General features: G+C 55.1%; 56 protein-coding genes and 1 pseudogene (2 of these 57 only partly in view). 29 read left to right on the top strand and 28 right to left on the bottom strand.

The window, feature by feature from the left end:
• Positions 1-428 carry the 5' portion of a PadR family transcriptional regulator gene (locus ABD735_RS01055; RefSeq protein ID WP_344802396.1) on the bottom strand. Its footprint begins 130 nt before the window's first position, so 428 of the gene's 558 nt are visible here — the first part of the coding sequence; it begins with the start codon at positions 426-428; its stop codon lies off the left edge, out of view.
• Between the two features lie 139 nt (positions 429-567).
• Here ABD735_RS01055 and ABD735_RS01050 point away from each other — a divergent pair, with 139 nt between their 5' ends.
• Entirely contained in the window at positions 568-2271 is a 1704-nt protein-coding gene (locus tag ABD735_RS01050) for a phytoene desaturase family protein (protein WP_344802394.1), read from the top strand.
• Positions 2272-2395: 124 nt separating this feature from the next.
• Here the strand turns inward: ABD735_RS01050 and ABD735_RS01045 are convergent, their stop codons facing one another.
• Entirely contained in the window at positions 2396-2836 is a 441-nt protein-coding gene (locus ABD735_RS01045; protein WP_344802392.1) for a VOC family protein, read from the bottom strand.
• A 108-nt stretch (positions 2837-2944) separates the two neighbouring features.
• On the opposite strand from ABD735_RS01045, the gene ABD735_RS01040 reads away from it, so the two are divergent.
• Positions 2945-3223 (top strand): peptidylprolyl isomerase, encoded by a 279-nt coding sequence (locus ABD735_RS01040; RefSeq protein ID WP_344802390.1) that lies wholly within the window; start codon positions 2945-2947, stop codon positions 3221-3223.
• Positions 3224-3266: 43 nt separating this feature from the next.
• On the opposite strand, the gene ABD735_RS01035 is transcribed toward ABD735_RS01040, so the two are convergent.
• On the bottom strand, positions 3267-3809 hold the full coding sequence (locus tag ABD735_RS01035; RefSeq protein WP_344802388.1) for a VOC family protein: 543 nt from the start codon (positions 3807-3809) through the stop codon (positions 3267-3269).
• On the opposite strand from ABD735_RS01035, the gene ABD735_RS01030 reads away from it, so the two are divergent.
• On the top strand, positions 3772-4440 hold the full coding sequence (locus tag ABD735_RS01030; protein ID WP_344802386.1) for a DsbA family oxidoreductase: 669 nt from the start codon (positions 3772-3774) through the stop codon (positions 4438-4440). The genes ABD735_RS01035 and ABD735_RS01030 overlap by 38 nt on opposite strands.
• Before the next feature lie 8 nt (positions 4441-4448).
• The gene (locus ABD735_RS01025; protein WP_344802384.1) at positions 4449-4646 is read left to right on the top strand and encodes a hypothetical protein; all 198 of its coding nucleotides are present in this window, start codon (positions 4449-4451) and stop codon (positions 4644-4646) included.
• Between the two features lie 6 nt (positions 4647-4652).
• Here the strand turns inward: ABD735_RS01025 and ABD735_RS01020 are convergent, their stop codons facing one another.
• Positions 4653-5564: a MurR/RpiR family transcriptional regulator gene (locus ABD735_RS01020; RefSeq protein ID WP_344802382.1), complete on the bottom strand. Its 912-nt coding sequence runs from the start codon at positions 5562-5564 to the stop codon at positions 4653-4655.
• Positions 5565-5750: 186 nt separating this feature from the next.
• On the opposite strand from ABD735_RS01020, the gene ABD735_RS01015 reads away from it, so the two are divergent.
• From ABD735_RS01015 to ABD735_RS00985, 7 genes are all read left to right on the top strand, one after another.
• On the top strand, positions 5751-6554 hold the full coding sequence (locus tag ABD735_RS01015) for an N-formylglutamate amidohydrolase (RefSeq protein ID WP_344802380.1): 804 nt from the start codon (positions 5751-5753) through the stop codon (positions 6552-6554).
• The gene (locus tag ABD735_RS01010; protein WP_344802378.1) at positions 6542-7048 is read left to right on the top strand and encodes a TRAP transporter small permease subunit; all 507 of its coding nucleotides are present in this window, start codon (positions 6542-6544) and stop codon (positions 7046-7048) included. Before ABD735_RS01015 ends, ABD735_RS01010 begins: the two co-directional genes overlap by 13 nt.
• Positions 7049-8371, top strand: coding sequence for a TRAP transporter large permease (locus ABD735_RS01005; RefSeq protein WP_344802376.1), 1323 nt, complete (start codon positions 7049-7051; stop codon positions 8369-8371).
• Positions 8372-8414: 43 nt separating this feature from the next.
• On the top strand, positions 8415-9452 hold the full coding sequence (locus ABD735_RS01000) for a TRAP transporter substrate-binding protein (protein ID WP_344802374.1): 1038 nt from the start codon (positions 8415-8417) through the stop codon (positions 9450-9452).
• 83 nt (positions 9453-9535) lie between these two features.
• Positions 9536-10903 carry a glutamine synthetase family protein gene (locus ABD735_RS00995; RefSeq protein ID WP_344802372.1) on the top strand — a complete coding sequence of 456 codons (1368 nt, stop codon included), beginning with the start codon at positions 9536-9538 and terminating at the stop codon, positions 10901-10903.
• Positions 10904-10955: 52 nt separating this feature from the next.
• A complete protein-coding gene (locus ABD735_RS00990; protein WP_344802370.1) occupies positions 10956-12335 on the top strand; it encodes an aldehyde dehydrogenase family protein in 1380 nt (459 codons plus the stop codon).
• A gap of 2 nt (positions 12336-12337) precedes the next feature.
• The gene (locus ABD735_RS00985; RefSeq protein ID WP_344802368.1) at positions 12338-13483 is read left to right on the top strand and encodes an iron-containing alcohol dehydrogenase; all 1146 of its coding nucleotides are present in this window, start codon (positions 12338-12340) and stop codon (positions 13481-13483) included.
• Here ABD735_RS00985 and ABD735_RS00980 read toward each other — a convergent pair.
• Positions 13480-14715, bottom strand: coding sequence for a hypothetical protein (locus tag ABD735_RS00980; RefSeq protein WP_344802366.1), 1236 nt, complete (start codon positions 14713-14715; stop codon positions 13480-13482). The genes ABD735_RS00985 and ABD735_RS00980 overlap by 4 nt on opposite strands.
• A 170-nt stretch (positions 14716-14885) precedes the next feature.
• On the opposite strand from ABD735_RS00980, the gene ABD735_RS00975 reads away from it, so the two are divergent.
• Together ABD735_RS00975 and ABD735_RS00970 are read left to right on the top strand one after the other, a co-directional pair.
• Positions 14886-15119: a FitA-like ribbon-helix-helix domain-containing protein gene (locus ABD735_RS00975; protein WP_344802364.1), complete on the top strand. Its 234-nt coding sequence runs from the start codon at positions 14886-14888 to the stop codon at positions 15117-15119.
• Positions 15119-15535, top strand: coding sequence for a type II toxin-antitoxin system VapC family toxin (locus tag ABD735_RS00970; protein WP_344802362.1), 417 nt, complete (start codon positions 15119-15121; stop codon positions 15533-15535). Before ABD735_RS00975 ends, ABD735_RS00970 begins: the two co-directional genes overlap by 1 nt.
• Positions 15536-15574: 39 nt before the next feature.
• Here the strand turns inward: ABD735_RS00970 and ABD735_RS00965 are convergent, their stop codons facing one another.
• Positions 15575-19324 carry a di-heme oxidoredictase family protein gene (locus ABD735_RS00965; protein WP_344802360.1) on the bottom strand — a complete coding sequence of 1250 codons (3750 nt, stop codon included), beginning with the start codon at positions 19322-19324 and terminating at the stop codon, positions 15575-15577.
• 236 nt (positions 19325-19560) lie between these two features.
• On the opposite strand from ABD735_RS00965, the gene ABD735_RS00960 reads away from it, so the two are divergent.
• Positions 19561-20046, top strand: a complete 486-nt coding sequence (locus tag ABD735_RS00960; protein ID WP_344802358.1) for a DUF2243 domain-containing protein — start codon at positions 19561-19563, stop codon at positions 20044-20046.
• Positions 20043-20723, top strand: coding sequence for a cytochrome c oxidase assembly protein (locus tag ABD735_RS00955; protein ID WP_344802356.1), 681 nt, complete (start codon positions 20043-20045; stop codon positions 20721-20723). The genes ABD735_RS00960 and ABD735_RS00955 overlap by 4 nt, the downstream gene beginning before the upstream one ends.
• Here ABD735_RS00955 and ABD735_RS00950 read toward each other — a convergent pair.
• The gene (locus tag ABD735_RS00950) at positions 20712-20957 is read right to left on the bottom strand and encodes a tautomerase family protein (RefSeq protein ID WP_344802354.1); all 246 of its coding nucleotides are present in this window, start codon (positions 20955-20957) and stop codon (positions 20712-20714) included. The genes ABD735_RS00955 and ABD735_RS00950 overlap by 12 nt on opposite strands.
• Complete coding sequence (locus tag ABD735_RS00945; protein WP_344802352.1) at positions 20954-21340, bottom strand: nuclear transport factor 2 family protein; 387 nt, start codon at positions 21338-21340, stop codon at positions 20954-20956. The genes ABD735_RS00950 and ABD735_RS00945 overlap by 4 nt, the downstream gene beginning before the upstream one ends.
• Positions 21341-21477: 137 nt before the next feature.
• Between ABD735_RS00945 and ABD735_RS00940 the strand changes: the two genes are divergently transcribed.
• Positions 21478-22356: a LysR family transcriptional regulator gene (locus ABD735_RS00940; protein WP_344802350.1), complete on the top strand. Its 879-nt coding sequence runs from the start codon at positions 21478-21480 to the stop codon at positions 22354-22356.
• 12 nt (positions 22357-22368) lie between these two features.
• Here ABD735_RS00940 and ABD735_RS00935 read toward each other — a convergent pair whose 3' ends face one another.
• Positions 22369-23679: a TIGR03862 family flavoprotein gene (locus tag ABD735_RS00935; RefSeq protein WP_344802348.1), complete on the bottom strand. Its 1311-nt coding sequence runs from the start codon at positions 23677-23679 to the stop codon at positions 22369-22371.
• A 206-nt stretch (positions 23680-23885) separates the two neighbouring features.
• On the opposite strand from ABD735_RS00935, the pseudogene ABD735_RS00930 reads away from it, so the two are divergent.
• A pseudogene (locus ABD735_RS00930) lies at positions 23886-24026 on the top strand (DUF4442 domain-containing protein); the annotation flags it as partial.
• Between the two features lie 7 nt (positions 24027-24033).
• Here the strand turns inward: ABD735_RS00930 and ABD735_RS00925 are convergent.
• Positions 24034-24408: a hypothetical protein gene (locus ABD735_RS00925; RefSeq protein ID WP_344802346.1), complete on the bottom strand. Its 375-nt coding sequence runs from the start codon at positions 24406-24408 to the stop codon at positions 24034-24036.
• Between the two features lie 11 nt (positions 24409-24419).
• Complete coding sequence (locus ABD735_RS00920) at positions 24420-29198, bottom strand: cadherin-like domain-containing protein (protein ID WP_344802344.1); 4779 nt, start codon at positions 29196-29198, stop codon at positions 24420-24422.
• Between the two features lie 410 nt (positions 29199-29608).
• Here ABD735_RS00920 and ABD735_RS00915 point away from each other — a divergent pair, with 410 nt between their 5' ends.
• From ABD735_RS00915 to ABD735_RS00905, 3 genes are all read left to right on the top strand, one after another.
• Positions 29609-31444: a sensor domain-containing diguanylate cyclase gene (locus ABD735_RS00915; protein WP_344802342.1), complete on the top strand. Its 1836-nt coding sequence runs from the start codon at positions 29609-29611 to the stop codon at positions 31442-31444.
• 265 nt (positions 31445-31709) lie between these two features.
• Positions 31710-33380 carry a hypothetical protein gene (locus ABD735_RS00910; protein ID WP_344802340.1) on the top strand — a complete coding sequence of 557 codons (1671 nt, stop codon included), beginning with the start codon at positions 31710-31712 and terminating at the stop codon, positions 33378-33380.
• A 60-nt stretch (positions 33381-33440) separates the two neighbouring features.
• Positions 33441-34313 carry a hypothetical protein gene (locus ABD735_RS00905; RefSeq protein ID WP_344802338.1) on the top strand — a complete coding sequence of 291 codons (873 nt, stop codon included), beginning with the start codon at positions 33441-33443 and terminating at the stop codon, positions 34311-34313.
• A 37-nt stretch (positions 34314-34350) separates the two neighbouring features.
• On the opposite strand, the gene ABD735_RS00900 is transcribed toward ABD735_RS00905, so the two are convergent.
• The 3 genes from ABD735_RS00900 to ABD735_RS00890 form a co-directional block, all read right to left on the bottom strand.
• Entirely contained in the window at positions 34351-34683 is a 333-nt protein-coding gene (locus ABD735_RS00900; protein ID WP_344802336.1) for a hypothetical protein, read from the bottom strand.
• Between the two features lie 16 nt (positions 34684-34699).
• Complete coding sequence (locus ABD735_RS00895; RefSeq protein WP_344802334.1) at positions 34700-35083, bottom strand: substrate-binding periplasmic protein; 384 nt, start codon at positions 35081-35083, stop codon at positions 34700-34702.
• 122 nt (positions 35084-35205) lie between these two features.
• Entirely contained in the window at positions 35206-36039 is an 834-nt protein-coding gene (locus ABD735_RS00890; protein WP_344802332.1) for a helix-turn-helix domain-containing protein, read from the bottom strand.
• A 260-nt stretch (positions 36040-36299) separates the two neighbouring features.
• Between ABD735_RS00890 and ABD735_RS00885 the strand changes: the two genes are divergently transcribed.
• A complete protein-coding gene (locus ABD735_RS00885; RefSeq protein WP_344802330.1) occupies positions 36300-37499 on the top strand; it encodes a GAF domain-containing protein in 1200 nt (399 codons plus the stop codon).
• On the opposite strand, the gene ABD735_RS00880 is transcribed toward ABD735_RS00885, so the two are convergent.
• The gene (locus ABD735_RS00880) at positions 37479-38060 is read right to left on the bottom strand and encodes a hypothetical protein (protein ID WP_344802328.1); all 582 of its coding nucleotides are present in this window, start codon (positions 38058-38060) and stop codon (positions 37479-37481) included. The two genes, ABD735_RS00885 and ABD735_RS00880, sit on opposite strands and share 21 nt — an antisense overlap.
• Positions 38061-38169: 109 nt before the next feature.
• On the opposite strand from ABD735_RS00880, the gene ABD735_RS00875 reads away from it, so the two are divergent.
• The gene (locus ABD735_RS00875; RefSeq protein WP_344802326.1) at positions 38170-38790 is read left to right on the top strand and encodes a glutathione S-transferase family protein; all 621 of its coding nucleotides are present in this window, start codon (positions 38170-38172) and stop codon (positions 38788-38790) included.
• 33 nt (positions 38791-38823) lie between these two features.
• On the opposite strand, the gene ABD735_RS00870 is transcribed toward ABD735_RS00875, so the two are convergent.
• Positions 38824-40752, bottom strand: coding sequence for a hybrid sensor histidine kinase/response regulator (locus ABD735_RS00870; protein WP_344802324.1), 1929 nt, complete (start codon positions 40750-40752; stop codon positions 38824-38826).
• Between the two features lie 328 nt (positions 40753-41080).
• Between ABD735_RS00870 and ABD735_RS00865 the strand changes: the two genes are divergently transcribed.
• A complete protein-coding gene (locus ABD735_RS00865) occupies positions 41081-41884 on the top strand; it encodes a DUF6345 domain-containing protein (protein ID WP_344802322.1) in 804 nt (267 codons plus the stop codon).
• Between the two features lie 11 nt (positions 41885-41895).
• A complete protein-coding gene (locus tag ABD735_RS00860) occupies positions 41896-42924 on the top strand; it encodes a hypothetical protein (RefSeq protein WP_344802320.1) in 1029 nt (342 codons plus the stop codon).
• Between the two features lie 83 nt (positions 42925-43007).
• Here ABD735_RS00860 and ABD735_RS00855 read toward each other — a convergent pair whose 3' ends face one another.
• Genes ABD735_RS00855 through ABD735_RS00840 form a run of 4 tightly spaced genes read right to left on the bottom strand, consistent with a single transcriptional unit; the run spans position 43008 to position 44630 of the window.
• Complete coding sequence (locus ABD735_RS00855) at positions 43008-43244, bottom strand: DUF1289 domain-containing protein (RefSeq protein ID WP_344802318.1); 237 nt, start codon at positions 43242-43244, stop codon at positions 43008-43010.
• 8 nt (positions 43245-43252) lie between these two features.
• Entirely contained in the window at positions 43253-44089 is an 837-nt protein-coding gene (locus tag ABD735_RS00850) for a substrate-binding periplasmic protein (RefSeq protein ID WP_344802316.1), read from the bottom strand.
• Positions 44090-44127: 38 nt separating this feature from the next.
• Positions 44128-44334 (bottom strand): hypothetical protein, encoded by a 207-nt coding sequence (locus ABD735_RS00845; protein WP_344802314.1) that lies wholly within the window; start codon positions 44332-44334, stop codon positions 44128-44130.
• The gene (locus tag ABD735_RS00840) at positions 44331-44630 is read right to left on the bottom strand and encodes a hypothetical protein (RefSeq protein WP_344802312.1); all 300 of its coding nucleotides are present in this window, start codon (positions 44628-44630) and stop codon (positions 44331-44333) included. Before ABD735_RS00840 ends, ABD735_RS00845 begins: the two co-directional genes overlap by 4 nt.
• 194 nt (positions 44631-44824) lie before the next feature.
• Here ABD735_RS00840 and ABD735_RS00835 point away from each other — a divergent pair, with 194 nt between their 5' ends.
• Positions 44825-45052, top strand: coding sequence for a hypothetical protein (locus ABD735_RS00835; protein WP_344802310.1), 228 nt, complete (start codon positions 44825-44827; stop codon positions 45050-45052).
• 14 nt (positions 45053-45066) lie between these two features.
• Positions 45067-45246 (top strand): hypothetical protein, encoded by a 180-nt coding sequence (locus ABD735_RS00830; protein WP_344802308.1) that lies wholly within the window; start codon positions 45067-45069, stop codon positions 45244-45246.
• 12 nt (positions 45247-45258) lie between these two features.
• On the opposite strand, the gene ABD735_RS00825 is transcribed toward ABD735_RS00830, so the two are convergent.
• The 4 genes from ABD735_RS00825 to ABD735_RS00810 all read right to left on the bottom strand — a co-directional run bounded on the left by ABD735_RS00825 (position 45259) and on the right by ABD735_RS00810 (position 48636).
• Positions 45259-46611, bottom strand: a complete 1353-nt coding sequence (locus tag ABD735_RS00825) for a sensor histidine kinase (protein ID WP_344802306.1) — start codon at positions 46609-46611, stop codon at positions 45259-45261.
• Positions 46598-47272, bottom strand: a complete 675-nt coding sequence (locus ABD735_RS00820) for a winged helix-turn-helix domain-containing protein (RefSeq protein WP_344802304.1) — start codon at positions 47270-47272, stop codon at positions 46598-46600. The genes ABD735_RS00825 and ABD735_RS00820 overlap by 14 nt, the downstream gene beginning before the upstream one ends.
• A gap of 38 nt (positions 47273-47310) precedes the next feature.
• On the bottom strand, positions 47311-47616 hold the full coding sequence (locus ABD735_RS00815; RefSeq protein ID WP_344802302.1) for a PepSY domain-containing protein: 306 nt from the start codon (positions 47614-47616) through the stop codon (positions 47311-47313).
• A gap of 261 nt (positions 47617-47877) precedes the next feature.
• Entirely contained in the window at positions 47878-48636 is a 759-nt protein-coding gene (locus ABD735_RS00810) for an EAL domain-containing protein (RefSeq protein ID WP_344802300.1), read from the bottom strand.
• A gap of 305 nt (positions 48637-48941) precedes the next feature.
• Between ABD735_RS00810 and ABD735_RS00805 the strand changes: the two genes are divergently transcribed.
• Entirely contained in the window at positions 48942-50537 is a 1596-nt protein-coding gene (locus ABD735_RS00805) for a choice-of-anchor Q domain-containing protein (RefSeq protein WP_344802298.1), read from the top strand.
• A 9-nt stretch (positions 50538-50546) separates the two neighbouring features.
• On the opposite strand, the gene ABD735_RS00800 is transcribed toward ABD735_RS00805, so the two are convergent.
• From ABD735_RS00800 to ABD735_RS00785, 4 genes are all read right to left on the bottom strand, one after another.
• Positions 50547-52754, bottom strand: a complete 2208-nt coding sequence (locus ABD735_RS00800) for a xanthine dehydrogenase family protein molybdopterin-binding subunit (protein WP_344802296.1) — start codon at positions 52752-52754, stop codon at positions 50547-50549.
• Positions 52751-53749: an FAD binding domain-containing protein gene (locus tag ABD735_RS00795; protein ID WP_344802294.1), complete on the bottom strand. Its 999-nt coding sequence runs from the start codon at positions 53747-53749 to the stop codon at positions 52751-52753. Before ABD735_RS00795 ends, ABD735_RS00800 begins: the two co-directional genes overlap by 4 nt.
• 21 nt (positions 53750-53770) lie before the next feature.
• Entirely contained in the window at positions 53771-54430 is a 660-nt protein-coding gene (locus tag ABD735_RS00790; protein ID WP_344802292.1) for a (2Fe-2S)-binding protein, read from the bottom strand.
• Between the two features lie 82 nt (positions 54431-54512).
• Positions 54513-56141, bottom strand: a complete 1629-nt coding sequence (locus ABD735_RS00785) for a methyl-accepting chemotaxis protein (RefSeq protein ID WP_344802290.1) — start codon at positions 56139-56141, stop codon at positions 54513-54515.
• Between the two features lie 129 nt (positions 56142-56270).
• On the opposite strand from ABD735_RS00785, the gene ABD735_RS00780 reads away from it, so the two are divergent.
• Positions 56271-56798, top strand: coding sequence for a cupredoxin domain-containing protein (locus tag ABD735_RS00780; RefSeq protein WP_344802288.1), 528 nt, complete (start codon positions 56271-56273; stop codon positions 56796-56798).
• A 246-nt stretch (positions 56799-57044) separates the two neighbouring features.
• On the top strand, positions 57045-57671 hold the 5' portion of the coding sequence (locus ABD735_RS00775; protein WP_344802286.1) for an MBL fold metallo-hydrolase. The gene runs 237 nt beyond the window's last position; 627 of the gene's 864 nt are visible here — the first part of the coding sequence; the start codon lies at positions 57045-57047; its stop codon lies off the right edge, out of view.

The following is a 57671-nucleotide window of genomic DNA, read 5'->3' as shown; positions in this document are numbered from 1 at the left end:
GCTTCGGGATCATTGCGGTAGTACAGGGCTTCGGTTTCGCGATAGTCCGCCAGTGTCTGCTCGTGCAGTTGACGATGTTTCTCGAGATCCCCTACCAGGATCCCCGGTGCCACATTTCCACCCGCATAGAGCTTGATCAGCAGGGGATCACGGTAACGGTAGCTCTTGGCTGGTGTGGCGGTCCAGGCACGGAGCTCTTCCAGACCGGCTGAGGTAATGCTGTAAATTTTCTTGTTGGGTTTATCGGACTGCTCAACCAACTCAAACTCGACACGACCTTCTTCACTCAGTGTGTTCAGTGTCTGGTACACCTGTTGGTGAGTCGCGGCCCAGAAATGTCCAATACTCTTGTTGAAGCGTTTTATGAGGTCGTAACCAGTACCTGGCTCGAGCTCGAGCATCGCCAGAACGGCATGCTTCAATGACATAGTGCTTAGCTCCTGAGGTGATATCACCATCATAGCGGTATGGCGAAAGAAACCAAGCACACTATATGCAATTATTTGCATATAAAATCACATTGGATTAACCTTGCCTTCTCGTCGGCTAACAGCACAGGCACGTCCCATGACCAAGACATCAGATTCAGCTCCAGTCAAACGCGCACCCAGCACCATCAGAATCGGCAAGCGCTATCGGGCCAGCCGTATAGACAGCGACTACGACGCTATTGTGATTGGGTCCGGCATCGGTGGTCTTGCCACAGCAGCGTGCCTGTCGAAACAAGGCAAGAAAGTCATCGTGCTGGAGCAGCACTATACCGCTGGCGGCTTTACACACAGCTACAGCCGCAACGGATATGAGTGGGATGTTGGCGTGCACTACATTGGCGACATGGGGTCTCCCAACACGCTGGCCAGAAAGATCTTCGACTACATCACCGACGGCGAGCTCAAATGGGCGCCAATGGACGAGGTCTATGATCGCTTCTATATTGGCGACGAGGTCTACGAACTTCGCGCCGGAAAGGCAGGCTTCAGGGAGTCGATACTGGCTGCGTTTCCGGACGAGGGCGCTACCGTAGACCGGTACCTGAAGATGTTGAGCAAGGTTGCGCAGGGCATGCAGGCCTACAGCCTTGGCAAGATAGTCCCCTCGATGGCCGCACCCGCCTACCACCGCATGCTGAAAATGATACTGCCCGATTATTTCAACAAGACCACCTATGAAGTGCTGTCATCGCTGACTTCGAACCAGCGTCTCATCGCTGTTCTGGCTGGTCAGTGGGGAGACTGCGGCGTACCCCCGCGACAATCGAGCTTTCTTATTCATGCCCTGATCGCCAAGCATTATCTGCATGGTGGCTACTATCCTGTGGGCGGCGCCTCGAGAATTGCCGAGACCATCATCCCGGTAATACAGGCCAGTGGCGGCGAAGTGTTCACCTATGCAGACGTGAAGGAAATCATCACCGCTGATGGAAAGGGCAAGAGGGCGACCGGCGTGAGGATGGCTGATGGCGAGGTGCTGACCGCGCCGCTGATCATCTCCAACGCAGGCGCTTTGAATACCTACGAAAAGCTGTTGCCTGAATCGGCTCGGATTCATAGTGGCTACACTGCCAAGCGGCAGACGATCTCGCCGTCAATGTCTCACCTTGGCATGTACATTGGTATCAAGGGCACTAGCGAAGAGCTGGGGCTACCGAAGACTAATTTCTGGATCTACCCTGAAGAAAACTATGATGACGCCGTCACCGCTTTCATGAAGGATCCGTCACTGCCCTTCCCTGTGGTCTACATCTCGTTCCCTTCGGCAAAGGATCCGAGCTATAACTCACGCTACCCGGGCCGCTCCGCCATCGAGATTGTTGCGCCGACGACTTATGAGCAGTTCGAACAGTGGAAGGACACCACCTGGGGCAAGCGTGGTGAAGACTACGAGACACTCAAGCAGGACCTGACCGATCGAATGCTGGAGGCGCTCTATACCAGACTGCCACAGCTCAGGGGCAACATTGACTATTTCGAGACCTCTACACCGCTCTCCACGGATTTCTTCTGCCGTTACAGCCAGGGTGAAATCTACGGCCTCACCCATGATACCCAGCGCTTCGAGCAGAGCTGGCTGAGGCCTCAGACACCAGTGAAGGGTCTATGGCTCACTGGCCAGGACGCCCTGACCTGCGGCGTGGTCGGCGCAATGATCGCTGGTGTACTGACGGCAGCCGCTGCGCTTGGTCTGCGCTCTGTGCCCATGCTGCGAAACCTGCTCACATGGAAGCCGGGGAGGCGTAACGCCCCGGTCACTTTGCAGAAGGAAACAGCGTAAGGAGACACTCAGACCCCGAAGAGCGCTGTAGGTGGCATTGGCCGGAGGCCCGGCGGCACATTGCGTATGGCGTTCTCGAGCTGTGCAGCTTGCGGGTCGACTGATCCCATTATATCTCTCTCCCTTACCAGCTACCTGTGTTGTCCATGGACGCCCAGGGCTCCTGCGGCGCCAGCGCTTCGCCTTTCTGCAACAGCTCGATGGAAATGCCGTCGGGTGAACGTATGAACGCCATATGCCCATCCCGCGGCGGGCGATTGATACAGACACCCTTGTCTTTCAACTGACTGCAGATGTCATAAATGTCGTCAACTCGAAAGGCGAGATGACCAAAGTTTCGACCACCGGAATAGCTCTCAGGATCCCAGTTGTAAGTCAGTTCAAGCAAGGGCGCACCTTGTGAAGCAGCCCGCTCTGTATCGTCACGAGCGGCGAGATAGACCAGCGTGAATCGACCCTTTTCACTCTCCTTTCGATACGCTTCGACAAGTCCCAGCTTGTTGCAGTAAAAATCAAGCGAGGCATCCAGATCGCTGACCCGAACCATGGTATGAAGATATTGCACGTGGAACTCCTGAATTGATGATCAAGGCAGCCTGACATGCGAGCTGGGCTAGTCTCGCTGTCTGCTGTACACTCACTGCCTTCTTTATTTACGACATTTGGAGATATCATGGCTCGGGCATCTGCACGACATATTCTGGTCAGCGACGAAGCACAGTGTGCAAAACTGAAAGACGACATCGCCAATGGCTCTGATTTCGCTGAACTGGCACGCAAGCATTCAGCGTGCCCATCCGGCAAGCAGGGTGGCGATCTCGGCGAATTCGGCCCCGGCCAGATGGTCCGCGAATTCGACGAAGTGGTCTTCAGCGCACCGGTTGGCGAAGTTCAGGGTCCTGTCAAGACCCAGTTCGGTTACCACCTGCTCGAAGTGACTGCTCGCAAGTAATACGGCCTGTTTGCTCATGCGGCTTTGCTTCCGGGCGAGGCCGCTACGGCGCCAGATCTGACCATACGGCGAGCTCGTTGCGGTTTGGGTCTTCAAAATGAAATCGTCGTCCTCCGGGGAAGCTGAACACCGGCTTGACCACCTTGCCCCCTGCCTGCTCTACCATGGCTTGAGTGGCTTCAAGATCACTGCTGTACAGCACCACAAGAGCACCCGGTGCAGTGCCACCCGCTTCACACCCTATCGGGCCAGCTGAAAGAAAGAATCCCCCTTCCAGTGCTGCGTTCGAAAAGGCCGTGTATTCCGGCCCATAGTCAACGAACTTCCAGTTGAAAGCCTTCGTATAGAAAGCTTTGGTGGCCTCCAGGTCAATCGCCGGAAATTCGATATAGTCAATCTTGCCTGTTTTTCTCATACCCTGACCGCGCTCCCAAACGGATGAATTTTTCGCCACGCCCACCGACCGCTGAGCGAGGCCGGTATTGTCATCGTACTCCCTCGTTAACAGGACGACGAGTCCTGACCATTTCGTCCGCAAGGAGCTGACAGTGACTACAGCAGCAATGACGACATTGAAGATAGACATGGTGTCAGACGTGGTCTGTCCATGGTGCATCATCGGTTACCAGCGTCTGCAGCAGGCGCTGAAACAATATCCCGACCTGAAGGTCGAACTGACTTTTCAGCCTTTCGAGCTGAACCCGAACATGCCACCGGAAGGCCAGAATATCAACGAGCACATCGCCGAAAAATACGGGAGTGACGAAGCCACGATCGAACACAACCGTCAGCAGATGCGTTCGTTGGGCATGGACCTCGGTATCACCTTCGACACCGATGCAGGGTCGAGGATCTGGAATACCTTCATGGCGCACAAGCTGCTGATGCGCGCGGAACAGCTGGGCCGTCAGACGCCGCTGGCGATGGCGCTGTTCGAAGCCTACTTCTCGGAACGCAAGAATGTATCTGATCCAGAGATACTGGTAGATATTGCGGCGAAGAATGGTCTTTCGAGGGAGGAAGCCCAGACAGCACTGGATGATGAGGCGCTTGGCCAACAGGTGCGCGCGCTGGAGGATGATTACCGTCGCGTGGGAGTATCCGCAGTGCCGACCTTCATTTTCAACGACATGTATAGCGTAAGCGGCGCTCAGGATCCTGTGGTTCTGGGCAAGGTGATTGCTGAAATTCTCGACAAAAACGACAGCAGAGGCTGATACCAATCATGGATGCAAAGACACTGATCGACTCAATGAAAAACGAACTGAAACGGGCTGACCTGTCGAGGTTCTCCGATGAGCAGCTCGCCAGTCTGAATGAGCTCTGCAAACAGTGGACAGAGAAAACTGATAGCGAACTCAAACAGCGTGGACCGAAACAGAATGAAGAAGGCTGGCTGGCCAAACAGAACGACTTTCTGTAATGACGGTCAGGTAAATTTCCGAAAAAACCGGGTTCTGTCGAACATCTCCTCCAGAGACTCCATGCGAGCCCGGGTGTCTGACCACAGTCGCTCCTGTACATCAGCGATCATGGTTTCGAGTAGTAACATGGTCGCTACCGAGGAATCCCACGCTGATGGCACCACGATGCGACTGCAGAAATAGCGGGTGGCCAGCTTGTAAATCGGCGAGCGCCATTGATCGGTAAACAATACGATCGTCGCACCACGCTCATGAGCCATTTCAGCCAATTTCAGTGTACTGGCTTCATAACGGCGGACGTCAAAAATAACGAACACATCGCCCGGCTCTACGTCGAGCAGATAATGTGGCCAGGCATTTGAAATCGTTGGGATGTGGGTGACTCGAGGTCTGATCACCTGCATGTGCAGATAGAAATAGTCAGCCATCGTGCGGGTTATTCGTCCACCCACCACATACACCGCCCGTTTTTTGTCCGCCAGCATTTCGCAGCTAGCATCGAAGGTTTCTGCTTCGATCTGCCCGAAAGACTGACGAATATTAATGATACCAGCCTCCGCAAAGCGATTCAGAATATGTCCTTCCGGCGCCTTCCGTATCCAGGTGTCGTGTTTGGCGATCGGACCGGATATACGGGCTTCGAGCTCGCGCCGCAACTCTGCCTGAAATTCCGGGAAACCCTTGAAACCGAGCTTCTGAACCAGCCGTGCCACTGTCGGCGTCGAAATACCGGCAGCCTGGGCAACTGTAGTGATCGATCCAAGAGCGGATACCGGATAATTGTCGAGAATAAGATCCGACAGTTGCCTTTCGGCGCGGGTAAGCGTGTTGGCCTGCGCCTGAAGTCGTTCGGCTACGGTATCAAGCGGATTCTCATTGTCTGAGTCAGTAGTGGCGATCATTGGTGTCTTTGGCACTCCTGTTCCGGATCTGGCCTGAAGAGATAAAGTATATACATCTCCGAAAACGAACATGCCATACAAGCCTGAAGAAATATTTTCAGCAAAGTTGTTGACAGCTGCCTGCGATATGAAGAATTCTCTTCATAGCATCTGTACAAGGAAGATCTTCGTGATTCCAGAACAGGCAGTCTTTTTTACGCGATGAGCATACGCGCTGATCGCATCGCCCCGCAGGTCATTCGACCGGAAGCAGGCTCGCAAATCCTGCTGGTGTGCGAGCATGCGAGTAATTTCGTTCCTGACCAGTATGCCAGGCTTGGTCTCAGTGAAGATGTTCTGCTTAGCCATATTGCCTGGGACCCGGGTGCACTCGAAGTGGCAAGGCACCTCAGCGAATTTCTCGATGCGAGGTTAGTGGCCAGCTCGGTGTCACGCCTTATCTACGACTGCAACCGCCCCCCTCACGCCCACGACGCCATGCCCGCACGCAGCGAAATCCATGATATCCCGGGTAACGTCAATCTCAGCGACGACGACCGTGCGAACAGGGTGTCCGGCGTCTACCAATCCTTCGAGGACACGCTCAGGCAAACGATCGAGCATATGTCCGGCACTCCGATCATCATCACCATTCATAGTTTCACCCCCATTTACAAAGGCAAGAACCGAACCATCGACATCGGCGTCTTGCACGATGACGACAGCCGTCTGGCCGATGCCGTGCTGCAAATTGCAGATCAGCATTGTGAACGTGTGGTTCGACGCAACGAACCCTACGGACCAGGTGACGGCGTCACCCATACGCTGCGAACCCATGCGCTGAAAGCGCGCTATCTCAATGTCATGATCGAAATTCGCAACGATCTCATTGCCACAGCACACGACCAGAAAGCGATGGCGCTCATGCTCGCTGGTTTGCTGACTGCGGCGATCAAAGTGGCGCAGGCCCTGCCTGTGCTGAATGAAGATGCAGCCGACGAGGACGAACCCGAATGGGGCCAATGATTCGTGGCTACGTGCGTGTCGTCGATGCCGTTAACTACCGGATCGGCCGCATCATGATGTATGGCATCTTCGTCATGGTCGGCATTCTGCTGTGGTCATCGATTTCGAAAACCTTTTTTCTGCCCTCGCTCTGGACACTTGAAGCCGCACAGTTCGCCATGGTCGCCTACTACATCATGGGCGGCCCCTACTCGCTGCAGATGGGGTCCAACGTGCGCATGGATCTGTTCTACGGTGAGTGGTCGGCGAAAAAGAAGGCCTGGGTCGACGCCTTCACGATTTTCGTGCTGATTTTCTACCTGGGCGTGCTTCTCTATGGTGCCATCGAGAGCACCAGTTACTCGCTTGAATACGGCGTTCGCAGCCGCACTGCCTGGCGGCCATACATGTGGCCGATCAAGGTAGTCATGTGCATCGGTTTTTTCCTGATGTTGCTACAGGCCATTTCGGAGTTCTTCAAGGACATTGCAGTTATCAGGGGAGAAACCCTTTAGATGTCGTATGACCTGATTGCCCTCTTCATGTTCTCGACGATGATGCTGATGCTGATGACCGGGCAGCGGGTTTTCGGCGCCATTGGCGGCGTTGCAGCACTCGCCGCCCTGGCCCTCTGGGGCACGGGCGGCTCGGACATTCCATTCTCGGCCTCCATGAAGCTGATGAACTGGTACCCATTATTGACCCTGCCGATGTTCATCTTCATGGGCTATGTCCTGTCGGAATCGAAGATCGCCGACGACCTCTACAAGATGTTCCATGTCTGGATGGGGCCGGTTCGAGGCGGTCTCGCGATAGGCACGATCGGACTGATGGTACTGGTGTCGGCCATGAATGGACTGTCTGTGGCTGGCATGGCCATTGGTGCCACGATTGCCCTGCCGGAGCTGCTGAAACGTGGTTACGACAAGCGCATGGTCACTGGCGTGATTCAGGCTGGCTCCTCACTGGGCATACTGGTGCCGCCGTCTGTCGTGCTTGTTCTCTATGCCATGATCGCCAGGCAGCCGGTAGGCCAGCTCTGGCTGGCAGGCGTGTTGCCGGGCCTGCTGATGGCCTCCATGTTCATCGCCTACATCTACATCCGCTGCCGGATACAACCTGAACTCGGTCCGGTATTGCCTCCGGAGGAGCGCAGGGTCAGTACGCGGGAAAAGTTTCGTCTCCTCAGGGCCGGTCTGCTGCCCCTGGTCATCTTCGCCACCATGATGGTGCCCTTCATCAATGGCTGGACCAGTCTGGTTGAAAGCTCGGCCATTGGTGCCATGGCCGCCTTCGTCGCCGCCGTGCTCAAGGGGCGCATGAATCGTCAGGTGTTCGAGGTGTCCGTCAGGCAGACGCTTGCCATCTCCTGCATGTTCATGTGGATCATCCTGGCAGCACTCGGCTTCGGCGCGGTCTTCGACGGTCTCGGTGCCGTGCAGGCGATCGAAGGGCTGTTTACCGAACAACTCGGGCTGAATCCATGGATGATCCTGATATTGATGCAGCTATCGTTCCTGGTCATGGGTACCTTTCTTGATGACACGGCCATGCTGGTCATCGTTGCGCCGCTCTATGTTCCTTTAGTCGCTGCACTGGGCTTCGATCTCATCTGGTACGGGATTCTCTACACGATCACGACGCAGATCGCCTATATGACGCCACCCTTCGGCTACAACCTGTTCCTGATGCGTGCCATGGCACCACCGGAAATATCGCTTCGCGACATATACAGCTCCATCCTGCCCTTCGTGCTGGTGATGATCCTGGCACTTGCGCTGATCATGATATTCCCGGATATCGCGATGTGGCTCCCGAATTACGTGTACGGCAAGTAAGACCTCAAAGGTAGATAAAAAAACGGAAAACCAGGAGAGCATCATGACCACAAGACGTAAGTTCCTCGCCACCGCCGGCATTGCCGGTGCAGCCGCTCTGGCACCCCCAGCGCTTTATGCGGCAAAGCCAAAGATTCGCTGGCGCATGCAGACTTACGCAGGTCCCGCTCTCGCCGAACACGTCATCAAGCCCGCCATAGAAAGTTTCAACAAGATCGCTGGTGACGAAATGCAGATCGAACTGTATTTCGCCGATCAGCTAGTACCCACAGGGGAACTGTTCCGCGCGCTGCAAAAAGGCACCATCGATGCCGTTCAGTCCGATGATGATTCGATGGCCTCACCAACAGAGGTCACCGTATTCGGTGGCTACTTCCCCTTTGCCAGTCGCTATTCTTTGGACGTACCAGTGCTGTTCAACCAGTACGGCCTGGCCGAGATCTGGGAAAAGGAATACGCCAAGGTGGGTGTGAAGCACATCTCGGCAGGCGCCTGGGATCCATGTCATTTTGCGACCAAGAAACCGATCAACTCACTTGATGATCTCAAGGGCAAGCGGGTGTTCACCTTCCCGACGGCTGGCCGCTTCATGAGTCAGTTCGGCGTGGTGCCGGTGTCGCTGCCCTGGGAGGATATCGAGGTTGCAGTGCAGACCGGCGAGCTCGACGGCATTGCCTGGTCCGGTATTACCGAGGACTACACGGTTGGCTGGGCCGATGTGACAGATTATTTCCTGACGAACAATATCTCGGGGGCCTGGGCTGGTTCATTCTTCGCCAATATGGATCGCTACAATGCCCTGCCAGAGCATCTCAAGGAGCTTCTGAAAGTCACGCTGGACAGTTCTCACTATTATCGTCAGTGGTGGTACTGGGGTGGCGAAGCCGAGCTTCGGGTCAACGGTTCGAAAATGAAGCTGACCACGATTCCCGACGAAGAGTGGGCCGAGGTCGAAAAGGCTGCCAAGGTGTTCTGGGACGAGATCGCCAAGGAATCCGAGACCAAGGCCAAAGTCATACAGATCTTCAAGGACTATGGCGAGCTGATGGAGAAGGCTGGGCGGCCTTACAGGTATAGCTAGGCGTTAAGCCAGGCTCGGTAAAATTCGCGGAACTGACGAGAGCGGTCAGTTCCGCGAGGTTCGACAACAATAGCGGAGCCGACATGGCTGCAAATCTTTCATTCAAGGAACTCACCAAGCTGGTCGAGGATGGCTCGATAGATACCGTGGTGGCCGCCATCCCGGACATGCAGGGCCGCCTCATGGGCAAGCGCTTTCAGGCGCAATATTTTGTCGATACGGCGTGGGAAGAAAGTCACTGCTGCAAGTATCTGGTCGCGACCGATCTCGAAATGACACCGGTCGAACACTACAAATCCACCAGTTGGTCCTCAGGCCATGGCGACTACGTCATGAAGCCTGATCTGTCCACCATGCGTCGGCTACCATGGCTCAAGGGCACAGCCTTCGTGCTTTGTGACCTGCTCGACCATGCCAGCCATAAGGACGTACCCCACTCCCCTCGCGCCATTCTGAAAAAGCAGCTCGCCAGGCTGGCTGAACATGGCCTGACGATGACGACAGCCACCGAGCTCGAGTTCTTCATCTTCCGTGAATCCTTCGAGCAGATGCAGGACCACAAGTACCACGATATGACACCGGTGAGTCCATACAACGAGGACTACCACATTTTCCAGACCACCCGTGAGGAAGGCGTGATGCAGCCTATCCGAAATGGTCTCTATGGCGCGGGCATTCGCGTGGAAAGCAGCAAGGGCGAGGCGGATCCAGGCCAGGTGGAATTGAACATCCACTATTCCGACGCGCTCGATATGGCGGACACTCATGTCCTGGTGAAGAATGCGGTGAAAGAGATTGCCTGGCAGAACGGTCGCAGCGTCACCTTTATGGCGAAGTGGCACCACAGCGCAGCAGGCTCATCAGGCCACATTCATCAGGCCCTGTGCGACAAGAAAGGCAAATCGGTGTTCTATGATCCCAAAGCCAAGCATGGCATGTCGAAGATCATGCAGCAGGCCCTTGCCGGTATGCTCAGGCATGTGGATGAAACAACATTCTTTCTTGCACCTTATGTGAATTCCTACAAGCGCTTTGCCGCTGGCACCTTCGCGCCCACGAGCGCGGTCTGGTCGGTTGATAACAGAACGGCCGGTTACCGGGTCGTGTCACCAGGCACAGATGCCGTGCGTGTAGAGTGCCGGATCGGCGGCGCGGATATGAACCCATACCTTGCGCTGGCGGCACAGATCGCCTCGATGCTCGCTGGCATTGACGGCAAGATGACACTCGAAACTGAATTCAGCGGCAATGCCTATGGTGCAGAAGAGACCAGGCGGATTCCGAAGAATCTCCGTGCTGCGACCGCCGCGTTGCGTGGCTCAATCATGTTGCGTGAAGCCATGGGTGAGGACGTCATCGATCACTATGTGCGCGCAGCCGAGTGGGAGCAGGAGGATTTTGATCGCATAGTCACAGATTATGAGGTGCGCCGCGGATTCGAACGCGCATGATGATTGAGTCTGGAATTCACGATTTGGAAATCACCTTGAACAAGGCCGCGTAATGACACAGATGATTCGATGCATTTCGCCAGTCGACGGCGAAGTCTACGCAGAACGTCCTGCTCTGAGCATTTCACAAGCTGGTGACGCCGTCGCCAGTGCTACAGTCGCACAATTGGCCTGGGCCACCAGACCGCTCAGCGAGCGAGTAGCACTGGTGAAGGCCGGCGTGGAAAAGCTCGGTGAAATGAACGAACAGATCGTTGAGGAGCTGGCCTGGCAGATGGGCCGACCAGTGCGCTATGGCGGTGAGTTCGGTGGCGTGAAAGAACGAGCGTTCCATATGGCCTATATCGCCGCGGAAGCCCTAGCGCCAATCGAGATTGAACGCAATAGCAGGAGTCGCCGGTTTATCAAAAGAGTGCCCCATGGCGTCGTGCTCGTGGTCGCGCCCTGGAACTACCCTTATCTCACCGCGATCAATACGGTGGCGCCAGCACTGATTGCAGGCAATGCTGTACTGTTGAAGACTGCTTCGCAAACGCTGTTGGCCGGTGAGCACCTGGTGAAGGCATTCACCGAAGCTGGCATACCAGCGGATCTTTTTCAGAATGTCTTCCTGACGCATGACACAACCTCTCGACTGATTGCTGCACGAGCCTTCGACTTTGTGAACTTTACCGGCTCCGTGAGCGGCGGAAAGGCCATGGAACAAGCTGCGGCGGGCACATTTACAGGTCTCGGTCTCGAACTCGGCGGAAAGGATCCTGGCTACGTCATGGAAGATGCCGATCTGGATAAAGCGGTCGATACCCTCATCGATGGGGCGATGTTCAACTCAGGCCAGTGTTGCTGCGGTATCGAACGCATCTATGTCGTCGCCAGCCTGTTTGACCGCTTCGTCGAAAAAGCCGTGGCTATCGTCAGCCAATACAAGCTCGGCAATCCTCTTCAGCAGGAGACTACGCTCGGCCCGATGGCTCACAAACGCTTTGCCGACCTCGTGCGTGAGCAAACTGCCGAGGCAGTTCAGGCAGGGGCCAGGGCATTGATCGACCCTGCGCTGTTTCCGGACCAGCACGATGCCTACCTCATGCCGCAGATCCTCGTCGACGTCGACCACAGCATGCGTGTCATGAGGGAAGAATCATTCGGCCCTGTGGTCGGCATAATGAAGGTAAAGGATGACGCCGAGGCCATCGCCCTCATGAATGACAGCGACTACGGCCTGACCGCTTCACTATGGACCAGTGACTTCGACAGAGCCGAGCGCATTGCAGATCAGATCGAGACTGGCACAGTCTTCATGAACCGCTGCGATTATCTCGACCCCGCGCTGTGCTGGACGGGTTGCAAGGATACCGGCCGTGGCGGCGGACTCTCAGCAATCGGCTATCATAATCTGACCCGACCAAAGTCCTACTATATGCGGAGCCTCTGAATATGACACTGACTGCCAACTGGACTTACCCCACTGCGATTCGATTTGGCGCCGGTCGTATCTCGGAGCTGCCAGAGTGCTGCAAGGCATTGGGAATCAGTAAACCCTTATTGGTGACTGACAGAGGTCTTGCGAATTTTCCAATCACCCAGGCAACCCTCGACCTGCTGGAAAAAGCTGGCCTTGGACGGGCCATCTACGCCGATGTTGATCCCAACCCCGATGAACGCAGCATGGCAGCGGGGGTACAGACCTATCGTGACGGTGGACATGATGGCGTCATCGCTTTTGGCGGCGGCTCAGGACTCGACCTGGGCAAGCTCATCGCTTTCATGGTTGGGCAGGACAGGCCGGTCTGGGACTTCGAAGATATCGGCGACTGGTGGACTCGGGCGAAAACTGAAAACATCGCCCCGATCATCGCTGTCCCGACTACGGCTGGGACCGGCTCGGAAGTCGGCCGGGCTAGCGTCATCATCAATAGTCAGACGCATGTAAAAAAGATAATCTTTCACCCGAAGTTCCTGCCTTCTATCGTCATTTCCGATCCCGAGCTGACCGTCGGCATGCCGCCGGTGGTGACCGCAGGTACCGGCATGGACGCCTTCATCCATTGCTTCGAATCGTACTGCTCACCTTTTTTCCATCCAATGAGCGCGGGCATTGCGCTGGAAGGCATGCGAATCGTGAAGACCTATCTGCCTCGCGCCTACGCCGACGGTACTGACCTCGAAGCCCGTGGCCAGATGATGGCTGCGGCGGCCATGGGTGCAGTGGCGTTCCAGAAAGGCCTTGGTGCCTGTCATGCCCTGTCCCACTCTGTCGGCGCGATCTATCACACCCATCACGGCATGACCAATGCGGTCATATTGCCTGCGGTCATCCAGATGAACCGATCGGCGATCAAGGACAAGGTCTGCGATATCGCCCGCTACCTGAACATCAAAGGTGGCTTCGACGGCTTTGTGGATTACGTGAATGAATTGCGGGTGCTGCTGAACATTCCGCAAACACTCGGCGAACTCGGCGTCTCAAAGGATCGCATTGACGACATGGTGGCGATGGCACTGGAAGATCCGAGCGCAGGTGGCAATCCTGTGGTGATGACCGCAGAGAACACGAAGGATGTGTTAAAGGCCTGCTTCTAGAGCGGCCAGTGCACCTGTAGATTTCCACCACCGAAGCGAGCCTCGTGCAGGAGGATGCTCGGCGAGATGGTCAATACTGCGTTGTCTTCCGGCGACATGAGATACACGAAGGGGAAGGCCAGCTTGCCGATGAAGCCATCTTCATCCCGGCTTCGGTTGCGGCCGCTGTCAAAGCGCTGACTGATATCGACCCAACTGAGATACAGCTCCGGTGTGAGCTGTGTCCGTTCGGACACCTGGAAATCCAGGCTGCCGAATATCATCGGCTCCCGCCGGTCGATATCACCCACATCATCAAGATTGCGCCCGAAATAACCCTGCTCTCGAACTGACAGATAGCGAAGTCCTAGCGACGGCCTATTCGGGTGCGGCGTATAGGTCGACTGGAGCGTGATCTCCCACAGATAGCGATCGAAACCCACGGGAGTCACTTCGCCCTCCGCTTGCCTCAGTCGATAGGCGCGCTGCGTTCGCTCCCCCCCGATGTCCAGGGTCAGCCACCAGGCGGGCAGCATCCAGTCGTGTGTCAGCGCAGCACTGATGCTTTCGCTTTCTACTCTCAACTGCCCGGTATCGCTGACGATCACCGCTTCAGGCAAGTAATTCAGAGACAGTGTTGTACCAAGTCCCTCATCTTCTCCTTTCAGAGGCTGGTGCCACTGCAGAAAGGCGGTGGCCGGCTCGGTCTCGAACTCGTCTGCGCTGTCGCTTTTGGTATTGAAATACAGGTCTGGCAGAATCCAGCTGGCATGCAGCCAGCTCTCGTTGCCAAGGTATCTTCGCACACTGAAATAGGCATCAGCGGTGGACTTGTCTGCAGTGACATCACCCTGCAGCCAGACTTCAGTCTTCTCCAGAAGCTGATGGCGAAAGCCGAAGATCTGCCGCTCGTAAAGACCGTCAAGATCTTCACCACGCTGAATATCGAGCATGAAGGCCTGTCGACCATCATTGAACTCAAAGTCCTGCCTGTAACGAAAATCAAGATAGAGCACGTCGCTGCCAACACTGCCGGCTGTGCCACGAACGCCGAACTCAGTGGGGCCCGGATGTCGTTGACTGTGGCGATAGCTAAACTCGTGGAGATAGCGAACGGCATTGTAATTCTGGTCGCGGCCCTCAACCACAGCCTCGGTTCGCCATGGCTGGGGGATGTGGTCCGGGCCAACGTTCGCGAAAGCGACGGTGGGTGGGAACAGGAAAACCGCCAGGCAGCGGATATGATGATTCATGAAATAGCCCTGTAGTCGTAAATAGCGTCTTATGATCTGTGGATCTACCTCCAAGAATATACGGGTCCAAGTAAAGACCGAGTTTGTGAGCCCTCACTGTTGACTTCAATGGAAAACAGATGATATCAATGATATCATTCAAAGAATCTACCTTCATGGAGCCTACTAATATGGCGAGCCTTATTGTTCGCAACATTGACGATAATATCGCCAATGCACTGAAAGCGCAGGCAAGTAAGCATGGCGTGAGTGCCGAGGCAGAACATCGGCATATTCTTGAGCAAGCGCTGATGCGCCCTAAGAAAAAATCGCTTGCCGAAATTTTGATGGACATGCCCAACGTTGGAACAGATGAGGACTTCGCGCGAGTCGAGGTCGAAGAGCCAAAGCACGTCTTCGACTGATGTACCTGCTCGATACCAACGTCATCAGTGAAATTCGTAAAGGAAGCCGCGCTAATTCAGGAGTTACTACGTTTTTCCGCCAAGTCTCCCAGAACGACACGCAAGTCTACCTGAGCGCGATCACAGTTGGAGAGTTGAATCGCGGGCTCCAGCTTGTCCGTTATAGAGGCGACCTGGATCAGGCTACCATGCTGGAAAACTGGCTGAAAAAAGTTATCGCCGAATTCGAAGCCAATATCTTGCAGTTTGGTACAGAAGAAGCTTTTGTATGGGGACAATTACGAGTGCCCCGATACGAGAATGCTATCGATAAACAAATTGCTGCCACGGCGTTCGTATATGACCTTACCCTGGTGACGCGAAACACGCGTGACTTCGACGGTACGGGTGTGAAGCTGCTGAACCCGTTTTCCTGACCGGACAGACAGCTTCATCACCCGCCAAGGCACTAAGCGTTACAACGACTCGAGAAACTTCAATACTGCACGCTTATCACTAGCACCCAAGGCCTCATAAGCAACTTTCGACACCTCGCCTTCGCCACCATGCCACCTGATCGCCTCGTCGATCGTACGAGCACGGCCATCGTGCAGATAGCTCGCGCTTGGCGCACAGCGCTCGTAGCCGTCCAGGCCGAAAGCATCCCAGCCGCGTCCGCCGCTAACACCACCGGTCACGCAGGCTGACAGGCCAAGGCCCCAGAGTGGTGCTGTGCGCCATTCGCTGCCGCTGGCTATGCCTTCACCCAGATTGTCCGCAAGACCCGGTCCCATGTCGTGCAGAAGCAAGTCTGTGAAAGGCATGATGGTCTGGCTTCGCAGCTCCGCCAAGGGATGGTACTGACTGGTCTTTTGCTCAGGTGTGTGACAGCCGGCGCAACCAATGTCGTTAAACACGGTTTCACCACGACGCACCTCTGCATTGTCGTAGTCACGCTGGGGCCTTACGCCCAGCAGCGAAACATATTTCACCAGCCTGTTCACGTCGCCTTCGGCGATTTCTGCACCGCTACTGCCACATTCAGCCTGTTGAGGGCCACAGTCAGGCGAGGGCAACATTGCCGTCATGACGCCCATATCGGTATTGAACGCTGAGGCCACCTGATGCTTGACGCTGAAGCTGCCGGCCTTGTATCCAAAGCGGCCAAGCCGGGTTTCACCGGTCAGGGGATCCCTGACTTCCTGAGCCCGTCCGGAGATGCCATCGCCGTTTCGGTCGTCTGGGTCAGCCTTCGCCAGAATGCTCGCTTCAGGAATGGCTTCGAGCAGACCAATGCCGTTGATATTCGGAGCAAGCCTCGCCGAAAAGGTCTCTGGCGCGCCATAGCTGAATTCATAGTTCGGTGAACGCAGGCCATTAGCCTCGCTCCAGAATGCGATGGAAGGTACACCCTCACCAGCACTGGCATCGTTGATGCCAACGTTACGTGGCTGCAGAACCCTGCCCCGCTCAGGATCGGGACCGCCACTGGCATCGCCGATTCTGAATACCCAGCGATCCAGCGCATCACCGTTCGCCGCTACTGGCGCTCGTCCATTGCGAACATGGCAGCCTGCGCAGCGGTCATTGATGTAGTGCGTGCCTGCCTTGCCCGCCATGGTGCCGAAGGTACCGTTTTCAGGATTCTCGTCATGCGAACCATCCAGGAAGGACGTGTGATGAACACGCCGGCCCTCCACAAAAGGTTGGCCATTCTCATAGCCCAGATTGGTCGCCATCTGCTGAAAATGTCCGTCTGGTTCGGCGGTCATCTGCGCGTGCAAGGTGGTATCGCCACCAAGGCGAGCACGCTCTGGAACAGGCACTGAATCGCGTTGCAGGGTACGGCCTGGCGTAAAGACCGTTTTATCCGTCACGCTCCAGGGTACGATGCCCTCGCCTACGATATAGAGAAAGGTTGTGCCGTAATAATTGGACCTGCCGCGTGGCAGCGTTCGCTCATCGAGAAACTGGCTGATTTCGAACTCGAGTTTATCGCCCTTTTGAATCGGCCGGCCTTCGCGGCAGTTGTAAGTCTCTTCCTTCCAATAGTTTCGATTGTCGTTGGTGGCCATCACGCCATTGCCGCAGAATTCTGCGAGCGTATTGGTGCCGATGTACCACCATCGGTTCTCAGCTTGCAGGTCATCGAGCTTGTTCTCAGCCCGGACGTTCATGCGAATACTGTTTCCGCCCTTGGCCACCTTGTCGATGATTTCGATGGCCGCTGTACGATCTTCCCAGTAGAAGCTCAGGTAATGGTCGTAGGCCTGGAAGTGATTTTCCTTGGCGTGACGGTCCCGAGCTCGATCGGAGAAGCGGGTGACTAGCGCATCGCCGCGATCGAATTGAGTCGCCTGTTCCAGTTGCGTAGCCGGACCGAACAGGGGGATGACATTGCCGGTTCCGGCGGAGCCGTCACCGCCGCTATCCCCACCGCCATTGTCGCCGCCGTTGTCGCCATCATTTCCGCCGCCCGTCGTCCCACCGTCACCGCCGTCCGTGCCATCATCGCTGCCATCTGTACCATCGCCCTGATCGCCGTTGTCACCGCCGTCAGTTCCACCACCGTTCACTACGACGAAGGTCTGCGCTGGACTGTCAACAGCCCCGTTGATGCCTGCATCGAAATAGGTAAAGAAGTAAGTGATGCGATCCCCAGCTTTCAGCTCGCTTACCTTGTAGCTGTTCCTGCCGTTCTGCTGAGGCATCCTGAGATTGATCTGCCCACCGCCATTGACGCTGTAATGCACATCGGCCCAGCCGGCCGAATTTACGAAAAATTCGACCTCACCGCTACTGGTCTGGGTGAGCCCATGAACCTCATCGTTTCTATCGGGCCCACCTGTGGCAGTGAACTCAAACCAGTTTAGGTTGAGCGCCGCACTGTCGACAGAAACACGTACGCTATGCCGACCCCCGTTAGCCAGCGTGACAGCACCGAGCGGCTGGGTCTCGAAAGACTGCCAACCGCTGGTATTGGAGACAGTCTGGCTCCCCACTAGACGCCCGTCCACCGACAGGGAATACTGGCCGCCACCAGTGGCGGACGCCACGCGTGCGGCCAGCTCGTAGGTGCCGGCGGCGAGCTCGACATCGAATTCCAGCCACTCGCCCGCGTCCATCCAGCCTACGTTATAGCCACCGCCCGCGTCTGACGTCGCTTCGATATCGACGTCATCGTTACGATAGGCGCCGCCATTGTTACCCGCTGTCTGGTCGGCATAGCGATCATAGTTCTCAGCCTCTACCCGAAGCTTGCCTGACTGGGGTTCCGGTGCGTCGACCCAAACCTGCCCCTGGCCGTCGAGTTCATAGATGCGCACATAGTCCACTGTCATCTGCGCTGGCAGTGGTGCCGTCACCTGTGCATTGGTCGCGGCATCGGTGAAGTTGCCACCGACCGCGAGATTCAGCAGCAGATAAAATGGTTTGCGCAGTGCTGCCATGTCATCGTTGATGGTGATTGGCTGTTCGTAGAGGTCGGTTTCCACGCCGTTATCTTCTATCGTGAAGCGGATCTGCGAATCGGTCCAATAGGTGCGATAGGTAACGAAACGCTTACTCAGCGGCGTGGGCGCGAGATAGGCATTGTCGTTCTGCCATGCGGTACTGGCAGCGCAGGTCGGGTTACCCGCAGAGCAGGCACCGTCGGCATAGAAGATGACGTTCGCACCGACGAAGCTGTTGATATCCGCACCAGCAAAGCCGGCCTCCGCACGCCCCTGCGCCCGATGGCCTGATTCCATCATGTCGATCTCACCCTTCTTCGGCCAGGGCTCGTCACTGGTGCCGAGCATCCATACGGCTGGCCAAAGCCCGGTGCCGACGACTGGCTGCTGCATGCGCACCTCGATCATGCCGTACTGCACCGATAACTTATCTTTCGAATCAATCTTCCCAGAAGTAAAGATCTTGCCGTTATGCTGTCCTGCCAACTGCGCTTCTTGTCTGGCCTCGAGAACAAGCTGACCATTCGAAGCGAAGCTGTTTGCATCCCTGTACCACTCAAGCTCCTGATTGCCCCAACCACACAAGCCCTGTTCACAGCCGTCGCCTTCGATGACGTTCCAGACGTTTTGATTCAGGGAATTGAAGTTATCTTCCCACAATAGTCGCCCGACCTCTGCAGCGCTGGCCTGTGCACTGGTGAGTGCAGTAGCCAGAAGCGTCAAACCCAGGAAAAGGTGATTGGCAGGCAACCGACGAGTGGTGATGAGATCCATTTCAAAGCTCCATTGATCGTTATGAGCTGGAAGCTAAGCGATTGATTCGATCACGACATCGTCGGAATGGATGAGGACTGACAACCAGATGGCCTATTTGACTCATAGTGTGACGTGGTTACACCGAGGTTTTAATAAAAAACAGGACTGTCAGACGGATTCGCACGCCAATCTGGTAGGCGATTCAAGCAGGAGAGTCGTACCGCCTAAATTGAGAGCAGCGAGGAGCCGAATTCATGCATGACGATAATCAGCCAGAAAATGCTGCCAGGCGCTCGCTGTGGTCAGCTGCCCTCATCGGTGTCGGCATCATGGCGGCCGTGGACGAAATCATTTTTCACCAACTGCTCGGCTGGCATCATTTCTATGACGGGTCGACGCCAGTTATCGGCCTGATGTCGGATGGATTTCTGCATGCGGCAGAACTCATCGCTTTGGTCGCTGGATTCTTTCTATTGCTCGATGCCCGAAGGCACAGGGCGCTGATGTCGAGCTACGTCTGGGCCGGATTCTTTTTCGGCGCGGGGGCATTTCAGGTATTTGACGGCATCATCGATCATAAGGTGCTCAGGCTTCATCAAATCCGCTACGAGGTCGAAAACCTGCTCATCTATGACCTGGCGTGGAATGCTGTTGGATTGCTGTTAATTCTCATTGGCTGGATGATTTTTCGCAGGGGTAAAAACAACACTCATGTGCCCAATAGAGCTACCAGATCATGAACATCTGGCGTGTGCTGAGCCTGCTGTTTGGCCTCACCATGCTCGCCATCGCACTGGCGCCACCGCTGGCCCAATTTGCTCACAATGATTTTCGTGGTCACATGCTGCAGCATCTGCTACTGGGGATGTTGGCACCTTTGGGCCTGGTGTTTGCAGCGCCGGTCACGCTGCTGCTGGGTGCATTGTCAGCGAGCAGGGCTCGTTCGATCGTCATCGTCTTACAGTCACGCCCTGTGCACTTCGTCAGTCATCCCGTCACTGCGCTCCTGCTCAACGTCGGTGGCATGTACCTGCTCTATCTCACGCCACTCTATGCGGCAACGCTCGACAATCATTGGCTGCATGCGCTCGTACACATCCATTTTATCCTCGCCGGCTGCCTGTTCACCTGGGCCATCGCAGGGCCAGATCCGGGGCCATCGCGCCCAAGCCTTTACTACCGGCTGGTGATTCTTTTCATCTCCATGGCAAGTCATGCCACGCTGGCGAAGCTCATGTACGCCTACGGCTGGCCGCTAGATACTCCCCACGATCTGACTGAAATCCAGGCCGGCGCACAGCTGATGTACTACGGCGGTGATCTCGCTGAACTGCTGCTTCTGATCGCGCTTTTTTGTGCCTGGTACCGAGCACATCGCCACGACGGCCGACGCCGAGAGCGCTTATTACTGCGTTGATGATATCGAAGCATTCGTCTTTTCACGATATTCCGGTACGGGCAGTCCGCCGATCCCCCAATTTTCTAGATCGACTTCATCTATAACGACCACTGTAGAGTTCGGGTTCTTTCCTAGTACCTTGGCCAGAAGCTCAGTCACCCCAGAAATCAATTCAGCCTTCTGTTGCGTAGATGGCCCTGCTCCTCCGGGCCCTCCTTCCCGGGTTACCTTGATATTGACGTAAGGCATCATTGTTCTCCCTCATTAATGTAGTGAAAGGCCTTGGCGATGATCGCCCAACCGGCCGTGGTTCGAATGAGCGTAAGGCAATCGGTATAGCGCCTGCCCATCATGCTCATTTCGGCTCGAACGGTAGCGAGGGTCGGGCTAGCAATGTCCAGTGAAATAATGCTCCGCTCGGGCTGCTCGCTGTTCTCAACGGGCGCTACACGCTCATCAACAAGCTGAAGGTATTCTTTGACAGACAAGTTGACGTATCTGCCACTCACACAATTGATATATCTCGAGTCCGGGTGAAAGACTTTTGAAAGCACCTTGCTGTCGGCGTGATATAGGCCGTAGAAATAGCACATCAAAAGGCTTTGAATCCTGCTGTGGTCCTCTATCGCATTCATGGGGGGTTTCCAATTTCAGGCAGGCGAGATGCCTGCGACAACGAAATATTAGGTATTATCCCCTCAATAAAATAATATTATGTTATTAGCAAAACGATCATATTAAGTTATCAATTTATTTGAATGAAGGAGCTGCCGTGAAGCTTGAGCAATTGCGAGTTCTGGACGCTATTGTCACGGAGGGAAGTTTTCGCGAGGCGGCCGCTGCATTGCACAGGTCCCAACCCGCACTGAGTCAGATGATGAAAGCGCTTGAGAACGAGATTGGCGTGGTGCTTCTATCTCGTGAAGCTTACCGACCCAGGCTGACAGCTGATGGAGAAGCGTTCTATCGTCAAGCGAAAGCCGTTCTGGGCGAAATGCAGCTGCTCTCGAGTCTTGCATACAAGCTGGCGGCGAGGCAGGAACCGGAAGTCAGGCTATCTATCACGGCCACCTGCCCGCTCAGGTCTCTGCTGGACAGCGTTGGTAGGACAAGCATGCTGTATCCTGAGACGCATATACGGCTGATCAGTGACGCCATGGGCGGCTCGGCTGAGCGGCTTATGACGGGCGAAGCTGACATTGTAATTTCGACGCTGGATGGCTTGTCGACCGATGCTATTGAAGCCCTGCCCTACACAACTGTCGATATCATTCCGGTTGCCCGGCCGGACTACGGCCCAGCTCGCAGACACAGGAACAACAAGGTCGATATGAGCAGATTCACCCAGGTTGTCGTGTCTGGCACAGGACACGGTGTATTCGAACAAAGTAGGGATGTGCTCGAAGCTGGGCTACGCTGGACGGTGAGCGATTTCGCGGCGAAGAAAGAAGTCATTCTGAGTGGCATGGGCTGGGGCGGTCTCCCCGAGCACCTGATCAGGGCCGAGCTGGATGATGGCGCACTCGAAGCGCTCGAAATCGAAAATTTTCCGGTGCGCCACTCCCGACTCTATCAAATACGTCGAAGAGCGCATGAGACTGGCCTGGTCGCCGAAGCTTTGTGGGAAGCGCTGGCCAAGGGCAAAACGTAAGGCTGCTCCCGTTTATCGAGTTGGCGCGTGCTGCGATGACAGATACGTTAAAACTCCGTTACCAGCTATGTATCCGCTCGCCATACACGCGGTAAGCAAGTATCCACCTGTCGGTGCTTCCCAGTCGAGCATTTCACCGGCACAGAATACACCGCGATGCGCATTCAGCATCAGATCTTTTGAGAGGTCTTCAAAACGCAGGCCACCCGCGCTGCTGATAGCCCTGTCGAGACCGAAAGGCGCTCTGAGTAAAACAGGCAGGTGCTTGATCAGCCGGGCCAGCTGAACCGGGTCACTCATACTGTTGCTGTCGCCAAACTCCCTGAGCAGACCGGCCTTCACGCCGTCGATTCCTGCTTTGTTCTTGAGGTGCTTCGCCAGTGAACTCTTGCCCTGTGGCTGAGCGAGACGCTCGGCCAGCTGGACCTCACTTCGCCCCGGATTGAGATCGAGCCATAGGGTCGTTCTGCCCTTCTGTGCCACCTGTTCACGCGCAATGGCAGACAATGCATAGACCAGTCCACCTTCAAGGCCATCCTCGGTGACCATGAGTTCGCCACTGTGCCATTTATCCATACCCTGAGCAGCTGCGTTCAGTCGGGCACGTACCGACTTGATCGGCTGTCGAGCGAAGCGCTCTTTGAAATGCTCGCTCCAGCCGACCTGGAAGCCGCAGTTGCTCGGGCGAAACGGTGATATCGCAATACCTTGTGCGCCTAAAAAAGGCACCCATCGCGCGTCCGAGCCCAGCTCCGGCCAGCTGGCGCCGCCCATGGCCAGCACCGTTGCATGCGCATGAACCGACCTCACGCCTTCAGACGACTCGATCAGCAAAGAATCATTTTCCCAGCCCAGCCACCGCGAGCGCATGTGGAATTGCACACCCAGGCCTTTCAGACGTTTTAGCCAGGCCCGCAATAGCGGGGCCGCTTTCTTGTCTATCGGAAAAACCCGTCGAGACGAGCCAACAAAAGTTTCGATCCCAAGTCCATGAACCCAGTCCACGAGCTGAGACGGCCCAAACACATCCAGCATTGGCTTTATCTCAGCGCTGCGCTCAGCATAGCGGCTGACGAAAGCCGCAGGTGCTTCGGCATGGGTGAAGTTCAGCCCCCCTATGCCTGCACGCAGGAGCTTGCGACCTGCACTTGGCATGGCATCGAACACAGCGACGGAGACGCCTGCTGTGGCCATGACCTCGGCCGCCATCAATCCCGCCGGTCCGGCACCTACGACGGCGACTGTATATTGAGTTAAGCGATCATTCACAGCGAAACGGTATCCGAGCAACTCTGCGGTCAGCTGAAAATTCTTGGCGATCACGTTCGATTTTCTGCATCTCTTTACACTTCAGAACGATGAAAAATGGGGAGCGCAGGACGGCCGGAAATCGGGCATGCCCAAGGACACTAGAAGTCTTTGTCTGCTCTGCAAACAACCTTATACATCAGATCCGGCCTCAAAGATCCCTGCCCGAGGGTGCACGGTGGTTCCCTATGGGAATGACCGTGCGCTAGCTTGCCAAGGCAAAGACAGATTTGAAGGTAGTGACCCATGCTGAAGAAGTCGACTTCACCAAGGCCGGAGAAGTCGTGGTGCCGGTAGCGGCTTATGATGAGACAGGCGTAAAGGTGTTTACGGCAGATATCACGATGAGCGTGAAGCACTGAGCAAACATCACTGGGTGATCGAAAACTCGATCGCCCATGGATCAGTCGTCGGGACCGTGGCAGTCCACATGAAGCAGTGTTCAACAGTCTCCTGACTTAACAGCGTCCCACTTCCCGAAGTCACAGCGTCATCCTTTTCCGGATATACAGTGCCTTCGTCGGTATGTACGTGCACGTTGAAGTTAACTGAATACGGCGACCTGAACGCCCATTGCACTGGCTTATTCGCCTCGAGAACGAGACATTTCTCTGAAGAATAGCGCTCGATCGGACGCATACTCACGGTCGAAATCGTTTCGGCGAAGCTGGCCTGCGCACTCAGCGCAGCCAGCCCGCAAGCCATCAGAATTCGACGCCACACTCCAAGCGTTCTCCGAATCACTGATAGCTCCCTCATCGAGGCGATGGAAGCCGGAATTCAATTCCGGCAGAAAGGAGGTAACTCGGATCCCTACTGAATTCGAAGCGCTGGAATTCGGCCTTCACAGTCCAGCGCTCGTCGATACGGTAATCTCCCCTGAACCCATAGAAAAGATCACGCCCGTCATCATCGACATTGGACACATCAACACTACCTTGATCAGTATCAAAGTCGCCTTCCCAGAAGAATATACCCAATCTGGCGCCAACGCCGAGTCGTTCAGTTAATGCATGGCGGTAAGCCACTGAAGTCACTACGCCATGCCCGGACTCAGGATGCACCCTCGCGATTCTTCGATCGATCTGTGCTGAGTCGAATTCGACTTCAACATCGCCGAGGTCCAGATACCCCAGTTCCAGGGCGATGTTGTCGGTCAGGTGGTACCCACCTCCAAAGTCGTAGGCAAAGCGTGCATCTTCAGTGGAGTCCACATTGGCGTTATAACCCTTGTCATTGTATCGCGCTCTCAGGTCCGATTCGCTGATTGGCGTAACGGCATAGCCCAGAGCCGCACTGAGAAATACCTTGCCCGGTTCGTAAGCCACAGTCTCGGCTGTTTCTGCAGAAGCCCCCGAACAGCTGACGGCGAGCGCTACCGCAACAGGCGCTGCTGCCCCTTTGAACAGAGGCCTCGACTGAGTAGCTGCCCGACGACGTCGAAGTACCGCTGCAAGCCCACCCAGGAAGAGCATGGCTACTGTTTCTCCGCCCAGCGAACCGCTACCACCACTGGTCTTCAGTCGGCCGGTGCTAGTGAGTCCAGGAAGGACACTAACACCGCCCGGGTCGGCAATAACACCATTCACATCGCCATCAGCGTCGTTCGGCCCACCATCTTGCAGGGTCAACTGTACGCACCAGAAACCTTCCAGCAGACCTGACTGGTACAGATCGCTACCGGCTGGTGGGCAGAAACCTGCTTCACCGGGCGCAGAAGCAATATCGTTCCTGCTATCCTCAACAAAATCCTGCCAACCGCTCGATGGCAGATACTTTCGGTAGAAAGCATTGGCAGGAATCGCAGCGCGCTGTGGGATCACAACACGAACCGATTGACCTGGCTCAGCGATGTCATCGATCGTGAAATCAAATATCCCACCGACGTTTTCGGCTGCCGGGTCTGCTGGCAAGCGCAGTTTTCCACCATCGCCAATTTCAAGCGCCCGGTCTATCAGGCTACCACCAGACTGAGCCAGCAGTGAATACACACCAAGCTTTATACAGCTGCCTGGATCGCTCTCCATCAGGTAGCGTTGACTGTCGGCAGTATCTTCTGGAATCGCGCTGCAATCGAGCGCGGCGCTGTCGAGATAGTCGGGAATGCCATCCTGGTCGCTATCACTATAGCCTTCATCGATATCCGAGATGCCATCGCCGTCACTGTCCTGACCAGCGGCCAGTGCCGGCAAGGTGTCAACAGCTCTGAGGTTGACCAGAACAGTATCGATAAGTGCAGGTTGCCCGCTGTCTGCCACACCGAGCAGAACGGGATAGACAGTATCCAAGGCCATGCTGCCAGGATCCAGCGTCACGGTCCGTGCGTTCTGTTCGAGGACGGTCAGTTCGCCAGTGTCCCATTCGAACACATGCACGTCCTGGGGATTGGCATCTTTGACATCTCCAGATATGACGACCGGTCCACCATCTCGAGTCAGCAACAGGCGATTAGAGCCACCCTGCATGACACGAACCGACGCTGCGGGCTGAATGTTACGCTCGCTAATGGTGAGAACAGTCTGATTTGCCGGCCCGCGATTATTTTCGCCCGCAAGCGTAACCACCACTGTCTCGTCAGCCTCAATAGCAGCATCCAGACGGATATTGACGGGTATTGTCGTCTGAAGACCGGATGCAATGACAGCAACGCCACTCACCAGATCATGATCCTGCGGCACAGCAGCTGTGCCACTTACGGAATACGGCACCGTTACAGGATAACTCGGCGCTGGTCCATTCAGGATGACCTTGATCTCTGCTTTCGCACCTTCGGGCACAGTCTGGCTCTTGCTCAGACTCACCAGAGGCAGGACGTTGAGAATCTGCTCCGAAACACCGACGTTGCCAGCCGCATCCTGAGCAGCCCACACGATCTTGTGGCGCCCCGGCGGAAAGAATGGCTCGTTATCCACTATCGAACGTGGATAGGGTGAACAGCAACTCGAACCGTCCCGACCATCGGAGGCTGTAGCCAGCCCCAGGGCCTCTAGCTGATCCCGGGTCACCTTAGTGCGCAGACCAGTGGCATTGATGGTCACTTCTGGCGGTGCAACAATAGCCGGTGGCTGTCTGTCAGTTCTGAACACCTGTTCGTAGTCAGACACACCATTCCCATCTGTATCGAGGAAGCTTCCAGCATCCAGAGGATCTGTGCTGTCCTTGTTGATCTCGACGTAATCAGGCACGCCATCGCCGTCCGAATCCTTGAACTTCTCGTCGTCATTCGGATCTGTCTGATCGACTACGGTTTCAACGTAATCCGGAATACCATCCCCATCTGTATCCTTGAACTCGTCTTCCAATCCAGGGTCTGTGCCCTGCGAGACTTCGACATCGTCAGGCACACCATCACCATCAGTATCTACCGGAGGCGTGACCGTAATTGAGAACGTTGGCAGTGAACTTGAAAGCCCACTTGAGTCTGTTACCGTGATGACTATGCCGGGAAACGTTCCAGGTACTGCCGCTGCCGCGTTTCCGCTTAATTCCCCTGTAGCTGTATTGAAAGTTGTCCAGGCAGGTTTGTTGGCGATTGAGAAGGTCAATACCTCGCCAGCATCGCCATCCGTCACTGTTGGCACGAAGCTATAAGTAGAAGAAGCAGTCGTCGCCGGCGTGCCAGAAATCACCGGGGCGTCAGGCGTGTTGCTGAACTGGATACTGGCTGGCGCAGGCGTAGTGGCGTCTGTACCGTCTGAAGCCGACACATCGTAGCTTGGAGCTGTCTCTGCGCCATTGTGAACGAAGCGAATTTGCCCGAGATCCACGGCTTCCTGAGTAAAGGACGTCACAGCTACACCGGGCTGGTTGGTCGACTCGAACTGACCGTTCACCACGTTCGATACCGTGAGTGTGATACCACTACGAGGGGTATCCGGATCGGCAAAATTGAGATCCTCTGTACCAAGCGTTGCGGTGCCGCCCTCGGGGATGATCAGGGAATTGGATGCACCGACAGGACCACCATTTACTGGGCGGCTCGGGTGATCCTGAACATCCACATAGAAGTTGTAGGAGTTCGACTTGCCATCCTTGTCCTGCAGGAACAGCGAGAGGTTCCGGTCACCGCTCGTACGCAAAGAAAAGGTATCCTCGTAAGTCAGGCTGCGAACCAGTTCTGTCAGTGCGGCTGGAGTGGAATTCGCCCCAACCAGAGCGATTCGAAGTGCTCGACCAACGCCGTCTTCGTTTGCATCGATCTGCCCGATTTTCACACCTTCATAGAAGATCTCATTACCAGTTCGGCTGATCTGTCCGGAACCGGTCCCAGCAGAGGCCACACTCAGTATTTCGCTCTCTCCATCTGTGAAAGAGACATTGAACTTGAGAACACCGCCATCGAAATCGATGTTATTGGCATCAGTGACGACAGCATCGACATTCAGGTCAACGATCTGGTCCACTATCGCGCTATACACTGTTCGGTCTGCTTCCAGGTTCACAATTCTGGGTGCGTCGGGATCTGGCACAATGAAGTTCAGTATCAGATAGCTTTTAGTCGTTGCACCACTCGTATCACGAATTTCAAAAGTCACAGGATAGGCTGCTGGATCGAGATTGAGCGGGTCGAAGATAAACTCGCCTTCGGTTCCAGTTTCAGTGAGCGCACCCCTGACGTTACCCAGGCTGGTCGTCTCGATCGCAGTACCGTTCACCTCGAAGGTGTAAGTGCTGCCTTTCTCCACGATGACGTTTCTCGTCTCAGGAATGTTACTGGACGTAGAGAAGGTAACCGCTTTCTTCGGCTGAAGATAAAGAATGAAATCGACATGAGACTTCGACTTATTCACGCCGTTTGAGTCGACATCCTCCGCCACTACCCCGGCGCTATATAGCCCTGCAGGCAGGCTGCCAGAACCAGACCAGGTCACCTCGCCAGTATTGGGATTGATCGAGAAACCTTGTGGCTGGACAGAACTACTTCCACCCAGCTCCTCCAGATTGGCCAGGCGAAACTTCAGCTTGTCAGCATTGGGATCGGTGGAGCCAGTGTCGAAGGTGAAATTCGCCAGGGGCGAATCATCCTGCTGCAATTGCGGTACTTCGAAGATAATCGGCAAATCGATTTTCGGTGGCAGATTGCCGTTGGCGAGATTGATGATGGTCTGAATATCCCAGTTGCCACCAGAGTTGTTCTGAAGATTTGATATCCGACAGCAGCTGGAATACCGGACCTTGTATGCAGTCTGCAGGTTGAGGTCCTTGGCCCGGAACACCTGAGTCACCAGCGTGTACTGGCCGTCAGCGGCACCAGTGTTAAGATTCACGATATCGTTCGACCCTACCTGCGTAAAACTCAATGCCGGAGAAGATGTTGGCATAGGCAGGTTTTCACCGTTCAGTCGCCACGCAGTCTTGACCGTTACCTCAACGTCGTTTTGCAGCCCGTCTCCATCCAGCTCAAGTCCCTGCCAGGTGATGGATCCACCTCGAAAGTGGCTGGCCATGGCCAAAGTGGGCAACAGCCCGATAACTGCCAATGTAAAGCCAACTACTCGGCTCGTTCTTCGCCTCGACACTACCTCATCACCCACGCTAGCTCTCCAGATAGAACCAATAAACGCCGTCCTTTTAGTGAAAGCTTGCACGGCAATTTCGAAAAGTTTAGACGTGGTTCAATGAATATCTGGTGAGGTGCAGATGAATTTTGTAAAACTTTGTTTCCGGCGATTGTCATACGACGGTGGCCAGAGGTTTCGAGGGTCTGGACGATAAATTGCACAACGACTATTGAGGCAATGACTTCGGCCGTTGCCAGCAACTCGCGCCTTCAGGTTTGTCAGCTTTTCGACAGTACTTCAAAATGAGCTCAGCTAAAAATCGCAGCCACGTGCTCAACTGCTACAGTCTTCCTACACTTTTGACAATATGGTTCTGCTCATTTCTTGGGCAGGCTACGACGTGCCCTCAGTGGGTGTGCAGCGCCATTACAGGCTGAAAGCAGATGATGACAAAGTACAGAACGCGTGACCTGACCTGTCTACTGGTCTGGTTCGTGGCTTTTTTTGTATCCGGCGCATGGGCCGACAGTCCGGCTACCACTATAGAGCTGCCACCAAAAACCTTGCCCTACCCGGTGGGACAGCACTTCGAATACCTGGTGTCTGCAGATAGGGAACTGTCCCTTGAGGTGATCCGGACTTCCAGTGAGTTCAGCTGGACCGCGACCGACACGGAAAACCCCAATTTTGGCTTTTCTCCCGATACGTACTGGTTCCGCAGCCATATCGTCAACACTTCAACCGACCATGTCAGGTGGCTACTCAGTCTTGGCTATCCCTTGCTGGATGACATCGAGGTGTATGCCTTTCAAGAAGATCGTCAGCTCGCTCACTATCGAACTGGCGACAGGTATCCATTCAACGAGCGCCCAATCGCAAACCGCAATTTCCTGTTTCCCCTGCTGATCGAGCCTGACAGCAGGATCGCCTTATACATTCGAATTCGCACGACCAGTGCTGTTCAGGCGCCACTGGCCATCACAACCCAGGAAGCCTTGCTGCAGACCGAACAGACCTTCCTGATGGTACAGGGCATGTATTTTGGCATCATTGCCATCATGTTTTTCTACAACCTGTTCGTGTTTTTCTCGACCAAGGATCGCACCTATCTTCTGTACGTCCTTCTGGTGCTTGGCATAGGCGGCTTCCAGTACAGCATGCATGGGTTCTCCTACCAGTTCATCTGGCGAGACTCGCCATGGATGCAGGACCGAATGACTGGAATGTTCGTCGCGCTAACCTCTTTCGCCGGCGCGTGGTTCACGATTCGATTTCTCAACCTTCGGGTTTATTCATCCTACCTCTATTACATTCTTGCATGCCTCTCAGGAGCCGCTGGGGCGGTAACAGTGTTCGCACTGATCCTGCCCTATGAACATGTCATCAAGACCGCCGCCATGCTCGGATTCGGCTTCATTATCGTGGCCTCTGTGTCCGGCTTCTATGTATGGCATCGGGGCTACAAACCAGCCCGATTATACAGCCTTGCCTTTGCCAGCCTGTTGCTCGGAAGTGCCTTGCTGATACTGAATAAATTTGGACTGATTCCGCTGAATTTCATGACTGAAAATGGCCAGCAAATCGGCTCGCTGGTCAAGCTGGTCCTGTTGTCGTTCGCACTGGCGTATAGGATCAAGGTCCTTCGGGAAGAAACTGAGCAAGCGCGACTCGAAGTCACTCTGGGCCTCGAACAGCGAGTCAGGGAGCGTACGCTCGAGCTGGAAGAGGCCAATGAGAAATTGCAGAAACTGTCATCTTCCGATCCACTCACGGGCGTCTATAACCGACGATATTTCACCGAGCAACTTGCCATCGAGTGGAAGCGTGCCAAACGAGATGGACATCCACTCTCTATCATCATGATCGATATCGATCACTTCAAATCATTCAATGACCGCTTTGGGCATCTGGTCGGCGACGACTGTCTGCGCTTTCTTGCGCGTCACCTTTCCGATGCTGTCTGCAGACCTGCCGATATGATAGTGCGCTATGGTGGAGAAGAATTCGCGGTCGTGTTACCAAACACAGAAGAAAATGGCGCCCGATCCGTTGCCATACGCATCAAGCAGAATCTTGATCAAAACCTGTTCCAGGTTGACGAGGAGCAGATTCGCTTAACGGTGAGCCAGGGTATCGCCACAACGGTGCCTCAACTTGGCGATGAAGCCTATGAAATGCTGATCAGCTACGCTGACCAGGCCCTGTATGAAACCAAGGCAAAGGGCCGTGATTGCTGCTGCATCTATAATATGTCGGAGACTGCACTCCCCCCATACTAGTCTGTGCGACGGTTCGTGCGGGCTGAGACTGCGTAGCCCGCTACTCGGTCTCAAGCTGCGGCAAGTGACGGGTTACTTCTGCTCGACTCACCTGAGCGCCATTGACATTACTTAACATTGCAGCTGGTTTCGATACGGAAACTGGTGACCCTGTTCACACTTCCAAGGTGATCATCAGAAAGTTCAGGTATTGCGCTGACCAGTACATCTAGTCTCGCCTTCAGCTAACAATCGGGTTTGCACCACTGTTCTTGAAGGAAAACACATGACGAACCGTTTCGGGTTATGGCAGATCGCCTTGCTGCTGATGCTTACAAGCCACCTGGCACAGGCAGCCAACACATTGAATGTTGGCGAAAGACTGACTTCAGATGAGTATTTATCTTCTGACAACGGCAAATACCGATTTTACTTACAAGGCGACGGTAATCTCGTGCTACGGGACTGGGCGACTCGAGAATCGCTCTGGTCCTCCGGCACCCATGGCAAGGGCGGTGTTCGACTGTCTTTGCAGAGTGACGGAAATCTGGTGCTTCGGACTGCACAAGGTTCGGCGGTCTGGTCATCCAGAACTTCACGTACGAATGGCGAACGATTCGTCATGCAGGATGATGCCGCCCTGGTGCTCTATAGTGGCAACGGCGAATCCCTGTGGTCTACCGGAACCTCGGTGGGATCATCTGGCGGCGATGGGGACACTGGTTCTGATGAGCTGGTTCGCGTTCTGGAAAACATCAGGGCTCTCAACGGGACCATTGTCCTGGACTGGGACAGCACCATCGACATTGATTCCGACTTCACGGTCGGGAGAACGGCGCCTCGGTGGCTCGATGCCTTCGCAGAAGCCAATGTGGATGCCTGGCTGGTCACCGGTAATGGTAGGGATGAAAGTATCGAAGCGACCGTGCTAGGTGTAGTCAAAACCGCAAATCGGAGCTATTGGACGAACCTGTTGAGGAACAAGGCCTATTACGGGGAGAGCACCGGTAACAAAGAGGACAAGTACGAGCTTATCATTGGCAGCCGCGCTCCTTGGCAGTTCATGATCGCAGATGACGCCGGTGCAAACATCGATGATTTTGAGACAGTGACCAATGGCCTGGGCTATCTTTATGAGCCCAACAGCGGCTACGCCACCTACGACGAAATGTCGGAACACCTGCCAAGGTTTCTGCAACAGTTGGAACAAAACGAAGGCTCATCAAACGCCGGCGGGTCCAGTGACGGGATCCAGCATATAGCTACGACTGAAGTCTGGGACAGCAATGGCCAGAACGTCAGAATCGATCGCCCCTCAGGCACAAGAGCCGGTGACTTGCAGGTACTCGTCCTCCATCGCACCGACGATCACCTACCCTTCGAAGTATCCGGCTGGAAGCGCGCGGCAGAGTGCTACAAGGAAGATAATGGCTACCAGTGTCTTACTGTGGCGGATTGCACCAGTGAAAGCGGCAGGTTCTGCGACCGGTTCGAAAACAGATACCGCGGCCGCGATCTGGCGCAGGTCATAGTCTACAAGACGGCGGGCTCCAATGAGCCAGGCTCTTACAGTTTCAACCTCAACAAGGATTCTGATGGCAAGCCGGGGTGGGCTTTTATGACGACCTTGCGCGGCGCCGACACCAGCAACCCTGTAAGAGACTCGGCGCATCGAGGCTGTGACAAGAATGCCGACAGTCTGTTTCCATCTGTGTCTGGCAGAAAAGGGGATATGGTATTGCTGTCGCAGTCCTTCGACGACGCAGTGAGTAACAGTAGATTCAATGCACCCGATAACACCACTACTTTTGGCTATGTGAGCAATAGTGACGAAGCTGGATTCCTGTTTGGAGGGATTCTTGGCAGAGATGGTGAGACTGGCGATATGAAGACTCATGGCGCAGGCGCCTCGAGCTGCAAGGATGCACTGGTATCCCTGACGATCCGGGCGAAATAGTCAGGGGCTTCACACGCAGCGGGTCAGGTCAGCCCTATGCAGACATTGAGCACTGCCTGGATGAGAAAGCACAGAACCTCGCTGCTCGTTGCGGCGACAGTGGCTATCCTGGCCCTGTCGCTGTACGTGGTGAGGTCTCTTGAGTTCCCGGCGAAGCGGGGCTCACAATCCTCGTCGACGTTCCTGCCCCCGCCTGCGGCTGCCTCGACATCGGCTGCCAGCTCAAGGGTAGACAGCCAACTGTCGCCCCCTGAGAGCCAGGCTACAGCTCAGGCCGAAAGTCATGCTGAGTCATTGTCTCAACTACTAACCCAACTGCTACTCGACTATCAGTCTCATGAACTGGATCTGGACGAAAAGCGCTCAGTACAGGCCTTCCTCCGGGACATCAGTGATTCACAAGAAGGGCGGGCACTTATTACGCGCCTGTTCTTTTCATCTGACGACACCAGGGTCGCTTCGGCAATGTACGATCTGATTCTGGATGCTGACTTGAAGGATCCAGCACTGATCGTCACTTTGGTTGAGCGAGATCACACTGAATTCCACATCGATTACAAAATGCGTCTGGTCGATTTGATTGCTGATCTCAACACCAGTCAACATTCACCCTATAACGTGGACATCGAAGACTTTCTTGCGGCCATGTCAGTCCATCCCGATAAGTCCCTCAGATCCGCAGCACTAGGCCAGTGGGCATGGTATGTGAGTCGCCACAAAGGCATCCTGCCCGTCCTCGATAGCTACCTCTTCAATCACGCCAGACAGACTCGAGAGGAAATTTACGAAATAATTGAGTTGGACGCGCTGACCGATGCTGCCGAAGAAAGAGAAGTCGCAAACGCCCTTGGCGCCCTGGTGTATGCTGATTATCTGAAGATCGATGACGAAGAGTTGAAGAGAGTTCAGTCCTTGATTAGTCAACTACAGTAAATAGGAACCCAATACCGCGTTCGCTGCAGGCTATCGGTCATCGTACTGACAACCCGCGCAAACGCCGCTCGTACAATTTCTGCCGGAGCCCACGTGATTCGTAGAGTTTCAGCCCAGCATTGAATTCGCGTATCAACGCGAGGCTGGTCGGATCGGATTTTGGAGCAAGCAAATGCAGAGTTACTTCATCTGCAATGTCTGGAACAACTTCCATCTTGATGGCCAGCGCTCCGCTGTCATCCATCGACTTCATTTCGTGTAGTCCAACCGACTCACTGGTCAATACCACATCGACGCGCCGCCGGATCAGCATGCGAAAGCAGTTACCAATTCCATTGGGCCGAAGCACCTCGAACGGAACCTGTGCCAACAGTATGTTCACCTCCTCAATGGAGTATCCAGAGCGTCTTGCCTTTCAAGTTGTCTATGTCGCGAAATGCCGGCGCACTGATGTGGGAAAACAGAACATTGCGCACTGTAAACAGGGGCGCACTGAACAGAAAGATCTGGTCACGCTCTGGGGTGCGGACGAAGGGAAAGGTCGCGTCGTAGAGATCCTGCTGTGTTTCGTACAGCGCGCGGCTCCAGGGTTTCACATCAACCGAGACCAATTCTGTACTGACCAACTCGAATACTTCTCGAACCAGCTCGACGGCGATTCCCTCTCCGGGCAACTGTCCATCGACCCAGGGTGCATACTCATCACCCGTAATCAGCTCAACGGCCTGAGCCGGTGCACCGTGTATCAGTAGAAGCAGCGCGACAAACATTCGACCAATTCCAGCACGAACCAGAATCAGCGATTTATGAGAAGCGTGTGGCATAGCACAGAGTCAGCATTGTTGAATGTCAAAACATTCTACCGCAAAGTTTGAGGGGTCAGTAAGTCAACTCAGGACACGATCGATAAGGTTGGCGCTACTTTATTGGACTGTTCGCCTGGCTGCAGCACCCTGATTTCAGTATTGTTTTTCGCCGCGGCAGGACTCCCGCCAGTTAATTCGCGGTAGACACGGGAGAACTGGGCATAATCACAGAAGCCAGAGGCAATGGCTGCATCCGTCAGCGAATAGCCTTTGGTGAGATGCTCAGCGGTGGCGAGTATTCTCCACCAGAGACGGTATCGGCGAATGGGTGTGCCTGTTGCTGTTTTGAAAAGTTGTATCAATCTTGGAACAGACAGGTTCACCTGACGAGCCAGTTCAGTCACCGAAATATTGTTCGCAGAGTTCGCCCTGATCAGAGCCGCCGTCCTGACTATGCGTTCGTCGCATGGCGTGGCCGCAGCGCTGCAGCCGATCCAGTCATGAAACTGGCCTAGGGCGTCTTCAGTCGACGGCCTTTCCTTCGAAAAATACTCAGCGTCCTGAATAATGGATCGCTCATGCTGAATACCCATGAAGATGCGCTGTTGACCACCATAGACCACGTCCTTCTTCATGAGCGGAATCAGACGCGCCAGGTCGGCGTCCATGTCGTCAAGGAAGCTCATGGCTACCCGCGCACCCTGGGTATTGATCGTCACTTCACTACCGGCGGGAATCAGAAAACTTTTACTCGAACTGGTCTGTCTGGTGACGTCATCGACCAACTGCATCTCATCATCGAGAGAGACGAGTAGCGTCGACACTACATTGCTTCTTCGCAGGACAGGCTCAAGACGACCGACATAGACCGAGCGCTCCGGGCAGGTATAGATGATGGCTTTTCGTAGTGCGTGGGACATAACCATAACCTTTGCAGCTTTCAGCAGGGCCGTCAGCCTGTGTCCTGACAGATAGGACTCATTCATGTCATTACACAAGTTTGCAATACAAAGCAGAACATAACATTAACTATCTTACAGAAAGCTCAGTGTTGAGAGGATGTAGACCTCTGCAGGGTGACGCTGGTCTCATATCAATGGTTAAGAGACGGTCCGAAGTTACGCTACACTGGAGGCCTGCCCATCGCCTGGACCACACTCCAGAAAAGCTGTCCTTATTCATGAAAGATGCTCACAAGACCAAAGATCAGTTGATTCAGGAGCTACAGGAGCTCCGCTATCAGCTTGCACTCGACAGCGATGAGCAGCGGCAGGAGCTGACCGACATACATTCACTGCTCGTCGCCATCAATACAACGCTTAACCTCGACGAAGTGATTGAAAAAGTGATGGATGCCCTGCGGCATGTCTTCAACTTCAACCAGATATCGATCTATCTGTTCAATGCAGAAACCAGCTCACTTGAAGTGACGAACTGGTATGGCGAAGGCGTCACTGAGGAACTCAGAAAGATATTCGAGAACTACCCCTTGTCGATTGACTGGGATGAGGTGTATTTCGTCAGGAGTTTTCTGGATAGCGAAATCAAGGTCATCAATTCGGTTACGCCAGAACTGCTCGTGCACTACTCCGATCGTGATCGCCAGATGTTTGAATGGAACCCTCACAAGGGTATCGCCATCTTCCCACTTGAAGTGCAGGAAAAGGTCATCGGCGTAATCAACTTCGTGCATACCGAGGCGCCGTTCAGCTTGCGCCGTCAGGACGTCTATCGCATCGGACGCTATGTAGCTGCGATTGCCACGACCATCAACAATGCATATTTGGTCAGGAAGACCCGCTACGCTCTCGAGCAAAGCAGGGCAAGGGAGCGCGAAATTGCGCATCTGAATCAGGTTATTCTGACAACAGCCACGACGCTGGATCTAGATGAAGTGTTTGCTGCCATTTCCCTGGGACTCAAGGACATATTCGAATTTGAAGCAGTCGGTATACAGCTTGCTGACAAGGAGAAGAATCTTCTGAATATCCACAAGGTGTATGGTGATGTCATTACCGAGGAGCTGCTCGAAAAGTGGTGTGCTCTCGAAATCACGACCGTAAGGGAAGACAGCGCGTCTTCGTACACTTTCGCTACGGGCGAAACCTTCTACTTTCCAAAAATCACGCCGGAACTTCCCTTCACAGACATCGACCGGGTCATGTATGAGATCAAGCCGTTTTCCGCCTATATGGCGCTTCCGCTGATCGTCCAGCATGAAACGATCGGGGTTATCAGTTTCTTTCGCGCCGACGAGTACTTCAATCTCGATGAGGAGGATCTGGCCAGGATTCGGAGGTATGTCGCGTCGCTCTCCACGGCGATCAACAACGCCCGGATTCACGAGCAGTTGAAGCGCTCAAATACCAGTACCGAATAAGCCACAGGCATTTTCAGCCTTGGCTCCAGGATCACACACCTGCACGGTGGCGAAGTATTCCTTCCAGATGCCAAGCTGCTCCGACGATGGTCTGGCGTTCCAGCTGCGGGCGAAGTGGTAGAGAGCTGTCTTGCCGGAGATCACCTTATTCAACAGATGCCGCTCGCTGCCATCGTTCAACTGGCAGGAAGAGATCCAGGTAATGGTTGGATAGCCATTTTCCTCGCTTGGCGAGGCATTCGAGGACCCGAAGGTCTCGCACTTCTGCGCGCCAGCCTGGTCATCGGTAGATTTCGCCAATTCGACACTGCTATTGGAGGCACCTTGATAGGTGCTGGATCTGACGACATCTGCACCTTCATTAGCCGTCCACATGTGTTGGGAGACTCCACCCTGTTCTCTTGAATAACTGGTCCACGGGCCGCCAGGCATTGGCATTGGCTGGAGCAGGGTCTCGCTGGCAGGCTGTATGGCGCTCTGGCTCTCGGTGGATGAAGAATCCTGATTCGTCGCGCAGGCCGAGCATAGAACCGCTATGGCTGAAATAATGAGTATTCGCATGACACCTCCTGATGCTTCAAAGATACTGTGTTCAGGAGTTGCCTGCTAGCGGCGCTTTTCTTTCAAAATCAACAATGCCAAAGTCGACAACGTTTCAGGAAGCACTTCAATGAAGATTTACTGGTTCAAGGCACAGGCGCCGCGTCGTGTAGTGGCACTGGCAAAGCATCTCGGCATCGAAGCTAAGTTTGTCTGGCTCGACGTCGCCAAGGGCGGCCTGCAGGCCCCTGACTATAAAACCCTCAACCCCAATATGAAGGCCCCCACACTGGTCGATGGCGAACTCGTGCTCTGGGAATCTTCTGCCATCATGGCGCATCTGTGCATCAAGGCCGGTTCTGAGATGTGGCCAGCGAGTAAGCCTGCTGAACAGGTCGAACTGCTGCGCTGGTTGAGCTGGAACGAAGGCCACTGGTCGCCAGTGGTCGGACAGTTCTACTTCGAATATGTCATCAAACCAAAATTCAAGATGGGGCCACCCAACCTGGACAAACTGGAAGCCAAGCGGCCGGAACTGGAGAAGTTTGCAGGCGTGCTGAACACGCATTTGGCCGGTCGACATCATATTGCCTTCGATAGACTGACCATTGCGGATTTTTCGCTGGCCTCCATGGCCTGCCACTGGCGTGAAGCCGACATGCGACTGGAACAGTTCTCCAATATCGTCGCATGGCTCGATAGCCTTGATAAACTGCCTGCCTGGGCCGAGCCGTGGCCCGCGGACGCCTGATTGCCGCTGAATTCAGTCTGCCAGGCGCCTTGATCAGTCGACGAGGCGAAGATTCTTGATAATTTCCGAAATCTGGTAAGGCTTCGAGACGAACTGAAAATCTTCAAGACTGATGTCACTAGCGCCCAGATCGGCCAAACCGGTGTAACCGGACGCGATCACAATCTTGAGTCCCGGGATCATCGCCCGGGCCTTCACACCGAGCTCGAGCCCATTCATCGCAGGCATCACGAGGTCGGTAAACAGGAGGTCGATGTTTGTGGTCCGTTGAAGGATGTCCAGCGCCTCTTCTCCTGATCTGGCTGTGAACACCTCATAGCCGAAGTTCTGGAAAAGCTGCTGAGCCATGGCCAGAACGTCAGGCTCATCATCGACCACGAGCACGCTCTCACGGTCTTTGTCCTTGTTGACCACGGCGGCTATAGCGTCGTCCAAAGCCGGCAGGTAGATCGAAATCCTGGCGCCCTTGCCCAGGGCCGAATCGATGTTGATATCGCCCCTGGACTGCTGAATGAAGCCATAGACCTGACTCAGCCCAAGCCCGGTACCCTTGCCAATCTCCTTCGTGGTGAAAAATGGTTCGGTGGCCCGTGAGACCACGTCTGGCGACATACCGACCCCGGTATCAGAAACGGTTATCGCTACGTATCGACCCGCGGGCAGAGTGCCAACGTCGTTCACATCGAGCGCGACGACCCTGGTCCGAACATCAATAGTGCCGCCATCAGGTGTTGCATCCTGGGCATTCACGATGAGGTTCAGCAAAGCCGCCTCGAACTGGGCTGCATCGATCATCACATCCGGAAGATGGCCCCCAAGATCCAGATTCAAGGAGACTGCGCCAGTGTTCGCCCTCCGCAAGACGGCTTCAAAGGACCGAATAATCGCATTGATATTGTTCCGCTCCTGCTTCAGGGGCTGCTGACGGGCAAAGGTCAACAGCTCGCGAGTGAGAGTGGCTCCACGTGTCACAGCACGCTCGATGCTCTCCACGATACTCAGGTTCTGCTGGTCGACGCCGTTCATCCGCAAGAGAGCCATACCATTGGTGATCACGCTCAGCAGGTTATTGAAATCGTGCGCAACACCGCCAGTCAGTTTTCCGATCGCTTCGAGCTTCTGGGACTGAAACAAAGCGTTCTGGGCCTTTTCAAGCGCAAGGGCTGATTCCCGCCGCTCGGTAATATCTCGCGTAATTTTCGCGAAGCCGATCAACTCGCCTTTGTCATTGCTGACCGGGTCGATGACAACGTGTGCCCAGAATCGACTACCATCTTTACGAATTCGCCACCCCTCGCTCTCGAAACGGCCTTCCACCCTAGCCGTCTCGAGAGCCTTCTGGGGGAGTTTTCTGAGGCGATCTTCATCGGTATAGAACCGGGAAAAATGCGAGCCGACCACCTCACTCTCGTCGTAACCCTTGATGCGCCTGGCACCCATGTTCCAGTTCGTGATCTGGCCTTCGGGGGAGAGCATGTAGATGGCGTAATCGGTGACGCCCTGCACCAGAAGACGAAAGCGCTCTTCGCTGGCATGCAGAGCATCAGCAGCCTTCTTTCGATCCGTTAGATCGCGAGTGATCTTGGTAAATCCGAGCAGCAATCCTGCATCATCCCTTATGGCGTCCAGTACCACGCTGGCCCAGAAGCGCGTGCCGTCCTTTCGGATACGCCAGCCTTCGTCCTCGAAGCGACCGGTGTCTACCGCAGTCTGTAAGGCCTTGGCCGGAATACCTCGTGCCTTATCTTCACTGGTGTAAAAGCACGAAAAGTGCTTGCCAATGATTTCATCAGCCGTGTAGCCCTTGAATCGGACTGCACCGGCATTCCAGCTATTCACAATCCCTTCTGGCGTCAGCATGTAAATCGCATAGTCGGTCACGCTGGCGACGAAAGTCTTGAGTCGCTCAGCTTCGGTGGGGTCAGAGTACAGTGTCGATTTGCTAGCCGGGATTTTGTCCATCTTACTTCCAGAAGATAATGAGAGCGCCTGATTCATGAGCCTATATCACATATTCTCATCGTCCCGCCCAGTCGAGGAGGGATAGTGGTACAGCCAATGTCACTGACGGAACCGGACAAGCTGCATGCGGCCACCATCGAAGAGCATGATCTTGTCGTCGGCTCGGACATGAGGACGCAAATTCATCGGTGACTCCTCGCTGGTCGACTCAACCTGGTAATTTTTCACATTGTCCCCCTGCTCTTTTTCACAGCGTCAATACCTCAGTTATTGCACCCTGACATCTCCAGTGCAGCACTGGAGTAAATCCAGAAAAAAGGAGATGACGATGTCGAGCTACCTATTAAAGCATTCATCCCGAAGCTTGGGGATAAAGACTGGCTTGCTGGCTCCGGTGGCGCTTGCTTGCGCCGTGGCCGCCAGCAGCTCCTATGCGGCCAAGGAACTGCTTGCTGAACATATCGAGGACTATAGCGCCTCCCCCTCCAGCAACCTGCCTGGCTGTGATCATACCACCGACGGGCTGTTTAACGAATTTGGCGACGCTGGAGGATGGGGCCGCACCCGATGGAGTGACAATAACGCCTGGGAGCAGGACTTCAAGAGTGATCACCTCGCGGGTGGTGACGATGGCGACTGGTCGGACGATGCCGACTTCTCCTACTTCTGCGGTCACGGCAATGTTGGTCTGGTGGAGTTCACCACGAATAATCCAGGCACCATTTTCACCAGCACCGAAGGACGCTGGGGCGATAGGGACGTGGAATGGGTGACCTTCGACACCTCCATGACCTTTCGCGATACAGGCAACAATGTGGCCACATGGTATAGCAATGGCCTGAACAGATTGCATCTACTTATCGGCTGGCATGACTCGCCGCTGGACGGCGATACCGGTGGTCAATTCGCAGACGAGTTGATTGACTGGGGTTTCTTTGACGGCGGCGGCGACACGATGAAGGACGCCTGGTTTTCGGGATCCGGCGGCTGTACGGACCAGAACGGCGGCACTACGCAAATGATCATAGCCGAAGTGAAAAGTCATTACAACGACCACCTCTGGGGCGAAGGCTCTGTCGGCAGCGACCAACCCAACAATGGCACTGGCTGGAAGTGGAGCCACAACTGTTAAGGAGACCTCCCATGACATATCGATCATCCTCAAAACTTCGCTTGGCCGTTCTGACGACAATAGTTCAGGCATCCGCCTCTACCGCTACGCTTGCTCAAGCTGGCACGCTGCCCAGCATGCCCGTCTTTCGAACATCAAACCTTGGTGTGGTGACACCGCATTTCGAACTGGCTACGAGCTTACCCCAAGTCCCTGTCCAGCTGCCGCTGATGGCGACTTTTGTTTCTGACGATCCAACAGCGGATCTGAGAGATGTTGCTGGCAGACTCGGCCTCGACGACAAGTTGATGCGAAACGGCAAAGGCAAGCTGGCGACGAGAACTCGGGCGGGCACTGACGACCAGCAGACGCTGACTGGGTTCGATTCCTCTGGCGGATTCTTCTATCGCTACGATCATAGACTCCACGCCGTGCCCGAAGAGCAACCCCGCTTGCCAGAAGCTGAAAAAGCTTTCGTCATTGCCACCGAATATCTACTGAAGCACGGTCTGCTGCCCGACGATGCGCTGGCGAAACCCGACCTGGTCAGCTTTCACCAACCGATGTTGAGCGAGTTCGAGGCAAAGAGTGGCAGGATACTGCAGAGCTTTGCCACCAGCATCGAGGTTCGCTATCCGCAACAGTGGGGTGACCTTCCTGTGACAGGGCCTGGTTCGAAGCTCTACGTCGCCCTGGGTGATGGAGGTGACGTCGTCGGAGTGACCCGAATGTGGCGGAGCGCCAGGCCTACCAATGTCATGCTGAAAACGGTGCCGGCGGAGGAGGCTTTCAGACAGTTGAAGGTCGGCTCGCATCTCAGTATGCCCGTCGGCTGTGCTACCGCAAAAATCGAGCAGTTCCAGCTAGCCTACTGGTCCGAATCACCGAAAGAATCGCAACGCACCAGCCTGCCCCTCTATCAGATTCAGGGCCAATGCGTTTCAGAAACTGGCGAAGGTCTGGGCGGCTTCATGGGGTATGCCCCCGCCGTTCATGCCGGTGACTTCAAGCTGAACGACGCACCTCGAGAAGCTGATGACGTGGACGACGAGGAAGGTTAGGCTTTGACCCCAAGAGCTTAGCGATTTGGGGAGACGGCGACTGGCGAAAATCAACCTGCTCGCCGTTGTTCCCCCGCTGTTTACTACTTTTTCGCCTTTTTGCTTCGGGCCTTTTCGTAGAGCGCCCGCAAGCTGCGGGAGTCTTTTCCCTTACCAGAACCATGTGAGATCAGGACGCGATCCCAGATCGCCTGCTTTTCGGCATCGGACATCTGCTTCCATTCCTTTTTCTCCTGCTTGCTTCGTCCACAGGCCTTACAGATGGCGTGCTTGTCGAATTCGCAGACATCGATGCAGGGTTTCTTGGTGACCAAATTCACGATCTCTCTTACTCCTTCGAGGACACTGGTAAATGTTGCGAGTCGGGAAAATTGTATCTACGGAGCAATGCCGTGATCTCACCATTCTGTTGAGCCTGCTGAATAGCTGAATTCATGCTATCCAGCTGAGGGATGAGGTGGTCAGCGACGGCACAGGAATACCCAAAAGTATCAGTGCGAAGCGGCGCCATTTTCAGGCTGGTTTGGTAATCAGGATCTTCGAGAATTCTGAAAGACACGCTGGTGAACTCGATATGTGCGTCAATTCGGCCCATCTGGAGCAGTGAGAGCGCCTTATCGAGACTGTCTACCAGGACAACTTTGATCCGCTCTTCTTCGATCAACTTCTTCAATGGATCGTCATACTCAAATTTCCGGTAAAGGCTTACAGTCTTTCCATGGAGATCCTCGATCTCAGTGACCGAGTCCGCCATATCGGCTCGCATAATCGGGCCTTCCCCGCCAGTAAACAGGGGTTCCGTCCATTTGACTTCCGTAGGCTGCGCCCACCATTTCGGCGATGTCATGCAGTTGGCATCTATGCGACCTGCCAATAGCTCTACCTGAATCCGCCCGCCCGGGAGCGGCTTGAAAACGGCCTCTTTCTGAAGCGCTCTTGCCAACAGATGCCCGACCTCCCTGATGAGGCCTTGACGATCGTCTGCAAGGTCACTCGATGCAGCGAATGGCTCAGGCGCACCAGTCCAGTCCGCGAAAACGATGTGTTGATCGGCGTCAGTGGCGCTGGCGTGTTCCAAAGGCATCACGGACACTTCACCAGACGCAGACAAGGTCCACAACACCATGCATAGAGGGCCCGTCAGCTTTGCAGAAAACACGCCCATCAGCTCTCTCCAGTTCGTGCGCTCGCTCCCCAAGACCACTAGCCGGGACGCCCTCGGGTTCGTGCAAGCATGGTAAAAAAGTCGCGACGGGTTTTAGGACCGAAAGTGACGTAGCTCGGATTGGGTTGCTCGCAATACTCGGCCTTCAGCCGAGCCAGTCTGTCTGCCGTGCTCTGGCTCTGAATTTCAGCCACATCCAGGCCGTAGACTTCTGCTGCGTTCAAGCCGAAGATTTTGGCTTTCATCCCGGCTGTGATTTCAGGGTAGCCAGATCATAAGCTGAGTCCGGGTGGAGATCAAAAAAACCGCCGACCGCGCCGTGAGCCTTGTTGAAGGCCAGCAAGGTCGCTGCGCTGCCTGCCGAAGAGATGACGAACTTCCTGCGACTCAGGCCAATACGACGCGCCGCATTCCCCACCAACTCCATGGCGTGGTGATTCGCGCGTTGCTCCGCGGGGGTGAGTGGCGTGGGGACGAACTCGCCGTTTGAAGTGGTATCGATCTTGATCGGGAGTCGCTTCCCGTCGGGGTCAAAGTCCATGATCTTCTCCAAAGCCCGTGAACGGGATCAGTGATGCAGGGGTTGAGGGTTGGCAGCTCCAAAGCTTGCGCGTCTCGCTCCAACAGAGATCTGGCTTCGGACCTGGTTACTTTATACGACAACCAGTCCTCAGTGGCACAATCAAATTGAAATTCAAGGGCGTATATCAATTGGTCGTCTACAGGAAAAGCGCCATGCTTCAGCTTAAGGGGAAATGCAGGAGATTCGGTGCATTGCTTATCGCGATGTCTGCACTGATTACAGCCTCGACCGTAGCCAAAGAGCCATATTCAATCGAACTGGTAACAGACAATGTTTACCGCTTTTCCTACCAGCACTACCATTCCGCCTTCATGGTCACTGATGCAGGCATCATCGTGACCGATCCGATCAACCCAGAGGCGATGTCAAAGAATACCTAGCGTATGCCGAGGATGTGTATAACGCTGTAAATGAAGGCATCCTGGATGGCAAAACACTTCAGGCAGACATCCGCTTGCCCCGGTATAGCCAGCTCTCCATTTATGACGAGTGGCTTCCGCTCAATGTGGCTGGTGTGCATCGCATCGTGATGAATGAGTCGTACCTGGACAGACGGCCTGACTTGAGCAAGTAGTCTCCGGCATGGCTAGTGAGCTCGGCCGCCCAACTGCGTAAGGAAACTGACGGTCACCCGCAGCCCCGGCGCATTGTCCTCCAAAACCATCCTGGCGCCATGCCTCGCTGCAATACTGGCTGCCAGACTGAGACCCAGCCCGGTACCGGGCGTATGGCGACTGGCATCAAGTCGATGAAAAGGTTTGAGCACCTCGGTAAACGCGGATCGAGGGACACCCTTGCCGGTATCGGCCACAACGACTTCGATGCCGGTGTCAGTTTGGTACGTCTGCAAGCTCAAGCTGAATCTACCATCATTATGACTGAAAGCGTTGTCGAGGAGGTTGGTGAAAAGTTGCATGATCAGCTGTCTGTCGCCGGTCATCCGCACCTGGCCCTGCACTTCGCAGTCTAGCCTCACCTGCCGCTCTTCTGCGATCGGCCCATAGGCATCCATCAGCGTCTCAAACAACGCTGACAGATCGATAGACTCGAATCCCAGCGTGGCGCTGCCTGAATCGAGTTCGCCGATGGTCAGCAGCGCTGAAAAGGTCTTCATTGTTTCATCAAGCACTTTCAGGGCCTCTTCGCTTGCTTCACGGGCTTCGTCCGTCGCCTGCAAAGTTGCCAGTCGTTCCAAGCGTTGCCGCAAGGTCCCAAGCGGTGTCCGAAGATCGTGGGCAATACCGACTGACACATACCGCACATCATTCATCAGCTGTTCAATTCGGTCGAGCATGCGATTGATGGCCAGCGCCAGCTGATCGAAATCATCGCCGACCTCATCCAGCGGGATCCGTTCTGTCAGGGCGCCGGCCCCCACCTTCTCGGCGGTGCGTTTGAATTGATCAACGCGGTTCAGGAAGCGCCAGCTCACCAGCAGTCCGGACAGAACACTCAGCAGAAGCATACCGGCCAGCGCAATCAGGATAGTCTGCCGCAGCCCCTGCCCCAATTGCACAATGCTTCTCGTATCAGCAGCCACGCCCAGCCGAAATCCGTCGTCGAGCGTGGTAGTCAACATGAGGCGATCAGATCGACCGGATAACGCGAGCTTGCTCCAGCCATCCTTACTTGCGAGCGGGAGTCGGTCGAAAACGGTGTCGCCCTCAGCATTTTCCAGCGTATAAAACAGACGCGGCGTTGGATTTCGCTCAATTCGCTCGCGAATGTCGTGTCTCAGCTCTTCGATACCCTGGTCGCCATAGTCGCCCAGCAACTGCGCAGTCTCGGCAGTGATATTGTCCTGAAGTTGCTGCTCCATGTTCTCACGAACGCTGTAATAGACGAACACGCCGAGAATCATGGCACTCAAGCCGAACACCAGCGCCGACCAGGCGGCATAGTGAAAGCCGGCAGTTCTGAACAGGCTAGTCTGAATCATCGATCATGTATCCGGAGCCCCTGACCGTCCTGATCAGTTCACGGTCATATCCGCGATCGATTTTCGCGCGCAATCGGCTGATGTGGGTTTCAACAATATTGGTGCCGGGGTCGAAGTGAAATTCCCAGACGTCCTCCAACAGCATAGTGCGGGTCACTACCCGACCTTTCTGCCTAAGAAGACATTCGAGCAAGCGGAGTTCAGTAGGTTGAAGCGCCACTGCCTGACCCGCGCGTTGCACTGTCCGGCGCAGGAGATCGATTTCAAGATCAGCCACCTTGAGCATGGTGTCCTGGACCTGACCCTGAGGCCTGCGGCAGATGGCGCCGATGCGGGCTTGCAGCTCTGCAAAGGCAAAAGGCTTGACCAGGTAGTCATCTGCCAGGTCAAGCCCTTCAATTCGATCCTTCAATCCACCAACCGCAGTCAGGAATATGGCTGGCGTACGATCCCCCCCAGCCCTGAGCATCGACAGTACCTTGAGCCCATCCAGACCAGGTAGCATCCTGTCGATCATCAGGGCGTCATAGCCGCCTTCCATTGCCATGAGCAAGCCGGTGTGACCGTCGCCAGCATGGACGACGACATCATCATGCTGCTCAAACCCGCGAATGACATAATTCGCGGTATCGAGCTCATCTTCGAGTAGCAGCAGGCGCATGTATCAGTATTCCGACCTGTAGATTCGACGAGGCGAGATCAATCGTCATGATCCTCACGCTCTCCAATCACTTCGCCTGACACGGCGTTGACCCGAACGTCATAGGTGCGGTCATCTCTGATGATCGACACCTCGTACTCAGGCTCGAAACTGTCATCATCGATACTCGCATCGAAGGCCTTGCCACCATTGGCACCTTCAGCTGCCTGAATAGCTTCTACCAGCGAAATTTTCGCTGCGGCCAGGGCTTCGCGATCTTCCTTGTCGGCAAGTGCAGTGGTTGCACCGAGCAGTGCGGTTGAACATACAGTCGCTAGAACAATGCCTTTAAGATTGTTTGTCATAGTCACTTCCTCATTCATGGTTGATTATCGCCACCAATAACTGGCTGGCAAAACCATCATGCCCCCTGGCTGTTTCGCGGACCCTTTCGGAATCTATACGAAATCCCAATCAAGTACACCTGTGCTCAAATCGGAGTCGGAGTCGGAGTCGGAGTCGGAGTCGGAGTCGGAGTCGGAGTCGGAGTAGGAGTCGGAGTCGGAGTCGGAGTCGGAGAGGTAGTGTGCATCAGCGTAGCTGACTGGAGGGAAGGACTTATAGCGCTATTCGAAGGAACAGCTTGGCAGATGTTCGAAGCCTGGTCGCGCGAACAGATAACCCTGCATGAGGTCTACGCCAAGGGAGGCAAGCATCTCTGCCTCTGCCTGCGTCTCTATGCCTTCTGCGAGCGGCGTGGTGCCGAGATCGACGCAGAGACTCACGCAATGTCGAATGATCTTCTGGCGCGCTACGTCACGGTCTATGTTTCTGACGAGCGCCATATCGAACTTGACGATGTCCGTTTGAAAGTCTGCAAGCAGTTTGAGCCCGGAATAGCCGGCACCGAAGTCATCGATGGCCGTTTGAAAACCCATCTTCTGATACGACTCCACGACGGTCTTGACATGTGAGGCCGAGATGAGTTCTTCGTTCTCGGTGAACTCGAACAGAATATTTTCGACTGGAAATCCGAACAGTTCGGCCGCTTCGAAGGTGGTCCTGATGCAGAGTTCGGGACGGTAGACTGCATTCGGAAGAAAGTTGATGCTCAAAGTACCGGATAGCTTGAGTCTTGCTGCTAGTTCAATGGCCTTGATACGGCAAAGTTGATCGAAGCGATATCGATTGCTGGCGTTGACCTGTTGCAAAATGGACCAGGCCGACTCGTTTTCCAGGCCGCGAACAAGGGCTTCATAGCCGATGACACTTCGGTTGGAATATCGGACTAAAGGCTGAAAAGCCATGGTGAAGTCGAAGCCAATGTCGGCCTCTTCGAGGCATTGGCGACATGAGAAACGACGGAAGTCGATTGGCTTGTTCATGAAATATCCGGAATGAGCACCTGTGTAAAATTCAATCAAAGGTTAGCCACCCCAGTCTAGGCTTGCAAGGTGATAGGTCGATGAATTAGGTCGATGAATTAGCTAGATTTTTACTTGATACCCCAAAACCTAAACCAGTTCTATAAAGTGTTTAAATAGAAGTGAATATTTCAGAAGGTCGCGCCCGTCCCCAGGCAGGGAAAATCTGATAGAATTCTTGATCCGGAAGGTCTAGCATATTCGAAGGTTGTTCCTTCCAATTCGCTCAGCTGGGCAGTGGAGCCACGTCGTCGGGGTATTCCGTCATGACGTCAATTCGCCGCTTGGATCTCATTGTCTCAATTCCTTTTATCGCGCTCATTTCAGGGTGCAGTTTCACTGTCGATTCCACCGCCGACCGGCCTGACAGTTCACCCGGTGATGGTGAGTGCGCAGACGCGCTTGGCTTCTGTACCCTACGGGCAGCGGTGACTGAAGCTCATGAGTCCGCTGGTGTTTACACCATCAACATACCGCCCGGCACCTACACTCTCGATCTGCCTGACAGCGATCCCAACAGCGGCTACCTGAACATCCAGAGCAGCATGGCGCTTCAGGGTTCCGGTACCAGTTCGACGATTATCGATGCCGAAGACAATTCGACGGTCATTCGTATTCTGGGTGGGAATGAAGTGGCCCTGCGTCATCTTACGATTACCGGGGGCAACTCGCAGGCTGGCGGAGGCGTGTATGTCGATGCGGGTAACGTCCAGTTGTTCAGAGTGCGCTTTTCCGATAATTATGGTTTCACCGGCGGGGGTGGGCTGCTGGTGTCTGAGGGCGCGGACGTAGAAGGTGATCAGGTCGAATTCGATGGCAATAGCGCTACGGGCGCCTTTGGCGGAGCGGTCTGGAATTTCGGCAGGCTGGTACTGGAAAACTCACTGTTGGTCGATAACGAATCCAATCGCGCCGGTGCCCTGCACAACAATTCCACCGGCATCCTCAACCTGTATAACGTTACTATAAGCGGCAACCGAGGCCTGTCGCCCGGTCGATCAGCTGGCGGCATGCTGCAGAACGGGTTCGCGGTACTCCGCAACGTGACGATCACCGGGAATACCGGCGGCGAGGACGCTGCATCCGTCGGTGCTGGCGGCCTTCAGACGGTCGAGGGCAAAACCACAGTGATGAAAAACAGCCTCTTAGCCGGGAACACCAAGCGCGTTGGCTCTCAGGATGTGCCGAGCGACTGTGTCGGCCCGCTCACCAGCGACAGCCGATACAACCTGATTCAGGATGAAAGTGAATGCGATATCAACGCCCTGCTCAGCACCTATATCCTTAACGAAGATCCCAATCTGCTTCGCCTGGCCAACAATGGCGGCCCTACCCGTACCCACGCCATCGGCTCCAACAGCCCTGCACTGAACGCTGGCTATCCCTTCACGCCGGGCGGTCCAGCTGCCGATGCCTGCCGGGCGACGGATCAACGAGGCGTACCAAGGCCGCAAAGCCTCTTTACCGATACATCTGATGGCCTGTGCGACCTTGGCGCCTATGAAGCGGGTGGGCTGAGCGCATTCGTGACAGCGTTCTATCTGGTCGATACCGATAGCGACACAGACATTCGGGAGATCAGAAGCGGCGACCTGCTCATAAAGAGCACCCTGCCGGAGAACCTGTCTATCCGGGCACAGGTGAGCGGCTCACCGGGCAGCGTCGTGTTCGACTATGACGAGACAACGACTATTCAGATCGAGAACAATCCGCCCTATGCGCTGGCCAGCGACAGCAATGGCGACTACCAGCCGTTCGACTTCGCCAATGGCCCGCACACGGTGACGGCCACGCCGAGGAGTGACAGTGGCGGCACCGGCAGTGCTGGTGGGCGGGCCACCCTTGAGTTCAGGATATTCTAGCTATCCGTCTCAGGTGGCCATGAGCTTTTCAAGGCGGATCGGTAAATCTCTCACGCGCTTGCCTGTTGCATGGTGTACCGCATTGGCGACTGCAGCTGCAAGTCCGGTGATACCGATTTCGCCAATGCCCCTGGCGCCGTATTCGTTGAAGTCATAGTCCGGATGATCCAGCAGGATGACATCAACGCTGTCAGGCTGGTCAGCGTGGGTGGGCACCAGATACTCCGCATAGTCGTTGTTCACAGGGAGGCCGGTGCGGTGGTCATATTCAGTCGCTTCATAGAGTGCCATGCCGATACCCATGACCACAGCGCCTTCGACCTGATTGGCGGCCGTAGTGCTGTTGATGATCTTCCCGACGTCGATTGCGCTCACTACTCGGGAGACCCGGAGGTTCGAAATGGCTTCGTCCCACCTGACTTCGACAAAATGCACACCGAAGGACCTGAAAGAGAACTTGTCCTGCTCCGCTGCGGGCGTGTCGGCTTCTCCGTCCGCACTTGCCAGCCTCTGTTGCTTCAGGAGTTCCGTGAAGCTGATGCGATCACCTGAACCTGATATCACTTCACCGTCTTCGTACTTCAGGTCCTCCGGCTTTTGGTCAGCGAACTTGGCGTTGCTACTGGTGGCGTACACCTTCAACTGGTCGATGGCATTCTTCGTTGCTTTGGCGATCGCAGGTAGCGTGGTCGCGGTGGCCCACGAGCCTCCAGACACAGGGCCGGACGGGTAGGCCGACGAGCCCAGCTCGATATCAACCTTGTCGATGGCAACTCCAGTCAGATCACTGATGACCTGGGCCAGAATGGTGTAGGTGCCCGTGCCAATGTCCTGAGTCGCACACGACGCGAACACTGTACCGTCACTACGCATGGACACTCTGGCTGAGCAGTCTCGCTTGAGCGCCTCCCAGTTACAGGCGGCCACGCCCCAACCAATGACTTCGTCACCATCGCGCATGGAGCCGATCTCAGGATTTCGTTCAGACCAGCCAAACTTTTCTGCCCCTTTTTCATAAGCCTCCAACAGGTGGATACTCGAAAACGGCAGATCCAGGCTTTGATCACGATCGGTGAAGTTGAGTTTGCGGAACTCCAGTGGGTCCATGCCCAGCTCGATGGCCATTTCATCCATCGCTGATTCCAGCGCAAACAATCCCGGTGCGGCACCTGGCGCGCGCATCGATGTGGGCGTGCCCCGATTCGAGGCTACAGTGGCATGGCTGACCCTGAGATCCGGACAGTCGTACAGGCTTTTGGTGCACGATCCGGATGACTCGACATACACATCGGTAGTTGATGTGCTGTTGATCGAATCCTGTGTCAGTGCTTGCAGCTTGCCCTGTTCACCGGTGGCAATCCTGAGCGTCTGATGGGTGGCAGGGCGCTGCCCCGTTGTGGTGAACATTTCCTGTCGGGGCACGACCAACTGTACTGGTCGTTTCACTTCGCGAGCAGCCGCAGCCGCGGCTACCGCATGTGGCCAGATCCAGAGCTTGCTACCGAAACCTGAGCCTATGAACGGCGCTCTCACCTCGACCTGGCTCGGTGCGATACCAAAGACCTTGGACATGACATTACGCGCAAAGATGACGCCCTGGGAAGCTTCGAACAGAACCAGGCGGCCGTTCTCCCAGTGGGCGACGCTAGCATGCAGCTCCATCGGATTATGTGTTTCCACAGGCGTGGTATACACGCGCTCGATCTTGCGCGCGGCCGACTCAAAGCGCTTGTCGGGCTCGCCACGGCTATGGTCGGTCTCCGGAGGCGCTGGCTTCTTCTCACTACGCTTCAGTGCCTGATCCATGGTGGCAATCGGGTCCTCGGCCTTATAGTCGACCTTGACCCGATACGCTGCAGCACGGGCCTGCTCGAAGGTCTCGGCGACGACAAGGGCCACAAACTGGCCGGCATAATGAACCATGTCGTCTTCAAATGGCAGCCGGGTTTCGTCGACCTTGTTCTCTTCTTCGAAGCTCGACGGCGTGCGGTAGAGCTTGGGAAAGTGCTTATGATGGAAGATGTCGATCACACCCGGCATCTTGCTCGCTTCGCCTGTGTCAATGCCAGTGATCTTGCCGCTGGCAATCGTACTGAACACGCCATACCCGTAAGCCATGTTCGGCAGATGATTATCGGAGGTATAAGGCGCCAGACCAGAGAGTTTTCTCGCACCGTCAACGCGTGGCACTGCAGCACCTACCAAATTCTTGCTCATGACGTAGCTCCATTGTCGCTGCTGACCAATTCAAGACTTCTCACGATCGCCTGCTGGCCCAGCGGAATCTTGTAGGCATTGTGCTTATAAGCTTTCGCCGTTTCGAAGGCTTTTTCGGCGGCAGCTTCGAACACGCTTTTTTCCGGCTTTTTACCGATCAGAGCCTGCTCAGCGGATTTAGCCCGCCAGGGTTTCGTGCCTACCCCGCCAAGTGCTAGCCGCGCATCGCGAATCACCCCGCTTTCAACAGACAGAATGACGGCACTCGAAGCGAGGGCAAATTGATAGGAGGCTCGGTCACGAAGTTTGAGATAGCTTGACCGGCTACCTTTCAAGGGGGCATTCAGGACGACGTGGGTAATCAGCTCGTCAGGCTCGAGCGCGTGCTCATGTTGAGGGTTATCGCCAGGCAGAAGATGAAAATCCAGGAAATCTATTTCGCGAGCGCCCTTAGGACCTTCCACCAGAACTGTCGCCCCAATGGCGGCCATGGCGACACACATGTCCGATGGATGACTGGCTATGCACTGCTCGCTCGTGCCAAGCACCGCATGCACGCTTCGATTATGGCCGCCGATTGCCGAGCAGCCGCTGCCAGGCTCACGCTTGTTACAGTCGGAGACGCCATCACGGAAATAGGGGCAGCGTACCCGCTGCATCACATTACCTGCGGTGCTGGCCATATTGCGCAGCTGCGTGGATGCTCCCGACAGCAGGGCCTCCGACAACACAGCATATTCTTCCATAACGACATCATGATAGGCGAGGTCTGTATTACTCACCAGCGCGCCAACCTTCAGGCGACCATCAGACAGCCGCTCGACTTCCCCCAAAGGCAACCTATTGATATCAACCACCTGTTCCGGGCGCATCACATCGAGTTTCACAAGATCGATGAGTGTGGTGCCTCCGGCGATATAGGATGATCGTTTGTTGGCGTGTGACTTGACTGCCGCATCGACGCTATCCGCTTTTTCATAAGCAAAGCTGCGCATGACCTGTCTCCTGTTGTCTGATCAGACTTTGCCGCGGGTAGCTTGCACCGCAGCGAGGATATTCTTGTAGGCACCACAGCGACAGATGTTGCCGCTCATCGCTTCGCGAACGTCCGCATCGGAACTGCCGATCCGTTTGTCTCTCAGGATGGCCGTGGCCGTCATCATCTGACCCGGCGTGCAATAGCCGCATTGGTAAGCGTCATGTTCGAGGAAGGCTTGCTGCAGTGGACCGAGGTCCGAGGCGGTGGGATTGGGCGTGATATTCTTCGCGAGCCCTTCGACAGTCGTGATCTCGTCACCATCGTGCATCACCGCGAGCGTCAGGCACGAGTTCACTGGTTTGCCGTTGACATGGACAGTACAGGCGCCACATTGGCCGTGATCACAGCCTTTCTTGGTGCCCGTCAGTTCGAGCCGGTTTCGCAGGGTATCGAGCAGGACGCTGTTCGGCTCGATGTCGAGCTGCTCATTGCGCCCATTGATGACCAGCGTGATGCGGTGGGTACCTTCAGCCGGTGCGGTTGTATCAGGCTCATCTTTGGATGCCTGATCAGCCCATGCCGGGTCGAAACCAGTCCGGGCAGTGGCAGCTGCGATTCCGGAGAAGCCTATGGCTTTCATGAAGCGTCGGCGTGAAGAAGACTGGATAGCGCGGCGCTCGTCGTCCGGCTTGGTCATGGCAAACCCTCCCAGGGGGATTATTGTTCTCGTGGGTATAGCGGTAGTACGGCCGACCCTGGGATTGAGATTGTTTACATGTTCATGAGCTGCGGTATTCGACCGACATCCTGTCCAGTTGCTCTGCCAGACTCCGGGGGCGAGCCAGACTCGCCTGAATCTCACTCTGATTGTGAGCAATCGCTTCCGCCAGATCCGATAATCTGGTCACACTGATATTGACCTGTTCGGCCACTGCGCTCTGTTGCTCCACCGCACTCGCTATGCTGATATTCATGTCCGACATTTTCGCGACGCTATCGTTGATCCCTTCGAGGATCTCCACCGTCTGGCGAATATCATCGATCACGAGACTGGTCTTCGTCTGGCTCTTGCCGGTAAAGGCGACTGCCTCATCAGCACTGCGTTGCAGACGCTCGATAATCGTGTGTACCTCGGTAGCCGACTCCTTGGTTCGACTGGCAAGCGCTCGAACCTCATCGGCGACCACAGCGAAACCGCGACCCTGGTCCCCCGCCCTGGCAGCCTCAATAGCCGCATTGAGCGCCAACAGATTGGTTTGTTCGGCTATACCACCAATGACCTGAAGTATCTGGCCGATATCATCGGTATCTCGCTTGAGGCCAGAGATCACGCTCGTGGTGCCACTCACTTCCGCGCCCAGCTCATCCATCAGCTTGATCGTCTTCCTGATTCGCTCACGGCCCTGAACACTGGAAGCCCTGGCCTCCTCTCCCTTTTCGGCAGCGTCCTGGGCATTTCCTGCCACCTCGAGGATGGAGCTTGACATCTCAGTCATGGCTGTAGCGGTTTGCGCCGTCTCCTGGCTCTGTGCCTCCGTGCTCTCAGTTGACCGGTCTATCGACACGCCAATGGCATTGATGCTACTTCTGAGCTCCGTCACCGAGGCAGCTGTCTGAGACAGGAGCGAACGCACCACTGCCAGCAGTTCGTTGAAGGAAGCACCCACCTGAGCGAGCTCATCCCGCCCATCGACATTCAGGTTACTGCTGAAATCTTTTGAACGCAGCATCTCACGCACAGTGCTGGCAATGGCATTCAGGCGGTCAGATATCGACTTGGCGATGAAGACCGACACGCCAATGAGAACAAGCAGGGTCAGTGCCACGATACCGGCTTTATCAATGAGCGTGCTGGCAAACAGTTCTTCGATATCGTCGACGTAGATACCGCTACCAACAATCCAGCCCCACGGCTCGAAGCCTTTGACATACGAGAGCTTCTGCACCGGTTCATCCTTTCCCGGCATGGGCCAGAAGTAATCCACGAAGCCCTGGTCCTGAGCCTTGACGATTTTTGTCATTTCATTGAAAAGGCGCTTGCCGTTCGGGTCTGCGGTGTCTGCAATACTTGTCCCGTCCAATTCAGGTTTCAGCGGGTGCATGATCATGTCGTTGTTCATACTGTGAACCCAGAAATAGCCGCTGTCTCCATAGCGCATTGCTGCGATGCTAGCGAGTGCCTGAGCTTTCGCCTGATCTTCCATTACCTCTCCTGACTGGTAAAGGCGGTAGTGGTGGTCAACGACATTCTGCGCACTTTCTACAAGGCTTTGAACTTCGCCAAGCCGGCCAGCTTCCATCTCCTTTCGAAGATCCTGGAGCCCCAGCAAGGTGGTCACCAAAACACCTAGACCGGCGAGTACAACAAGGAGAACCAGCTTCTGGCTTACTGAAATCTTTCTCAACATTTTCGTTACAACTCCTGAAAGGCTTCTCGACAGTATCGAGCACTGAAAGATTAGGCTATTTTCGGCGAGTCTGTACTTCCTGGCAGATGTATAATAATGGAGCTGAATGCTTCGAGAGGTCTCCCTGTGATGAAAAGTATCGGGCCGCCGTTAACCGCCGCAGTTTTCGGGCTGCTCCCGCTTACGACAAGCACCGCCAGTAGCGAGCAGACCGACCCGCTCTTCGGTTCAGCTGCGCATGATCAGACCATACGTCTTGCGATGGATGATGATCGCTTCGATGGTCAAGCCGGTGAAGTACATGCTGGAGACACGGTTCGCTTTGTGATTACGAATCGCAGCGGCCTGGATCATGGCTTCATGGTGGGCGAACGGGACGAGTTTTCAATCGCCACAACAGCGTACATCCATGAAGCGGAGGCCTCAGACGGTGGTGGACATCGCCATAAGCTTCCAGAATCTGCGGATGCCGCCTCACCGCTCGTCAAGCAGGTGTCCGAGTCACCATCGCTCGACATTCCGTCGGGGCTGACAAGGGAGCTGCTTGTCCACTTCCCCCGCCCCGGAGAATTCCGTTTTACCTGTCCTCTGGACAATCACGCAGACAGTGGCATGTCCGGTATCGTCAATGTGCTACCTGCCGATGCCAGCAGCTGACAGCTTTTGGACTATTTATCATAGATAAATTATAGCTTCATACAATAAAAATAATATTTTATCTATTCATGGTTTTTGTCTAGCATCGGGCCTTGAAGCCTCTCGCACTGCGATCCTGCAGCAGCCGGCACCAATGCTCGCAAAGGCCCTACGATGACACAATCAAAATTACTCTCGCTATTCAATACTATCCCCCGGAGAGCGTCCCTGACCCTGTTGCTATCATGCGTGCTGGTGAGCGGCACCGTGCAAGCTCAGCGCCCTGAATCGAAGGCTGAGGCTGCCGCGACAGTCGGCTACAGCCTGATCAGAACCGCTCGTTCAACCGATGCCAAGGAGATGCTGGTCGTGAGCGGTGGCAGCTGGCTGAAGGATCGGCAGCTGCAACACAATGTCGTGCTTATCCAACATCCCCAGGGTGATCTTCTGCTCGACACCGGTCTGGGGAGAAATGTGGATACTCAGGTCGAAGAGATGTCATGGATTCATCGGCAATTACTCGCTTATGCAGATGTCCATCCTCTGATGGATCAGCTCGAAGCCAGCCAGTACGATTTCGCTCGACTGCATGCGGTCATCCCGACGCATATGCACTGGGACCATGTCAGCGGTCTTGAAGACCTGCCTTCGATTCCCGTTTGGGTGACCACAGAAGAACATGATTTCGCGGTTAAAAGCGGCGAAGCACCAGCTTTCCTGCGCAGTCAATTCGACAGTCCTGCCATCCAGTGGGACTTCCTGCAATTGGACAGTCAGCCCTACGAAGGGTTCGAAAGAAGCCGGGATGTCTTCGGTGACGGCACGGTCATCATCGTTTCGCTCGCTGGTCACACGCCCGGGCAGGTGGGCGTATTCCTGAACCTGGCATCTGGA

Source organism: Allohahella marinimesophila (assembly GCF_039538005.1).
Classification (GTDB): domain Bacteria; phylum Pseudomonadota; class Gammaproteobacteria; order Pseudomonadales; family Oleiphilaceae; genus Allohahella; species Allohahella marinimesophila.
The sequence above is the reverse complement of the archived record's forward strand: the minus strand, read 5'-3'. Positions and strand labels throughout refer to the sequence as shown.

Coding starts and splice junctions, on each gene's coding strand:
- ABD735_RS00845 (WP_344802314.1), bottom strand. CDS start 44,334: ATGAAAGCCAAAATCTTCGGCTTGAACGCAGCAGAAGTCTACGGCCTG.
- ABD735_RS00950 (WP_344802354.1), bottom strand. CDS start 20,957: ATGATGCCTTACGTCAATATCAAGGTAACCCGGGAAGGAGGGCCCGGA.
- ABD735_RS00815 (WP_344802302.1), bottom strand. CDS start 47,616: ATGACAAACAATCTTAAAGGCATTGTTCTAGCGACTGTATGTTCAACC.
- ABD735_RS00915 (WP_344802342.1), top strand. CDS start 29,609: ATGATGACAAAGTACAGAACGCGTGACCTGACCTGTCTACTGGTCTGG.
- ABD735_RS00960 (WP_344802358.1), top strand. CDS start 19,561: ATGCATGACGATAATCAGCCAGAAAATGCTGCCAGGCGCTCGCTGTGG.
- ABD735_RS00870 (WP_344802324.1), bottom strand. CDS start 40,752: ATGGACAAAATCCCGGCTAGCAAATCGACACTGTACTCTGACCCCACC.
- ABD735_RS00860 (WP_344802320.1), top strand. CDS start 41,896: ATGACATATCGATCATCCTCAAAACTTCGCTTGGCCGTTCTGACGACA.
- ABD735_RS00810 (WP_344802300.1), bottom strand. CDS start 48,636: ATGAACAAGCCAATCGACTTCCGTCGTTTCTCATGTCGCCAATGCCTC.
- ABD735_RS00875 (WP_344802326.1), top strand. CDS start 38,170: ATGAAGATTTACTGGTTCAAGGCACAGGCGCCGCGTCGTGTAGTGGCA.
- ABD735_RS00835 (WP_344802310.1), top strand. CDS start 44,825: ATGCTTCAGCTTAAGGGGAAATGCAGGAGATTCGGTGCATTGCTTATC.
- ABD735_RS00985 (WP_344802368.1), top strand. CDS start 12,338: ATGACACTGACTGCCAACTGGACTTACCCCACTGCGATTCGATTTGGC.
- ABD735_RS00805 (WP_344802298.1), top strand. CDS start 48,942: ATGACGTCAATTCGCCGCTTGGATCTCATTGTCTCAATTCCTTTTATC.
- ABD735_RS00840 (WP_344802312.1), bottom strand. CDS start 44,630: ATGGACTTTGACCCCGACGGGAAGCGACTCCCGATCAAGATCGATACC.
- ABD735_RS00850 (WP_344802316.1), bottom strand. CDS start 44,089: ATGGGCGTGTTTTCTGCAAAGCTGACGGGCCCTCTATGCATGGTGTTG.
- ABD735_RS00905 (WP_344802338.1), top strand. CDS start 33,441: ATGAGAAAGCACAGAACCTCGCTGCTCGTTGCGGCGACAGTGGCTATC.
- ABD735_RS00800 (WP_344802296.1), bottom strand. CDS start 52,754: ATGAGCAAGAATTTGGTAGGTGCTGCAGTGCCACGCGTTGACGGTGCG.
- ABD735_RS00865 (WP_344802322.1), top strand. CDS start 41,081: ATGTCGAGCTACCTATTAAAGCATTCATCCCGAAGCTTGGGGATAAAG.
- ABD735_RS01050 (WP_344802394.1), top strand. CDS start 568: ATGACCAAGACATCAGATTCAGCTCCAGTCAAACGCGCACCCAGCACC.
- ABD735_RS00970 (WP_344802362.1), top strand. CDS start 15,119: ATGTACCTGCTCGATACCAACGTCATCAGTGAAATTCGTAAAGGAAGC.
- ABD735_RS00885 (WP_344802330.1), top strand. CDS start 36,300: ATGAAAGATGCTCACAAGACCAAAGATCAGTTGATTCAGGAGCTACAG.
- ABD735_RS01000 (WP_344802374.1), top strand. CDS start 8,415: ATGACCACAAGACGTAAGTTCCTCGCCACCGCCGGCATTGCCGGTGCA.
- ABD735_RS00890 (WP_344802332.1), bottom strand. CDS start 36,039: ATGTCCCACGCACTACGAAAAGCCATCATCTATACCTGCCCGGAGCGC.
- ABD735_RS01040 (WP_344802390.1), top strand. CDS start 2,945: ATGGCTCGGGCATCTGCACGACATATTCTGGTCAGCGACGAAGCACAG.
- ABD735_RS00780 (WP_344802288.1), top strand. CDS start 56,271: ATGAAAAGTATCGGGCCGCCGTTAACCGCCGCAGTTTTCGGGCTGCTC.
- ABD735_RS00790 (WP_344802292.1), bottom strand. CDS start 54,430: ATGACCAAGCCGGACGACGAGCGCCGCGCTATCCAGTCTTCTTCACGC.
- ABD735_RS01010 (WP_344802378.1), top strand. CDS start 6,542: ATGGGGCCAATGATTCGTGGCTACGTGCGTGTCGTCGATGCCGTTAAC.
- ABD735_RS00965 (WP_344802360.1), bottom strand. CDS start 19,324: ATGGATCTCATCACCACTCGTCGGTTGCCTGCCAATCACCTTTTCCTG.
- ABD735_RS00990 (WP_344802370.1), top strand. CDS start 10,956: ATGACACAGATGATTCGATGCATTTCGCCAGTCGACGGCGAAGTCTAC.
- ABD735_RS00895 (WP_344802334.1), bottom strand. CDS start 35,083: ATGTTTGTCGCGCTGCTTCTACTGATACACGGTGCACCGGCTCAGGCC.
- ABD735_RS00795 (WP_344802294.1), bottom strand. CDS start 53,749: ATGCGCAGCTTTGCTTATGAAAAAGCGGATAGCGTCGATGCGGCAGTC.
- ABD735_RS00955 (WP_344802356.1), top strand. CDS start 20,043: ATGAACATCTGGCGTGTGCTGAGCCTGCTGTTTGGCCTCACCATGCTC.
- ABD735_RS00980 (WP_344802366.1), bottom strand. CDS start 14,715: ATGAATCATCATATCCGCTGCCTGGCGGTTTTCCTGTTCCCACCCACC.
- ABD735_RS00785 (WP_344802290.1), bottom strand. CDS start 56,141: ATGTTGAGAAAGATTTCAGTAAGCCAGAAGCTGGTTCTCCTTGTTGTA.
- ABD735_RS00825 (WP_344802306.1), bottom strand. CDS start 46,611: ATGATTCAGACTAGCCTGTTCAGAACTGCCGGCTTTCACTATGCCGCC.
- ABD735_RS01005 (WP_344802376.1), top strand. CDS start 7,049: ATGTCGTATGACCTGATTGCCCTCTTCATGTTCTCGACGATGATGCTG.
- ABD735_RS00995 (WP_344802372.1), top strand. CDS start 9,536: ATGGCTGCAAATCTTTCATTCAAGGAACTCACCAAGCTGGTCGAGGAT.
- ABD735_RS00975 (WP_344802364.1), top strand. CDS start 14,886: ATGGCGAGCCTTATTGTTCGCAACATTGACGATAATATCGCCAATGCA.
- ABD735_RS00945 (WP_344802352.1), bottom strand. CDS start 21,340: ATGAATGCGATAGAGGACCACAGCAGGATTCAAAGCCTTTTGATGTGC.
- ABD735_RS00820 (WP_344802304.1), bottom strand. CDS start 47,272: ATGCGCCTGCTGCTACTCGAAGATGAGCTCGATACCGCGAATTATGTC.
- ABD735_RS00910 (WP_344802340.1), top strand. CDS start 31,710: ATGACGAACCGTTTCGGGTTATGGCAGATCGCCTTGCTGCTGATGCTT.
- ABD735_RS00880 (WP_344802328.1), bottom strand. CDS start 38,060: ATGCGAATACTCATTATTTCAGCCATAGCGGTTCTATGCTCGGCCTGC.
- ABD735_RS01025 (WP_344802384.1), top strand. CDS start 4,449: ATGGATGCAAAGACACTGATCGACTCAATGAAAAACGAACTGAAACGG.
- ABD735_RS01035 (WP_344802388.1), bottom strand. CDS start 3,809: ATGTCTATCTTCAATGTCGTCATTGCTGCTGTAGTCACTGTCAGCTCC.
- ABD735_RS01015 (WP_344802380.1), top strand. CDS start 5,751: ATGAGCATACGCGCTGATCGCATCGCCCCGCAGGTCATTCGACCGGAA.